The organism is Bradyrhizobium sp. WYCCWR15520, from assembly GCF_056174665.1.
The window spans coordinates 280,904-336,773 of record NZ_JBWBWM010000001.1; the positions used below are offsets into that span (position 1 = coordinate 280,904).

At 63.3% G+C, this 55,870-nt stretch carries 54 protein-coding genes and 1 tRNA gene (2 of these 55 cut by a window edge); 20 read left to right on the forward strand and 35 right to left on the reverse strand.

Annotation, left to right across the window (positions count from 1 at the left end):
* The 8 genes from AC0QUY_RS01395 to AC0QUY_RS01430 all read right to left on the reverse strand — a co-directional run.
* Positions 1-136, reverse strand: the 5' portion of a protein-coding gene (locus AC0QUY_RS01395; RefSeq protein ID WP_161855001.1) for a hypothetical protein. The gene continues 86 nt to the left of window position 1, outside the view; the window shows 136 of its 222 coding nt (coding positions 1-136); it begins with the start codon at positions 134-136; its stop codon lies beyond the left edge, outside the window.
* A 37-nt stretch (positions 137-173) separates the two neighbouring features.
* Complete coding sequence (locus AC0QUY_RS01400) at positions 174-398, reverse strand: hypothetical protein (RefSeq protein ID WP_161855002.1); 225 nt, start codon at positions 396-398, stop codon at positions 174-176.
* A gap of 114 nt (positions 399-512) precedes the next feature.
* Positions 513-1,607, reverse strand: coding sequence for an ABC transporter ATP-binding protein (locus AC0QUY_RS01405; RefSeq protein ID WP_161855003.1), 1,095 nt, complete (start codon positions 1,605-1,607; stop codon positions 513-515).
* 75 nt (positions 1,608-1,682) lie between these two features.
* Positions 1,683-2,969: an extracellular solute-binding protein gene (locus AC0QUY_RS01410; RefSeq protein ID WP_475385444.1), complete on the reverse strand. Its 1,287-nt coding sequence runs from the start codon at positions 2,967-2,969 to the stop codon at positions 1,683-1,685.
* Between the two features lie 44 nt (positions 2,970-3,013).
* Positions 3,014-3,844: a carbohydrate ABC transporter permease gene (locus AC0QUY_RS01415; protein WP_475385445.1), complete on the reverse strand. Its 831-nt coding sequence runs from the start codon at positions 3,842-3,844 to the stop codon at positions 3,014-3,016.
* Positions 3,845-3,854: 10 nt separating this feature from the next.
* Complete coding sequence (locus tag AC0QUY_RS01420) at positions 3,855-4,748, reverse strand: carbohydrate ABC transporter permease (protein WP_475385446.1); 894 nt, start codon at positions 4,746-4,748, stop codon at positions 3,855-3,857.
* A gap of 346 nt (positions 4,749-5,094) precedes the next feature.
* Positions 5,095-5,610 carry a transcriptional regulator LdtR gene (gene ldtR / locus AC0QUY_RS01425; RefSeq protein ID WP_028345688.1) on the reverse strand — a complete coding sequence of 172 codons (516 nt, stop codon included), beginning with the start codon at positions 5,608-5,610 and terminating at the stop codon, positions 5,095-5,097.
* A gap of 443 nt (positions 5,611-6,053) precedes the next feature.
* On the reverse strand, positions 6,054-6,473 hold the full coding sequence (locus AC0QUY_RS01430) for a DUF6163 family protein (RefSeq protein WP_475385447.1): 420 nt from the start codon (positions 6,471-6,473) through the stop codon (positions 6,054-6,056).
* An 87-nt stretch (positions 6,474-6,560) separates the two neighbouring features.
* Between AC0QUY_RS01430 and AC0QUY_RS01435 the strand changes: the two genes are divergently transcribed.
* The 4 genes from AC0QUY_RS01435 (at position 6,561) to AC0QUY_RS01450 (ending at position 9,550) form a co-directional block, all read left to right on the forward strand.
* Positions 6,561-6,692: a hypothetical protein gene (locus AC0QUY_RS01435; RefSeq protein WP_475385448.1), complete on the forward strand. Its 132-nt coding sequence runs from the start codon at positions 6,561-6,563 to the stop codon at positions 6,690-6,692.
* A gap of 27 nt (positions 6,693-6,719) precedes the next feature.
* A complete protein-coding gene (hemB, locus tag AC0QUY_RS01440) occupies positions 6,720-7,781 on the forward strand; it encodes a porphobilinogen synthase (RefSeq protein ID WP_475385449.1) in 1,062 nt (353 codons plus the stop codon).
* Between the two features lie 229 nt (positions 7,782-8,010).
* On the forward strand, positions 8,011-8,595 hold the full coding sequence (locus tag AC0QUY_RS01445; RefSeq protein WP_161855007.1) for an RDD family protein: 585 nt from the start codon (positions 8,011-8,013) through the stop codon (positions 8,593-8,595).
* A gap of 178 nt (positions 8,596-8,773) precedes the next feature.
* On the forward strand, positions 8,774-9,550 hold the full coding sequence (locus tag AC0QUY_RS01450) for an arginyltransferase (RefSeq protein WP_057849385.1): 777 nt from the start codon (positions 8,774-8,776) through the stop codon (positions 9,548-9,550).
* A gap of 96 nt (positions 9,551-9,646) precedes the next feature.
* Here the strand turns inward: AC0QUY_RS01450 and AC0QUY_RS01455 are convergent, their stop codons facing one another.
* On the reverse strand, positions 9,647-11,041 hold the full coding sequence (locus AC0QUY_RS01455) for an Nramp family divalent metal transporter (protein WP_475385450.1): 1,395 nt from the start codon (positions 11,039-11,041) through the stop codon (positions 9,647-9,649).
* A 123-nt stretch (positions 11,042-11,164) separates the two neighbouring features.
* Between AC0QUY_RS01455 and AC0QUY_RS01460 the strand changes: the two genes are divergently transcribed.
* From AC0QUY_RS01460 to AC0QUY_RS01470, 3 genes are read left to right on the forward strand one after another with little or no spacing between them, the layout of a single operon-like run.
* Positions 11,165-12,292, forward strand: coding sequence for a PspA/IM30 family protein (locus AC0QUY_RS01460; protein ID WP_475385451.1), 1,128 nt, complete (start codon positions 11,165-11,167; stop codon positions 12,290-12,292).
* Positions 12,289-12,945, forward strand: a complete 657-nt coding sequence (locus AC0QUY_RS01465; RefSeq protein ID WP_475385452.1) for an OB-fold-containig protein — start codon at positions 12,289-12,291, stop codon at positions 12,943-12,945. Before AC0QUY_RS01460 ends, AC0QUY_RS01465 begins: the two co-directional genes overlap by 4 nt.
* A 3-nt stretch (positions 12,946-12,948) precedes the next feature.
* On the forward strand, positions 12,949-14,721 hold the full coding sequence (locus AC0QUY_RS01470) for a flotillin family protein (protein ID WP_161855012.1): 1,773 nt from the start codon (positions 12,949-12,951) through the stop codon (positions 14,719-14,721).
* Positions 14,722-14,833: 112 nt separating this feature from the next.
* On the opposite strand, the gene AC0QUY_RS01475 is transcribed toward AC0QUY_RS01470, so the two are convergent.
* Entirely contained in the window at positions 14,834-15,718 is an 885-nt protein-coding gene (locus AC0QUY_RS01475) for a hypothetical protein (RefSeq protein ID WP_475385453.1), read from the reverse strand.
* On the opposite strand from AC0QUY_RS01475, the gene AC0QUY_RS01480 reads away from it, so the two are divergent.
* Positions 15,717-16,961 (forward strand): MFS transporter, encoded by a 1,245-nt coding sequence (locus AC0QUY_RS01480; protein WP_161855014.1) that lies wholly within the window; start codon positions 15,717-15,719, stop codon positions 16,959-16,961. The genes AC0QUY_RS01475 and AC0QUY_RS01480 overlap by 2 nt on opposite strands.
* Before the next feature lie 105 nt (positions 16,962-17,066).
* Here AC0QUY_RS01480 and AC0QUY_RS01485 read toward each other — a convergent pair whose 3' ends face one another.
* Genes AC0QUY_RS01485 through AC0QUY_RS01505 form a run of 5 tightly spaced genes read right to left on the reverse strand, consistent with a single transcriptional unit; the run spans position 17,067 to position 20,354 of the window.
* Positions 17,067-18,326, reverse strand: a complete 1,260-nt coding sequence (locus AC0QUY_RS01485; protein WP_475385454.1) for an adenylate/guanylate cyclase domain-containing protein — start codon at positions 18,324-18,326, stop codon at positions 17,067-17,069.
* A 46-nt stretch (positions 18,327-18,372) separates the two neighbouring features.
* Positions 18,373-18,780: an arsenate reductase (glutaredoxin) gene (gene arsC, locus AC0QUY_RS01490; protein WP_475385455.1), complete on the reverse strand. Its 408-nt coding sequence runs from the start codon at positions 18,778-18,780 to the stop codon at positions 18,373-18,375.
* Positions 18,781-18,782: 2 nt separating this feature from the next.
* Positions 18,783-19,472: an aquaporin gene (locus AC0QUY_RS01495; protein WP_475385456.1), complete on the reverse strand. Its 690-nt coding sequence runs from the start codon at positions 19,470-19,472 to the stop codon at positions 18,783-18,785.
* Positions 19,472-19,999 (reverse strand): arsenate reductase ArsC, encoded by a 528-nt coding sequence (locus AC0QUY_RS01500; RefSeq protein WP_475385457.1) that lies wholly within the window; start codon positions 19,997-19,999, stop codon positions 19,472-19,474. The genes AC0QUY_RS01495 and AC0QUY_RS01500 overlap by 1 nt, the downstream gene beginning before the upstream one ends.
* Positions 19,992-20,354 (reverse strand): ArsR/SmtB family transcription factor, encoded by a 363-nt coding sequence (locus AC0QUY_RS01505; protein WP_161855019.1) that lies wholly within the window; start codon positions 20,352-20,354, stop codon positions 19,992-19,994. Before AC0QUY_RS01505 ends, AC0QUY_RS01500 begins: the two co-directional genes overlap by 8 nt.
* Before the next feature lie 112 nt (positions 20,355-20,466).
* Here AC0QUY_RS01505 and AC0QUY_RS01510 point away from each other — a divergent pair, with 112 nt between their 5' ends.
* Genes AC0QUY_RS01510 through AC0QUY_RS01525 form a run of 4 tightly spaced genes read left to right on the forward strand, consistent with a single transcriptional unit; the run spans position 20,467 to position 24,581 of the window.
* Entirely contained in the window at positions 20,467-20,784 is a 318-nt protein-coding gene (locus AC0QUY_RS01510; RefSeq protein ID WP_161855020.1) for an ArsR/SmtB family transcription factor, read from the forward strand.
* A 56-nt stretch (positions 20,785-20,840) separates the two neighbouring features.
* On the forward strand, positions 20,841-22,205 hold the full coding sequence (locus AC0QUY_RS01515) for an NAD(P)-binding domain-containing protein (RefSeq protein ID WP_475385458.1): 1,365 nt from the start codon (positions 20,841-20,843) through the stop codon (positions 22,203-22,205).
* Positions 22,206-22,257: 52 nt separating this feature from the next.
* Positions 22,258-23,427 (forward strand): MFS transporter, encoded by a 1,170-nt coding sequence (locus tag AC0QUY_RS01520; protein ID WP_475385516.1) that lies wholly within the window; start codon positions 22,258-22,260, stop codon positions 23,425-23,427.
* Positions 23,424-24,581, forward strand: a complete 1,158-nt coding sequence (locus AC0QUY_RS01525; protein WP_475385459.1) for an MFS transporter — start codon at positions 23,424-23,426, stop codon at positions 24,579-24,581. Before AC0QUY_RS01520 ends, AC0QUY_RS01525 begins: the two co-directional genes overlap by 4 nt.
* Before the next feature lie 25 nt (positions 24,582-24,606).
* Here the strand turns inward: AC0QUY_RS01525 and AC0QUY_RS01530 are convergent, their stop codons facing one another.
* Positions 24,607-25,485, reverse strand: a complete 879-nt coding sequence (locus AC0QUY_RS01530; protein ID WP_475385460.1) for a DMT family transporter — start codon at positions 25,483-25,485, stop codon at positions 24,607-24,609.
* 323 nt (positions 25,486-25,808) lie between these two features.
* Here AC0QUY_RS01530 and AC0QUY_RS01535 point away from each other — a divergent pair, with 323 nt between their 5' ends.
* Positions 25,809-26,057 carry a hypothetical protein gene (locus AC0QUY_RS01535; protein WP_475385461.1) on the forward strand — a complete coding sequence of 83 codons (249 nt, stop codon included), beginning with the start codon at positions 25,809-25,811 and terminating at the stop codon, positions 26,055-26,057.
* On the opposite strand, the gene AC0QUY_RS01540 is transcribed toward AC0QUY_RS01535, so the two are convergent.
* Positions 26,058-27,299 (reverse strand): MFS transporter, encoded by a 1,242-nt coding sequence (locus AC0QUY_RS01540; protein WP_475385462.1) that lies wholly within the window; start codon positions 27,297-27,299, stop codon positions 26,058-26,060. It lies immediately after the preceding gene.
* Positions 27,300-27,635: 336 nt separating this feature from the next.
* Between AC0QUY_RS01540 and AC0QUY_RS01545 the strand changes: the two genes are divergently transcribed.
* Together AC0QUY_RS01545 and chrA are read left to right on the forward strand one after the other, a co-directional pair.
* Complete coding sequence (locus tag AC0QUY_RS01545; protein WP_475385463.1) at positions 27,636-28,454, forward strand: chromate resistance protein ChrB domain-containing protein; 819 nt, start codon at positions 27,636-27,638, stop codon at positions 28,452-28,454.
* Positions 28,454-29,857 carry a chromate efflux transporter gene (gene chrA / locus AC0QUY_RS01550; protein ID WP_475385464.1) on the forward strand — a complete coding sequence of 468 codons (1,404 nt, stop codon included), beginning with the start codon at positions 28,454-28,456 and terminating at the stop codon, positions 29,855-29,857. Before AC0QUY_RS01545 ends, chrA begins: the two co-directional genes overlap by 1 nt.
* Positions 29,858-29,968: 111 nt before the next feature.
* On the opposite strand, the gene AC0QUY_RS01555 is transcribed toward chrA, so the two are convergent.
* The 4 genes from AC0QUY_RS01555 to recO all read right to left on the reverse strand — a co-directional run bounded on the left by AC0QUY_RS01555 (position 29,969) and on the right by recO (position 36,278).
* Positions 29,969-30,916: a cation diffusion facilitator family transporter gene (locus AC0QUY_RS01555; protein ID WP_161855027.1), complete on the reverse strand. Its 948-nt coding sequence runs from the start codon at positions 30,914-30,916 to the stop codon at positions 29,969-29,971.
* A gap of 56 nt (positions 30,917-30,972) precedes the next feature.
* Positions 30,973-32,973: an outer membrane protein assembly factor BamB family protein gene (locus AC0QUY_RS01560; protein ID WP_475385465.1), complete on the reverse strand. Its 2,001-nt coding sequence runs from the start codon at positions 32,971-32,973 to the stop codon at positions 30,973-30,975.
* A 109-nt stretch (positions 32,974-33,082) separates the two neighbouring features.
* The gene (gene parC / locus AC0QUY_RS01565) at positions 33,083-35,338 is read right to left on the reverse strand and encodes a DNA topoisomerase IV subunit A (protein WP_475385466.1); all 2,256 of its coding nucleotides are present in this window, start codon (positions 35,336-35,338) and stop codon (positions 33,083-33,085) included.
* A gap of 187 nt (positions 35,339-35,525) precedes the next feature.
* Positions 35,526-36,278 (reverse strand): DNA repair protein RecO, encoded by a 753-nt coding sequence (gene recO, locus AC0QUY_RS01570; protein ID WP_161855029.1) that lies wholly within the window; start codon positions 36,276-36,278, stop codon positions 35,526-35,528.
* Between the two features lie 568 nt (positions 36,279-36,846).
* Between recO and AC0QUY_RS01575 the strand changes: the two genes are divergently transcribed.
* On the forward strand, positions 36,847-38,013 hold the full coding sequence (locus tag AC0QUY_RS01575; RefSeq protein WP_161855030.1) for an acyltransferase family protein: 1,167 nt from the start codon (positions 36,847-36,849) through the stop codon (positions 38,011-38,013).
* 63 nt (positions 38,014-38,076) lie between these two features.
* On the opposite strand, the gene AC0QUY_RS01580 is transcribed toward AC0QUY_RS01575, so the two are convergent.
* The 8 genes from AC0QUY_RS01580 to rpoZ form a co-directional block, all read right to left on the reverse strand.
* A complete protein-coding gene (locus AC0QUY_RS01580) occupies positions 38,077-38,457 on the reverse strand; it encodes a hypothetical protein (RefSeq protein WP_161855031.1) in 381 nt (126 codons plus the stop codon).
* 37 nt (positions 38,458-38,494) lie between these two features.
* Positions 38,495-39,421, reverse strand: a complete 927-nt coding sequence (gene era / locus AC0QUY_RS01585) for a GTPase Era (RefSeq protein WP_475385467.1) — start codon at positions 39,419-39,421, stop codon at positions 38,495-38,497.
* A complete protein-coding gene (gene rnc / locus AC0QUY_RS01590; protein WP_475385517.1) occupies positions 39,411-40,229 on the reverse strand; it encodes a ribonuclease III in 819 nt (272 codons plus the stop codon). Before rnc ends, era begins: the two co-directional genes overlap by 11 nt.
* Entirely contained in the window at positions 40,226-40,984 is a 759-nt protein-coding gene (lepB, locus tag AC0QUY_RS01595; RefSeq protein ID WP_057858924.1) for a signal peptidase I, read from the reverse strand. Before lepB ends, rnc begins: the two co-directional genes overlap by 4 nt.
* 276 nt (positions 40,985-41,260) lie before the next feature.
* Positions 41,261-41,680, reverse strand: a complete 420-nt coding sequence (acpS, locus tag AC0QUY_RS01600) for a holo-ACP synthase (RefSeq protein ID WP_057858925.1) — start codon at positions 41,678-41,680, stop codon at positions 41,261-41,263.
* Positions 41,677-42,441 (reverse strand): pyridoxine 5'-phosphate synthase, encoded by a 765-nt coding sequence (locus tag AC0QUY_RS01605; protein WP_475385468.1) that lies wholly within the window; start codon positions 42,439-42,441, stop codon positions 41,677-41,679. The genes acpS and AC0QUY_RS01605 overlap by 4 nt, the downstream gene beginning before the upstream one ends.
* Positions 42,442-42,566: 125 nt before the next feature.
* Entirely contained in the window at positions 42,567-44,858 is a 2,292-nt protein-coding gene (locus AC0QUY_RS01610) for a RelA/SpoT family protein (RefSeq protein WP_161855035.1), read from the reverse strand.
* 292 nt (positions 44,859-45,150) lie between these two features.
* On the reverse strand, positions 45,151-45,543 hold the full coding sequence (gene rpoZ / locus AC0QUY_RS01615; protein ID WP_024512695.1) for a DNA-directed RNA polymerase subunit omega: 393 nt from the start codon (positions 45,541-45,543) through the stop codon (positions 45,151-45,153).
* Between the two features lie 375 nt (positions 45,544-45,918).
* On the opposite strand from rpoZ, the gene AC0QUY_RS01620 reads away from it, so the two are divergent.
* Both AC0QUY_RS01620 and AC0QUY_RS01625 read left to right on the forward strand, forming a co-directional pair.
* Positions 45,919-46,548: a LabA-like NYN domain-containing protein gene (locus AC0QUY_RS01620; protein WP_475385469.1), complete on the forward strand. Its 630-nt coding sequence runs from the start codon at positions 45,919-45,921 to the stop codon at positions 46,546-46,548.
* A gap of 142 nt (positions 46,549-46,690) precedes the next feature.
* The gene (locus tag AC0QUY_RS01625) at positions 46,691-47,344 is read left to right on the forward strand and encodes a uracil-DNA glycosylase (protein ID WP_475385470.1); all 654 of its coding nucleotides are present in this window, start codon (positions 46,691-46,693) and stop codon (positions 47,342-47,344) included.
* A gap of 114 nt (positions 47,345-47,458) precedes the next feature.
* Here AC0QUY_RS01625 and AC0QUY_RS01630 read toward each other — a convergent pair whose 3' ends face one another.
* The 4 genes from AC0QUY_RS01630 to dapA all read right to left on the reverse strand — a co-directional run bounded on the left by AC0QUY_RS01630 (position 47,459) and on the right by dapA (position 49,962).
* Positions 47,459-48,034, reverse strand: coding sequence for a peroxiredoxin (locus AC0QUY_RS01630; protein WP_475385471.1), 576 nt, complete (start codon positions 48,032-48,034; stop codon positions 47,459-47,461).
* Positions 48,035-48,141: 107 nt separating this feature from the next.
* On the reverse strand, positions 48,142-48,615 hold the full coding sequence (smpB, locus tag AC0QUY_RS01635; RefSeq protein ID WP_161855039.1) for an SsrA-binding protein SmpB: 474 nt from the start codon (positions 48,613-48,615) through the stop codon (positions 48,142-48,144).
* 1 nt (position 48,616) lies between these two features.
* Positions 48,617-49,027: a large conductance mechanosensitive channel protein MscL gene (mscL, locus tag AC0QUY_RS01640; RefSeq protein ID WP_475385472.1), complete on the reverse strand. Its 411-nt coding sequence runs from the start codon at positions 49,025-49,027 to the stop codon at positions 48,617-48,619.
* Positions 49,028-49,071: 44 nt separating this feature from the next.
* Positions 49,072-49,962, reverse strand: a complete 891-nt coding sequence (dapA, locus tag AC0QUY_RS01645) for a 4-hydroxy-tetrahydrodipicolinate synthase (RefSeq protein ID WP_475385473.1) — start codon at positions 49,960-49,962, stop codon at positions 49,072-49,074.
* A 290-nt stretch (positions 49,963-50,252) separates the two neighbouring features.
* Here dapA and AC0QUY_RS01650 point away from each other — a divergent pair, with 290 nt between their 5' ends.
* Positions 50,253-52,478 carry a lytic transglycosylase domain-containing protein gene (locus tag AC0QUY_RS01650; RefSeq protein ID WP_475385474.1) on the forward strand — a complete coding sequence of 742 codons (2,226 nt, stop codon included), beginning with the start codon at positions 50,253-50,255 and terminating at the stop codon, positions 52,476-52,478.
* Positions 52,479-52,730: 252 nt separating this feature from the next.
* Here AC0QUY_RS01650 and AC0QUY_RS01655 read toward each other — a convergent pair whose 3' ends face one another.
* Positions 52,731-54,320: a porin gene (locus tag AC0QUY_RS01655; protein ID WP_161855042.1), complete on the reverse strand. Its 1,590-nt coding sequence runs from the start codon at positions 54,318-54,320 to the stop codon at positions 52,731-52,733.
* 976 nt (positions 54,321-55,296) lie between these two features.
* Between AC0QUY_RS01655 and AC0QUY_RS01660 the strand changes: the two genes are divergently transcribed.
* Positions 55,297-55,390, forward strand: a tRNA-Ser gene (locus AC0QUY_RS01660).
* Between the two features lie 415 nt (positions 55,391-55,805).
* Here AC0QUY_RS01660 and AC0QUY_RS01665 read toward each other — a convergent pair.
* Positions 55,806-55,870: the 3' end of a hypothetical protein gene (locus tag AC0QUY_RS01665; RefSeq protein ID WP_475385475.1), read on the reverse strand. The gene runs 118 nt beyond the window's last position; the window shows 65 of its 183 coding nt (coding positions 119-183); its start codon lies off the right edge, out of view; its stop codon occupies positions 55,806-55,808.

The following is a 55,870-nucleotide window of genomic DNA, read 5'->3' on the forward strand; positions in this document are numbered from 1 at the left end:
GCGGATCCTTCTCGCCGGCCTCGACCAGCGTGGTGAGATAGGCCGTCACCTTGGCGCGCGCCTCGTCGCTGGCTGCGGAAGTGCAGTTCAGAAGCAGGTCATAGGTCTGCATGATGCGATCGATCGCGGCTTCCATGGAATTCTCCTCACGTGGGATGACACCGTTGATACGGTCAGGCCGATACGCTGGCCTCGAATTTGGCGATTGCCCTGTTGGCAAGCCTGATCCGGTTGAATTCGCCGAGCTGGAACATCTTGACGATGATTTCGAGCAGCCGCTCGTCGGTGGCGAAGCTGTCGGCGATGGCGCCGGTTTTGCGGAGGTAGTTCGAGGCGATGGCATAGGCGTCGTCCACCACCTCGAAGTTCATGACCTGCAACCCACGCTCGACCAGCATGCCCCACCTGTTTTATGGCCGGGCCGACAATGCGCAAGGGCGCGAGATGGTTCCATTTTTTTTGGAACACGGAACTTTGGGCGATCAAACAAACGTGCTTCGGCCTGATTTCACTCAGGAAATCGGCAGTTCGGTCTGCGGATCGAAGAAATGCAGGCGGCCGGCCTGCGCCGACAGGCGAACCCGGTCGCCGCGCGCGATCACGGTTTCCGCCGGCACGCGGGCGGCGGTGATGCTGGCATTGCCCACCCTCGTCTCCAGCAGGATTTCCGAACCGAGCTGCTCGACGACCTCGACGTGGGCGTCGAAACCAAGGCCCGGGGCGCCGGTGCCGAGCGAGAGGTGCTCCGGCCGCATGCCCATGATCACGCGGCGACCGCTGTGCACCGCGAGCGCGGACGCATCCGCGGGCCCGATCGTGAGCCGCAGGCCCTCCGTCTCGACCGATGTCACGCCCGCCGCGCTGCGCACGTTGACGTCGATAAAGTTCATCGCGGGCGCGCCGATGAAGCCGGCGACGAACTTGTTGGCGGGCTTGCCATAGACCTGCAGCGGCGTACCGATCTGCTGAATGCGGCCGTCGCGCATGATGACGACGCGGTCCCCGAGCGTCATGGCCTCGACCTGGTCGTGGGTCACGAATACCGAGGTGGTCGGAATTTCCGCATGCAGCCGCTTGATCTCGATACGCATCTGAGCGCGCAGCTTGGCATCGAGGTTCGACAGTGGCTCGTCGAACAGAAACACCTGCGGGTTGCGGACGATGCAGCGGCCGAGCGCGACGCGCTGCTGCTGGCCGCCCGAGAGCTGCTTCGGCTTGCGCTGCAGCAGATCATGCAGCCCGAGCATGCCGGCGGCGCGGTCGATCGCCGTCTTGATCTCAGCCTCCGGCGTCTTCTTGTTGCGCAGGCCGAAAGCCAGATTGTCGTAGACGCTCATGTGCTGGTAGAGCGCGTAATTCTGGAACACCATGGCGACGTCGCGGTCGCGCGGCGGCAGGTGATTGACCACCTTGTTGCCGATGCGGATGTCGCCGCTGGTGATGTCTTCCAGGCCTGCGATCATGCGCAGTGTCGTCGACTTGCCGCAGCCGGACGGGCCGACCAGCGCCACGAACTCCTTGTCGGCAATCTCGAGATCGACGTCCTTCACGGCGTGGAACAGCGAGCCATAATGCTTGTTGAGCTTGCTCAGTGAAATTGCTGCCATTGCCTCGCCGCTATTGAACCTGTTGCTGTTCTGGAAAGCCCGCCGCAAATCGCGCGGCGGGCCTCACGTCGTTGATTACTGCGCGGCCTTGCTGACCAGCGGGGCGTTCTCGGCGAGTACCTTTGCAATGTCCTCGCGCTTGCCGGTGACCGCTTTGGTGACGGCGTCGTTGAACGCCTTGTGCACGGCGGGCCATTGCGGGAAATAATAGGCGCCGCGCACCTTGTCCGGGGAGTCGAGCACCGCCTCCTTCAGCAGCTTCATGAAGGGATCCTGCGCGGCGATCTCCGGCCAGAACTCCATGTTGGGCGGTGGCGCGCCGGTCGCCTTGAACATTTTGATCTGGCCTTCCTTGTCGAGCATCATCGCATTCAGCATCTGCTTGGCGAGCTTCTTGCGCTCTTCCGGTATAGACTTCGGGATTGCCCAGCCCCAGATGTCATCCCAGCCGAAGGGCTTCTTCCGGTCGGGGCCGAGTGGGAAGCGCGCCGCGGCGACCTTGCCGGCAATCTTCGACTTGTTGGGATCGTTGAACGTGCCCCACCACAGCGTATCAGCCACCGTGAATGCGGCGTCGCCCGCCATGAAGATGGCGTTGGCTTCGTTGCGGTCATAGGCCGGCATGCCGCGCGGCGCGATCTTGTGGGTGTTGATCGCATCCCACCAGTACTCCACCGTCTTCTGCATGCAGGGGTCGGTCATGCTCGATTTCCAGCCGGCTTCCGCGAGCTTCTTGTTGTCCCGCTCGTAGGCCGGCAGCAGCACGTCGCAATTGTTGGCCCACATCGACCAGAACCAGCTGAACCAGGAGTGGTTCATCGACATGCCACCGACATAGCCGAACTTCACCTTGCCGTCCGCCTGTAGCTTCTTGCTCAGGGTGACGAGCTCATCCAGCGTCTTCGGCACTTCGTCGGGCTTGACGAGGTCGGAGCGGTAGAAGAACACGCTGAAAGTCTGGCCCATCGGTACGACGGTGTTCTGTCCCTGCGCATTGGCGAACACGATGGGCGACATGCTCCATTTGGAGCCAAACTTGTTGGCTTCGACATCGTCGGTCGGCTCCAGCAGATGCGCCCAGGTCTGACCCCAGTCGTCATTGTGCCAGATCACGTCATACTGATCGGAGTTCGAGGTCAGCGAGGCCGTCATCTTCTCGACATAGACGCCGTAGGAATTCGGCACCTTGACGATCTTGACGCCGTTCTTGGTGCCCCAGGCCTCGAACATCGCAATCGAGGCATCCTGGATCGGGCTCGGCTGATAGCCGATCCGCAGCTCCTTCACCTGTGCGGCGGCACTGCCGGTCACAGCCACCAGGGCTGCGGTTGCCGCAACGAACCATCTCGCCAGTCCCTGCATCGCCTCTCCTCCTCTTTTTGTCGTTGTGTCGTGTCGTCCCTCAGCTAGATCCGTAGTCCCCGAATGACGTATTTCTGGCCGAACAGCGCGATCAGGAAGGCCGGCACCAGCGCCATGACCGCGGTCGCCGCCATCAGATTCCAGCGCAGTCCCATCTCGGTGACGAACTGCGCCATGACCACCGTGATGACAGGCACGCGATTGCCGGTCAGGATCAGCGCGAACAAAAACTCGTTCCAGGTGAACAACCAGCACAGCACCGCGAGCGCCGATATCGCCGGCAGCGCCGACGGCACCGCGACGCGGATGAAGGCGCCCCACCGGGTGCAACCGTCGACCATGGCGGCATATTCCATCGACGGATCAATGCCGTCGAAAAAGCCCTTCATCAGCCAGGAGAAGAAGCAGATGTGCACCGCTATGTGCGGCAGCAGCAGGCCGGTATAGGTGTCATAGAGGCCCCAGCTTTGCGTCACAAAATAGAGCGGCAAGACCCAGGAGATGTAGGGCACGCAGCGGAACACGTAGATGGTGCCGAACCAGAGCCGTGAGGCCGGCCCGGTGAAGCGCGACAGCATGTAGCCACTCGAGACCGTCACCAGCAATGAGAACACGGTCGCCAATGTCGAGATCAGCGCGCTGTTGAGAAAGGCCGCCACGATCCGGTCGTCGGTCAACACCTCGGCGAAGCTGGCGAGCGTGAACTCGGTGCCGCGATGGACGTAATAGATGCCGGATTCCGGGCGCAGCGAGGTCAGGATCAGCCACAGCACCGGAAAGGCAAACGCAAAGCAGATGAAGGCGACCGCGAGCGCAAACAGCGTCTTGCGGCCCATCGGCGGCAGCCACGGCAGAAATTGGGGGCGGCTTACCATGGCCATCGGATCAAGCCTTTGCGATACGGTCGACGAGGCGATAGAGCGCCACGCCAATCACGAGAATGACGAGCCCACCGATGATCGCGGCCGCCGAACCGCGGCCGAGATCGAGATTGAGGAAGGCGTGGACATAGGCGTAGAGGCTGAACAGTTCGGTCGAGCGCCCCGGCCCGCCGCCGGTCAGCGTCCACACGATATCGAAGGTGCGGAAGGCATCGATGGCGCGGATCACCACGCAGACCACGATCACCGGGCGTAACATCGGCAGCGTGAGATAGCGGAACACGCGCCAGGTGGTGGTGCCGTCGATGGCGGCGGCCTCGAATGGCTCCTTCGGCAGGCTCTGCAGGCCCGCGAGCAGCAATAGCGTGAACCACGGCGTCCACAGCCAGATGTCGGTCAGCAAGATGATGCCGAACGCGCTCCAGCGCTGCACCAGCCAGGGCTGCCCATCGAGGCCGATGGCTTCCAGCACCACATTCACGATGCCGAACTGGTCGTTGAAGATCCAGCGGATCATGATCGCGGCGATCACGGGCGCCACCATCAGCGGCACCAGGAGGATCGTCTGCACCAGCTTCTGTCCTGGGAATGGCCGGTTGAGCAGCAGCGCCAGCATTAGCCCCGCCACTAGCGCACCGGCAACGCTCAGCACCATGAACAGGAAGGTGTTCGGCAGCACTACGTACAGGAACGCCGGATCCGATATCACGGCGACATAGTGGTCGAAGCCGATCCAGGTCTTCTTGGGATTGTAGAGCGCCCAGTCGCGAAAGCTGGCGTTGGCGCCAATCACGATCGGCACGACCTGAAACAACAGCAGCAGCAGCGCAGCCGGCGCGATCAGAAGCAGCACGAAGCGCTGTTGCTCGCCGAACATGGGACGCCGTGATGCCGACAAGCCCGTTTCCCCATTTGGGCGTCAAGCCGTCACGGCTCTTTTCGGCCGCTACGTGCGTGAAGCCTGTATTTATTTGGGATTATGGGCGGGGGCTCGAAGGCTAGTCAATCCGGATTGTGCAAGAGGCACAATCGGATGATGCAAGGGACTAGTGAAACGCCGGGTGCTGCTGCAAGCATTCGTGCGCAGCGGCGCGACTTGAGGTTGCCTGAAAGACAAAACGCACCGGACCCGGAAAACCGGGGCCGATGCGCTTTGAGCAAGGCTTACTGCCTTGCCAGTTCATTATCCGCTGTTGGCTGCCGGTCTTCTAACCGGCCGGCTTGCCGTAAGCAGATCGAAATTCTCAGAGCCGATACAGGATCTGGTCGGTCCAGAACCGCTCGAGGCGGTGCAGCGACTTGTTCAGCGTCGCGAACTCCTCGTTCGAGATGCCGCCGACCTGCTCCACCGTCTTGACGTGCTTCTGATAGAGTGCGTCGACGATCTTGCGGATCTCCTGGCCCTGCGCGGTCAGGCGGATGCGGACCGACCGACGATCAACGCGGGAGCGCTGATGATCGAGGAAGCCGAGCTCGACGAGCTTCTTCAGGTTGTAGGAGACATTGGAGCCGAGATAGTAACCGCGCGTGCGCAGCTCGCCCGCGGTCAGCTCCTTGTCGCCGATGTTATAGAGCAGCAGAGCCTGCACCGAATTGATGTCGGCGCGGCCGCGGCGATCGAATTCGTCCTTGATGACGTCGAGCAGCCGGCGATGAAGCCGCTCCACCAAAGTCAACGCTTCCAGATAGAGCGGCTGCACCGGAGTTTGACCGGCAGAGCGTTCAGCGGTTTCCACCGCCGTCGCAACGGCTTTGATCATGACACTTCCCCTGTCGTCGTTTTTCGACTTATTTCGACGAAACTTCTGTCCCGCCTGATAGCTTCAACTTAAGGGGCCCGTTTGAAGATCCGCTTAAATAAGACAATAAAGAGATCATGAATTTAACAGAGTGAATTGTGCATTAAGCCCTATGGATCAAGGCTTTTTGCAACATTTCATTGAGGCTGGAAGCGTCCTGTTCACGCTTCGTCTGCACCCCCTGTCGCATTCGGAAACAGGTGCGTCTGAAATCGAAACGCTCGCGTAAGATGTGTGGTGGAACCCTTTACGCCCCTTAACGGTGACTGAAAGGTTACCGGGAAAATTTTGGAAAATTGTACGGGACCGCGTCGCGATTTTTGCACGCGAATTGATTATGGCGGAAAACTGACACGTTGCTTCTCCCTTCTTCCCGCGTCGAGGGAGCGCATCAGCGCAAACCGCTACGGCGGGCGTTCGCGCGCGGCCATCCATGCGAGCATGAGATAGGCGCCGAGCATCACGGCCTCGAGCGCCACCACTGTCAGGCTGCCGCCATAGATCCCCGGGAACATCAGTTCGATTACCGCCATCGACACCACGGTGGTGAGCCACACCACCGCGCCCCAGGGCGTGGCAAGCCAGAGGCCGACGGCGGCGACGAGCTCGATGACGGCGAAATAGACGGTCGCCGTCTGCCAGGCCATCGACTGGTTCTCGAACGCCTCTTCCTCGCCGCCGATGAAACCCGTGACCTGCGCCCAGTGGTACAGGCCCTTCATGATCGACACGATCGCCATGATGCGCAGGAACAGCACGAGGCGCCGCGTCCACACATTCTCCTCGGTCTCGATCCGTTCCGACGACATCGCCCCGACCGACATCGCATTGTCCCGGGCCTTGTCCCGCGCCGAAAGGTCAGACGCCGGCCCACGAGCTGAATTGGAAGCTGCCCCCGGAATTGGGGCTGAATGGTGCTGGAATCTGCTCATGGCTTCATGTCTTGGCCCGCCGGCACGGCAAAATCAATTGCCGATGAGATGGATCAAGGCGCGGTGACGGGCGGCGGGCAAGGTGCTAGAACTGGAACAAATCAAAATTGAGCCGTCGTCTTCAGGAGTACCCATCACATGGCGATCAAATTTGGGCGCCCGATCGAAATGCGCGACGCGCCGCGGCGGCAGACCGCCCTCGCCTCCACCCCGCTCGACCTGATCATCCGCCCCCGCCGCAACCGCAAGGCGGAATGGACGCGGCGGCTGGTGCGCGAGAACGTGCTGACAACAGACGACCTGATCTGGCCGCTGTTCGTGGTCGACGGCACCAACGCGCGCACGCCGGTGGCCTCGATGCCCGGCGTCGATCGCCTCACCGTCGATCAGGCGGTGCGCGATGCCGAGCGCGCGATGAAGCTGAACATCCCCTGCATCGCACTGTTTCCCTATACCGAGCCGTCCCTCCGAGACGAGACCGGTTCCGAGGCGCTCAATCCGAACAATCTGGTCTGCCAGTCGGTGCGCGCGATCAAGAAGGAATTTCCCGAGATCGGCCTGCTTTGCGACGTCGCGCTGGATCCCTTTACCAGTCACGGCCATGACGGGCTGATCGAGGACGGCAAGATCCTCAACGACGAGACGGTGGCGGTGTTGGTGAAACAGGCGCTGGTGCAGGCCGAGGCCGGTTGCGACGTCATAGCGCCCTCCGACATGATGGACGGCCGCATCGGCGCGATCCGCGAGGCGCTGGACGACAATGGTTTCGTCGACGTGCAGATCATGTCCTACGCGGCGAAATACGCTAGCGCCTTCTACGGCCCGTTCCGCGACGCCATCGGCTCGGCAAAAACGCTGACTGGCGACAAGCGCACCTACCAGATGGACAGCGCCAATTCCGACGAAGCCTTGCGCGAGGTCGAACTCGATATCGCAGAAGGCGCCGACATGGTGATGGTGAAACCCGGCATGCCCTATCTCGACATCGTGCGGCGGGTGAAGGACACGTTTTCGATGCCGACCTTCGTCTACCAGGTGTCGGGCGAATACGCCATGATATCAGGCGCCGCCAGCAATGGCTGGATCGACGGCGAGCGCGCGATGATGGAAAGCCTGCTCGGCTTCAAGCGCGCCGGCGCCGACGGGATTTTGACGTATTTTGCGCCGAAGGCCGCGGAGAGGTTGAAGGCGGAGGGGTAACCCTCGCTCTCTCCGCGCGTCATTGCGAGGAGCGAAGCGACCGAAGCAATCCATCTATCCGGTATGCCGTGAGTTGGATTGCTTCGCTTCGCTCGCAATGACGGGGTGGGAGCGGAGGCTCGCCCCCAAACCAGCCGAATATTGCTCGCTGTTAATGGTCGCAGGCCTTGGCGGCGGCCCGGCCGGTTCCCATGTCTCGTTCGGGAAATATCGGCCTGGAGGACGAACCATGTCTTATAGCGGCTCTGGCAATAGCGGCGGCGCGGATGCCGGCGGCCCATCAAGTGCTGGCGGCGCCTGGCGGAACGACGGCGGGGTGCCGCCGCATGCGTTCGATCCCGATATGCAGCCGGAACTGTTTCGCGGCGTGCTGACGCGGCGGGTGTTTGCGTTTCTGATCGACCTCGTGGTGCTGTCAGTGCCGGTCGTCCTCGGCTACATCTTCATCTTCGTGTTTGGCATCGTTACGCTGGGACTTGGCTGGATGCTGTTCTGGCTGGCGTGGCCGGCTACCATCGTGTGGGCGATTGTCTATTACGGTGCCTCGATCGGCGGGCCGCATTCGGCGACGCTTGGCATGCGCGCAATGGATCTGGAATTGCGTACTTGGTACGGCGCACCGGGCTATTTCGTGCTCGGGGCCTGCCATGCCGTGCTGTACTGGATCTCCGTCTCGTTCCTGACCCCGCTGGTGCTCTTGATCGGTCTGTTCAACGGCCGCCGCCGGCTGCTGCACGACATGATCCTGGGAACCGTGGTCATCAACAGCTCGGTTCGTACCCAGGTAGCGCCTTCGCCCCGCAGCAGCTACTGAGCGACCAGCAAACCGGATTGACCGTCAGCCTTTGGGGCGCAATGCTAGAGCCGGTCCGGCCCGCTGAATCGGGTCGGGCCGGCACTTTTCTTGTGTGAGGCGTTTTTTTAACGGGAACTGGTGTCTACTTCGCTCGAAAGCGCTATGGTTGATTGTTTCGGAGGCCTGACGAACCGACGTGACCCAGCACTCGCGTGATACCCCGCAATTCTACCTGACGGCGCCCTCGCCCTGCCCCTATCTGCCGGGCCGGCACGAGCGCAAGGTGTTCACGCATCTGGTCGGCGACAAGGCCGGCGACCTCAACGACCTCTTGACCCATGGCGGCTTCCGCCGCAGCCAGTCGATCGCCTACCGCCCGGCCTGCGACCAGTGCCGGGCCTGCGTTTCCGTGCGCGTCATCGCCAACGAATTCCGTCCCTCGCGCAACTTCAAGAAAGTCCTAGCGCGCAATGCCGACATCGTCGGCGAGCAGCGCAGCGCAGTGCCGACCTCGGAGCAGTATTCGGTATTCCGCGCCTATCTCGACAAGCGGCACCGCCATGGCGGCATGGCCGACATGACCGTGCTCGATTACGCGATGATGGTGGAAGACAGCCATGTCGAAACCCGCATCATCGAGTACCGCAAGCGCGGCGTCGACACCGGCATCACCGGCCGCGGCGAGGAGCTCATTGCGGTGGCGCTCACCGACGTGCTCAGCGACGGGCTGTCGATGGTGTACTCGTTCTTCGAGCCGTCGCAGCAGAGCCGCTCGCTCGGCACCTTCATGATCCTCGACCACATCACCCGCGCCCGCCGGCTCGGGCTGCCTTATGTCTATCTCGGCTACTGGATCGAGGGCTCCAAGAAGATGGACTACAAGGGCCGCTTCCTGCCGCAGCAGCGGCTGGCGCCGTCAGGCTGGCTCCGGGTGGACGCTTCTGGCGAGATGCTGACCGAGCCGCAGGATTAGGAAGCTCTCGTAGCCCGGATGGAGCGCAGCGAAATCCGGGGGCCGTACTCAAGATTCCCGGATTGCGCTTCGCTTCATCCGGGCTACGAATTCCAATCACCCGAAGAACGTCTCGACCAAGAGCTTCACGTTCAGCGCCACGATGATGCCGGCGACGATCCACGCGACGGCAGCCACGACGCGAGGGATGACGAACTCGCCCATCTTGCGCCGGTCGGAGACGAACCGCACCAGCGGGATCACCGCGAACGGCAATTGCATCGACAGGATGACCTGGCTGAACACCAGGAGTTGGCTGGTGCCGCGTTCGCCATAGATCGCGGTGACGATCACGACTGGAACGATGGCAATGCCGCGGGTCAATAGCCGCCGCGCCCAGCTCGGCAGGCGTAGATGTAAAAAGCCTTCCATCACGATCTGGCCGGCCAGCGTTGCCGTCACCGTCGAATTGAGACCGGAGGCGAGCAGTGCCACTGCGAACAGCGTCGAGGCGATGCCGAGGCCGAGCAGCGGCGACAGCAGTTCATAGGCCTGGCCGATCTCGGCGACCTCGGTGCGTCCGCTCGAATAGAAGGTGGCTGCGGCGACGATCAGGATCGCGGCGTTGATAAACAGTGCCAGCATCAGCGCAATCGTCGAGTCCGTCGTCGCCCATTTGATCGCCTCGCGGCGGCCTTCGTTGGTGCGTTCATAGGCGCGGGTCTGCACGATTGCGGAGTGCAGATAGAGATTATGCGGCATCACGGTCGCGCCGATGATGCCGATCGCGATGTAGAGCATTTCAGGATTGGTGACGATCTGGGGCGACGGCACGAACCCCTTCAGAACGGCAGCCACCGGCGGCGCCGCGGCCACGATCTGAATCGAAAAGCAGATCGCGATCACGATCAGCAGCGAGATGACAAAGGCTTCGAGGAAGCGAAAACCCTTGTTCATCAGGAGCAGCAGCAGGAAGGCGTCGAGCGCAGTGATCAGCGCGCCCCAGATCAGGGGAATGCCGAACAGCAGGTTGAGCGCGATCGCGGTGCCGATCACCTCGGCGAGATCGCAGGCAATGATCGCCGCCTCGCAGGCCACCCACAGCATGAAGTTCACGGGCCGCGAGAAGCTGGCGCGGCAGGCCTGCGCGAGGTCGCGGTCGGTGACGATGCCAAGCCGCGCGGCGAGCGCCTGCAACAGGATCGCCATCAGGTTCGACAGCAGGATGACCGCAAGCAGCGTGTAGCCGAACTTCGAGCCACCAGCGAGGTCGGTGGCCCAGTTGCCGGGGTCCATGTAGCCGACCGAGACCAGATAGCCGGGGCCGAGGAAGGCCAGCAGCCGGCGCGACCAATGCCCGCCAAAGGGCACCGAAATGGTCGAATGGACTTCAGGCAGGCTCCGCTGGGCACCAGCGGCCGCGTCAGCGCGCCAGCCAGTGGCGGTCGTATCGGTCATGGTCAAACTCTTGGCCGAGGGTTCGGCGCCCAAGCCAGGCGTGCGTGCGTCCATTTCAAAGGGATAAACGAGCTTCGATCTTATTGCAAATCATTTGCAACTGCATCTGGCGATCACGAAAATGATACGGACAATCCTCCTTGTAAAGCACCGAAGAAGTGCTTTACGTTATAGCCCATGATCAAGGTTCCAGTCGAAACGCCGACGGCCACCCTGCGATACGCCCTGGCGCCCGACGCGGCCGGCATTGCCGCCATCGAAGCGACCTTTGCCGACTACGATCGGATGATGGCCATACTCGCCGAGGTCGCACCGGTTGGCGCCAACCTCGTCGCGCTCCACGCCCAGGCCTATGAGCGGATCCGAATTGAGACCGGACTGCCCGCCCGCCTCGTGACGCTCGGCCTGCGCGACCGCGCCAACTACGTGGCCGGCGCGGCGGTGCGCAAGATTCCGCTCGACGACAAGCTGTTCGCGATCAAGGGACCGACTTCCGTGACCATCAGCACGGTCCGCGGGCGTGTTTTGGTGCCCTTCCATATCCCTGGCTATCTCGACGGCTGGGAAAGCCCCTTCCCGGCGCATCTCGTCTCGGATGGCCACGTCTACGAAATCCACATCGCCGTCAAATCGAAATCACCACCGGAGGAGAAGACCATGGTTCACGAGGGTATCCTTGCACGTATGGGTAGACTTCTTGCCGCTATCGCCAGCGAGACCATCGACAATGCCGAAAACAGCAACAAGGTCGCGCTGGTCAAACAGGCGATCCGCGAGATCGACGCCGGCGCCGACGAAGCGCGCCATGCGCTCGGCAAGTCGCGCGCCGAGGAGTTCCGCCTCAAGCGCCGGCGGGAAGAACTCGACGCCGACGTAGCCGGGCTGACCGAGAAGATTCGTCTTGCGGTTGCAGAAAACCGCGAGGATCTCGCGCGCGCCGGCGTTGCTCGGCAAATTGATCTGGAGTCGCAAGGCACCGCGCTCGAACGCGCCATGGATTTCATCGAACTCGAAATCGACGAGCAGACCAAGGCCTTACAGGCGATGCTTGGCGCGCGGCGTGAAGCCGAAACTCGCCTCGCCGATCTCGAAGCGAGCCTCGAAAAACATTCACCGCAGGAAACCGGACGCACGGCTGGTGCGACAAAGACAGTGAGTCCCGATCGGGCCATGGCCGCGATCGCCCGCGTCACGGGTGTGCCGGCTTCCGGCGTGCCAGGTGACAAGGAACTCGACGAACTCGACCGGTTGCACCGCGAAAAGGAAATCGCGGCACGCCTTGAAAGGATCAAGTCGCAGCAATGAGTGCCCTGACCGACATCCTGCTGGCGCCGGACGTGCGGCCCTTTGCCGTGGCCGCGGCGATCATGCTGGCGCTCGGCGGCATCGAACTGCTGGCAACGCTGGTCGGATTTTCGCTGAGCCACATCGGCAAGGACATCGGGGTCGAGACCGACAGTGAAAGCGGCCTCGGCGGCCTGTTCCTCTGGATCAATGCGGGACGTCTGCCGCTGTTGATCCTGATCATCCTCGCGCTCGGCGTGTTCTCGATTGCGGGTTTCTTTCTGCAGGGCCTCGCGCATGGCATCGGAATCTCGATTCCGGCCGCGATCGCGGCCCTTGCCGCTGCAGCCCTCAGCCTTCCCGCCATCCGCGTCACCAGCCGCGGCGTCGCCCGTGTGATTCCGCGCGACGAGACCTATGCGGTCGACGAGGCCGACTTCATCGGGCACGTCGCCGAAGTTTCGGTCGGGCCGCTCGACCAGGGGCTGCCCGGCCGCGTTCGTCTCAAGGATGTCTTCGGCAACTGGCATTCTCTCGTCGCACGCGCCAGCCCCGAATCCACGCCGCTTCCGGTCGGCGCCAGCGTGCTGCTGGTCGACCGTGACGCCAAGAGTTTTATCGCTATCTCCGCACCCGCCGACCTCATTGCACAACAACGATCAGACAGGGTTTAAAACATGTGGGAACTTGCAGTACCCGTCGCTATTGGCGTCATTGTCGTTCTTGTTATCGGTCTCCTGCTTGCAAAACTCTACCGCCGCTCGACGCGTGACGAAGCCTATGTCCGCACCGGTCTCGGCGGCCAGAAAGTCGTCCTCGACGGCGGCTCCATCGTCCTCCCGGTTTTTCACTCCGTCGCCGCGGTCAATCTGAAGACGCTGCGGCTGGAAGTCGCCCGCGGCGGCCCGGACTCGATGATCACCAAGGACCGCATGCGCGTCGACATCGGTGCCGAGTTCTATCTGCGAGTCAAACCCGATAGCTCCTCGATCGCGCTCGCTGCGCAGACGCTGGGCAGCCGCACCCAAAATGGCGGCGAGCTGCGCGAGCTGATCGAAGCCAAGTTCGTCGACGGCCTGCGTTCGGTGGCCGCCACCATGAATCTCGAAGAGCTGCAGGAGCAGCGCGCCACCTTCGTGAAGTCAGTGCAGGAGGCGGTCGGCGCCGACATCCAGAACAACGGCCTCGAACTCGAGTCGGTGTCGCTGACGCGGCTCGACCAGAGCGACATCAAGCATTTCAATCCGAGCAACTTCTTCGACGCGCACGGTCTGACGACGCTGACCAAGATCACAAGGGAGCGCGAACAGGAGCGCAACCAGATCGTCCGCACCACCGAGGTCAATATCGCGCAGCAGGACCTCGTCGCCCGCCAGACCACGCTGACGATCGAGGCCACCAAGCGCGAAGCGGAACTGGCGCAGCAGCGCGACATCGCCAACAAGACCGCCGCGATGCGCGCGCAGACCGCGCAGGTCGAGCAGACCGCGGTGCAGAACGAGGCCGAGTATCGAATCCAGCAGGAACTTGCTGTCGCCAACAAGCAGACCGAAGCCAACCAGTTGCGCGACACCCGCAAGATCGAGGCCGATCTCGCCGTGAAACGGCGCAACACCGAAATGGAGCGCGACTTGCAGATCGTGGCGCAGGAAAGCGCGATCGCGATTGCCACCAAGAGCAAGGAGCAATCCGAGGCGCAGACGGTTGCCGAAACCGCGCGTGCGCTGGCAATTGCGGCCGAGGAAAAGGTCACCACCGCCAAAGCCGTCGAAATCGCCGAGCGCGACAAGATCATCAACGTGATCGCGGCGCGCAAGGCCGCCGAGACCGAGGCGATGCCGATCACCGTGATGGCGGAGGCCGAGAACCAGGCCGCGAACAACAAGGCGGAGGCCATCACCATGCTGGCCAAGGCCGACGCCGATGCCGCGATCACGCGCGCGGCCGGCGTCAAGTCGCTCGGCCAGGCCGAGGCCGAGGTGGCGGCGCTGAAGGCGGAAGCCCGCAACAAGCTCTCCCAGGCGATCGTCGACTACGATCTCACGCTGGCGCGCATCAACGTGATCCCGAACGCGCTGGCCGAAGCGGTCAAGCCGATCGAGAAGATCTCGGACATCCGGATCTTCGACACCGGCGGCATGCTCGGCCGCGGCGGCGGCAACGGCGCCATGAACGGCCACAGCAACGGTCTCGGCCTCGGCGACGGCCTTGCCGCACAACTGCTGTCGGTCTCGGCGTTCAAGCCGATCATCGACAAGATTCTGGCCGAAGGCGGTTTTGCCGCCGGTCCTGACGCGCTGACCAGCCTGACCAATGCGCTCGCCGCGCAGCAACTGGCCGCTCCTCCGGCCGAACTGCCCGCCGTGCTTGATGAAGATGACGATGAGGTGGCGACGCCGCCCGCGACGATCTCCGGAACAGGCAAGGCGACGCTCGGACCCAAGACGTAATCAAAACGGCGGGCTGATCCGTCGTTTAGATCGAAATCGAAAGAGGGCCCGCCGCCATTCGCCGCGGGCCTTTTTTCGTGCGTCTGCGCATGTCTGAATTTATTATCGGCGCTCAGCGTTCGCCGAGATTGTCCATCGTGAACTTGCGAATCCGCTGCGCAAATGGGGCAACGACACCCGCGAAAGGTTTCCCGCCTTCCCGCAGCGCCAACATCTCCTTGCGTTGCTCCTCGATCAGCTCAAGCACTGCCTTTTTCTGCTCGGCCTTTAGGTCGGTTGCGCTCTCCGTGCGCTGGCGCGCGCCATCGAGAACCGTCTTGATCTCCGCCTCGGGAATCGTCGCAAAGAACCCTTTCATCGTTTCGTCTACTGCGGTTTTCCAGCTCTTCTGATTGAATCCCGCCTTGGTGATCAACTTTTGGCTCGCAGCATCCTTCTCGAACCAGTCGTCGGCTTCGTCATCGTCGTACGCGAAATCGCCAAACTCGGTCTTCAGCTTCTCGATAAGGTCAACGACGGTGCCGGCATCGCGAGAGGTCAATGCCAACGCGACCTTGTCGAATTTGGCCACGCTCAATGCAGCGAGCAAAGCAAAGGCTAATGCGACAGCCGCAGCTGCCCGTGAAGGGAAACCCTGCATTTTCAATCTACTCCTGTTGATTCCAATGAACGATCCCACCCACTTCACGGACGTGCTCACCGAATCAACAGGCAGCTCGCAAGGAAGTCGCGCCATCTGCCACTGCACATCAAATGCGCAGATTGTCAATTCGTCCGCCGCTCGATCCAAATATGCAGACGCGCTTGCGACATCGGACGACACCAGCGCAACGCCCTGCGGTGCTCCACGCGCGGCGATTTCTGTCGCGGGGACCGTGTGCTTCCGGTGCGTGTGGAGGTTTTTGTTTGTAGAGAAGCTTGTCGGGAAACGGGTGGGCTGGATCGTCCCTGGGCCGGACAATGCGCGGGAATCGAATCCATCATGGAACTCTGCCATGTCACCCGACCCGACGCCTCGCCTGCCCGCCACCTTCAACCGTCTGGCCTGGTCGAACCTCGCAGCCCAGTCGGCCGAGCAGATTGCGCTGGCCGCAGCGCCGATCGTCGCCGTGCTCCTGCTCGGCGTTGGCGAAGGCCAGACTGGCCTGCTGCAGACGGCGTTGACGCTGCCCTTCATCCTGTTTGCGATTCCCGCGGGCCTCCTTGCCGACCGCGTCTCGCGGCGCTGGGTGATGGCGGGCTCGGAGGCGCTGCGGGCAGCCGCGCTTGCCGCAATCCTGCTGCTGCTCTGGCTCGGACAAATGACGCTGCCCCTGCTGTCGCTGCTTGGCTTCATCGCGGTATGCGGCACGGTCGCCTACAGCGTCGCCGCGCCCGCGCTGGTGCCGTCGCTGGTCAATTCAGAGCAATTGCCCGCGGCGAACGCGCGGATCGAACTGGCGCGCACGGTGGCGTTTGCGAGCGGCCCCGCGCTCGGCGGTGTGCTGGTCGGATGGGTCGGCGCCGCGCCTGCGTTCGGCGTTGCCGCGGCGCTATCCGTGATCGCAGTCGTGCTGCTGTCAGGCATCTATGAGCCGGCGCGCGCGCCTGCCCCACGCCGCCATCCGCTGCAGGAGATCAGGGAAGGCGCGGCGTTCGTGCTGCACCATCCGCTGCTGCGGCCGGTGTTCATCACGCAGTTCATCTTCAACACGGCGTCGTTCCTGCTGCTCGCCGTGTTCGTGCCCTATGCCGTTCGCCATCTCGGGCTATCTGCCACCGGCGTCGGCGTGACGCTCGGGATGTATGGCGTCGGCATGGTGGCCGGCGCGCTCTCGGCCACGCGGGTGATGAAGCGCCTCGCCTTCGGCACCGTGATCGGGCTTGGGCCGGTGACCGGCTTCATCGCGGCGGCCGTGATGGCGCTGACCACGGTCGTTCCGGCGGCATGGCTTGCAGGCCTGAGCTTCTTCCTGCTCGGCGCCGGTCCGATCCTCTGGGTGATCTCGACCACGACGCTGCGCCAATCGGTGACACCGCCCTCGCTGCTCGGCCGCGTCTCCGCCATCAACATCATGAGCTACGGCGCCCGCCCGCTCGGCTCGGCGCTCGGCGCCATCGTCGGCGGCCTCTACAGCGCCGAAGCCTGCCTCTATCTGGCAGCCGTCATCTTCGCCGCGCAGGCGCTGGTGATCCTGCTCTCGCCCGCGGTCTCGCTGGCGCGGCAGCCGGACATGGTGGGTGAGCCGGCGCGCTGCTAGTGGGCCGCCGTCATTGCGAGGAGCAAAGCGACGAAGCAATCCATGCCTCGGCGAGTCGAGAGATGGATTGCTTCGCTGCGCTCGCAATGACGGAGCCAAGCAGGACTAGCTCGCCAGATACCGCTCATACTTCCCCGCCACCACCTCGTCCGCGGCGATATCCGGATCGAGCGTGTACAGATCCTGCGCGCGACCGATGCCGCGCAGCGCGTAGCGGCCGGTGGAGACCAGGTAGTTTCGCCCGGCCGCATCGAGGCCGGCGCGGAAGGCCGATGACATCAGCAATTCGCGGTCGACCGAGCGGCACATCGAGGCGATGCGGCTGACCTCGTTCACCGCCGGTCCCACCACGGTGAAGTCGAGCCGGTCGTCGCTGCCGATATTGCCGTAGAAGACCTCGCCGACATGCAAGCCGACATGGGCCGATGTCACAGGCCTGCCCTCCGACGTGCGGCGGGTGGTGAGCGCCTTCATGTTGCGGCGGAAGCGATGCTCGGCGCGCAGCGCGGCGCGGTTGGCCTTCGCCATGTTCTCATGGGTGAACATCGCCAGCACGCCGTCGCCGATCAGTTTCAGCACCTCGCCGCCGGCGTCGTGGATGGCGTCGATCGAAGCCTGCGCGTAATCATTGAGGAATGGAATGATCTCGCCGGGATCGATGCTCTCGCTGATCGCGGTCGAGCCGCGCAGGTCGGAGAACCACAGCACCGTGTTGATCCGCTCGGTGACGCCGCGCGTCATTCGTCCGCGCAGCACCTGCTCGGCGGTATCGCGCCCGAGATAGACGCGCCCCAGCGTCTTGGTGATATCGGCCTGCGCTGCGGATTTGATCGCAAGTCCCAACACCGGCACGAGGTCCCGCAATGCAGCCAGCCCCTGCGCGCCAAACCCTTCCTCGCGACGGGTCACCCAATAGGAATAGACGCAATCCATCTGCCCCATGGTGCCGGCCTCGCCGAATTGATGCACGTAAGCCACGAGGTGCTTGTGGCCCTTCTCGGCGAGTTCGTTGACGAACTTGAACCGTTGGGCCGCGCCGTCGGCGAGGTCGATCGGCAGTTCGTCATGGCCATGTTCGAGCATGTGATAGAAGATCGAACTGCGCCAGGCCGCCGCGGCTTCGCCCTCATTGGTCGAGCCATATTCGAATGCGTCGCTTTCGTTGGTCTCGGCATCGTTCCAGCGAAAGCCGCGGCCCTCGAAAATCGGGTGCAGCGTATCGATGAAGACCATCCCGCGCGACACGGGGAGGCCTTCGGCACAGCAGCGCTCGCAGAAACCGCGGATCAAATCGTTTTCGGGCAGGCCTGTAAGGCCCTGGCTGACCAGCCAGTTCATCAAGCGCAGACGGGGCGTGAGTTCCATACGCCATTATGCCGCGCAATCGTGACGAGTGAAAGCCTCGCGCCCTTCAACGTTTCGCGCGCGTCACCGCCTCGCCGTCTTCCTTGACGAAGGACTGTACGGGGTTGTCGAGCAGATCGAGCACCAGCTCCGATGGCCGACACAGCCGGACGCCTTTCGGCGTCACCACGAGCGGCCGGTTGATCAGGATCGGATGCGCGAGCATGAAGTCGATCAGTTCGTCGTCGCTCCACTTCGGATCGGACAGGCCAAGCTCGGCATAGGGCGTGCCCTTTTCGCGCAGCAGCTCGCGCGGCGAAATGCCGAGCGCCCCGATCAAATCGACCAGCCGCGCGCGGCTCGGCGGTGTCTTCAGATACTCGATCACCTCGGGCTCTTCGCCGCTTTGCCGGATCATCGCCAGCGTGTTGCGGGAGGTGCCGCAGGCGGGATTGTGATAGATCGTGACGGTCATGGTTAGGCCTCTTTCGTCGCTGCCGCCTCGCCTGCCCCACGCAGCAGCCAGGTCATGAAGATCAAGGCAACCACCGCGCCGCAAAGCTCCGCCGCGATAAAGCCGGGCAGATCGGCGGGGCGAATGCCGGAAAACGTATTCGTCATCGACCGCGCGATTGCAACGGCGGGATTGGCAAAGGACGTCGAGGCGGTGAACCAGTAGGCTGCGGTGATGTAGAGGCCCACCAGCCACGGCACGGCGACGCGGTTGAACCGGATGCCGCCCAGGATGGTGGCGATCAGGCCGAAGGCGGCGATACCTTCCGCAAACCACTGCGCGCCACCGGTTCGCATTTTCAGCGAGGCATCGATCAAAGGCAAGGCGAACATTGCATGCGCAATGATCGTCCCCGCAATCCCGCCCGCGACCTGAGCGGCGACATAGGCCAGCGCCTCGCGCGGCGCGAGTTCACGCTTCAATGCAAAGACCAGCGACACCGCCGGATTGAAATGCGCGCCCGACAGCGGTCCGAGAATGGTGATGAGTACAACCAGGATCGCACCGGTCGGCAGCGTGTTGCCGAGCAGCGCCAGCGCGACGTCCTTGGTCAAGGTCTCCGCCATGATGCCGGAGCCGACCACGGTCGCAACGAGCAGCGCGGTGCCGAGCGCTTCGGCCGCGAGGCGGCGCGGCAAATCAAAGTCGGACATTAACTGGCCTTCTCCTGGCCTGAGGTCGAGCCGTCGGTGCGGCCAATGTCGCGCAGCTTGGTCCCGAGCGACAGGCGATCGATGCTTTCCAGCGGCAGGCTGGCGAAGGCGGTAATTCGATTCTTGAGATAGCGGAAGGCCTCGACAAACGCCGCTTCCTTTTCGATGTCGGTACCTTCGACGGCGGCCGGGTCTTCGATCCCCCAATGCGCCGTCATCGGCTGGCCCGGCCATATCGGGCAGGATTCGCCGGCCGCGTTGTCGCAAACCGTGAAAACGAAATCCATCACGGGTGCATCGCTGCGCGCGAACTCTTCCCAGCTCTTCGAGCGCAATCCGTCCGTGGGGTAGTCGAGACGGTTCAAAACTTTGATCGCAAATGGATTGACCGTACCCTTGGGCTGACTGCCGGCGGAAAAGGCGCGGAAGTTGCGGTGGCCATCCTTGCGCAGGATCGCTTCCGCCAGAATCGAACGTGCGGTGTTTCCGGTACACAGGAAGAGAACGTTGTAGAGGCGTTCAGACATGGGCTTTCCTCCTTGTCTTCGGCGGACAACAAGGCGTGAGGTCTTCGATTAGCGGTCCGCAGATTTCCGGGCGGCCGTCGCAACAATCCCGCAGCATGAACAGAACTACGGCCTGAAAGGCCTTGAGATCAGCACGATAGACAATCGAACGGCTGAAACGACGCGCCGTCACCAGTCCCGCACGGGACAGGATGGCCAGATGCGACGACATGGTGTTTTGGGGCACGGCAAGTGCCTTGGCGATGTCGCCGGCTGCGAGCCCGTCCGGTTCGTGCTTCGTCAATAGCCGAAACACGTCGAGACGGGTCGATTGAGCAAGCGCCGCCAGCGCGAGAATGGCTTTTTCCGATTCCATATATCCAGACTTATCGATATATTGCTCCCTGTCAATCCTTGGCGATCCCCTTAGTTCGATAATTCTAGAAATACCGTAGACGAACCTGGCTTCATGTGAGAAGATTGCCCTCATGAAAATCGATGATGCCGCCGCCCATCTGGAAGCATTGGGTAACCCGACCCGGCTGAAAATCTACCGCGCGCTGATCCGCGCCGGCGGCGCCGGGCTTGCCGTCGGCCGGCTGCAGGAGAAGCTGAAGATCGCGCCATCCACCCTCTCCCACCACATCAAGGCACTGGTGGTGGTGGGGCTGGTAACCCAGGTGCGCGATGCCACGACGCTGATCTGCCACGCCAACTATGAAGTGATGCGGGAGCTGGTCGGTTTTCTCGTTGCCGAATGCTGCACCGAAAGCGCCGAAACCAAGGACACCAGGACCGCGGCTTGAATGCCGCGTTTTTCTCGACCGCTATTTCGATATTTCCAGTTTTATGGGAGGAAAGCATGAGCGAAGCCAAGACCGTCGCCATCATCGGGGCCGGGCCGGTCGGCCTCGCCGCGGCGGCCCATGTGCTGGAGCGCGGGCTGGAGCCGATCGTGCTGGAGGCCGGCGACAGCGTCGGCCACGCCATGCGGCAATGGGGCCACGTCCAACTATTCTCGCCCTGGGAATACAATGTCGACAAGGCGGCGGCGCGCCTGCTCGCGACCACGGGCTGGAATTCTCCCGAGCCGGACCAGTATCCGACCGGCGCGGAGATGGTGGAACATTATCTCGAACCGCTGGCCGGCAATACCGCGCTGAAATCCCGCATTCACACGTCGAGCCGCGTCACCGGCATCAGCCGTGTCGGCTTCGACAAGATGAAGACCAACGGCCGCGACAAGGCGCCGTTCGAAATCCGCTATCAGAACGGGCAAGGCCCGAAACTCGTCAAGGCCGACGCGGTGATCGACGTATCAGGCACCTGGCATGCGCCGAACCCGGCAGGCGCCAACGGTCTCCCCGCCATTGGCGAGAAAGAGGTCACCGACAGGATCGCTTACGGCATGCCCGATGTGCTCGGCAAAGACCGCGCACGCTATGCCGGCAAGACCGTTGCGGTGCTGGGCGCTGGCCATTCCGCGATCGGCACGCTGACCGATCTGGCGAAACTCGCTGAGCAGGCGCCGGGCACCCGGCCGATCTGGCTGCTGCGCGGCAGCGATCCCGCCAAGGCTTTCGGCGGTGGCGCGAATGACAAGCTGGTGGCCCGTGGCGAGTTGGGCGCGGCTTTTGCCGGCTTGGTGAGCGCTGGCCGGATTGAGCTGCAAAGCGAATTTCGCGTTTCGCATCTCATCGCAGATGGCCCCCGCCTCGTCATCGGCGCTCTATCGGGCTGCAGCGCCCGTCGCGTCATGGCCGATGAATTGATCGTCGCAACCGGCTTCCGGCCGGACCTCGATTTTGCGCGCGAGCTGCGCATCCGGCTCGATCCGGCGATCGAATGCCCGGTCGCGCTGGCGCCGCTGATCGATCCCAACATCCACAGTTGCGGCACTGTGCGCCCTCACGGCGCCCGCGAACTGGCGCAGGACGAGCCGGGATTCTACTTCGCCGGCATGAAGTCTTACGGCCGCGCGCCGACCTTCCTGATGCTCACGGGCTACGAGCAGGTGCGCTCGATCGCGGCCGACATCGCTGGAGACCGGGCGGCCGCGGAACGGGTCGAACTGGTCCTGCCCGAGACCGGAGTCTGCAGCCGCTCGTTCGCGCCAGATGCCAGCAATTGCTGCGGCGGCCCTGCAGTATCGGATGTTGACGCCTGTTGCGCCGCGGATGAAAAAGCAAAGCAACAAGGCAAGACGGGATGTGGTTGCGCGTCCTGATCAACAGGGAGTGAGCGGAATCTCGCTGGAAGGCCGATCCGTCATTGTCGCGATGTGCGTGGGGCAGCTCGGCAGCCTGCTTCCGCACGTCGTCGTACCCTCGATTCTGGCCGCATTCCTGATTCCGGAATGGCACTTAAGCGGCGCCCAGGCCGGCCTGCTGGCGGGCTCCGGCGCGGCGGGCTACATGCTCACAGTCCCCGTGCTGGCGACGCTCACCGATCGCATCGATGCGCGCAAGATCCTGATCGCGGGCTCGGCGGTCAGCGCGCTCGGCACGCTGCTGTTCGGTGCCTTTGCCACCGGCCTGTGGTCGGGCGCCCTCTTCAACGCCATCGCCGGCATCGGCTTTGCCGGCGCCTATATGCCCGGGCTCAAGGCGCTGACGGACCGTCTCGCACCCGGCGACTCATCGCGTGCGATCACGCTCTACACGTCGAGTTTCTCGTTCGGCGTCGGCCTGTCGTTCCTGGTTTCACAGCTTGTGGCGGACGCCTGGGGTTGGCGGACCGCGTTCTTCGTCACCGCCGCCGGACCGCTGGTGATGCTTACGGTCTGCTTCCTGTTGCCGCCGGTCGAGCCGAAGCCGGCGTCGGGGCGGCTCCTGGATTTTGGCCCGGTGTTCCAGAACCGGAAAGCCATGGGTTTTGTGCTCGGCTACGGCGCGCATTGCTTTGAACTCTACGGCATAAGAACCTGGATCGTGGCGTTCTGGACCTTTGTCGTTGCCCGGAATTCCGACGCTTCGATCCTGACGCCGGTCGTCGTCAGCGTGGTGTTCTCCCTGCTTGCCATGCCCGCAAGCATACTCGGCAACGAATTCGCGCTCCGGTTCGGCCGTCACCGCGCCATCACAGCCGTCATGCTTGCCTCCGCCGCCGTGGCACTTCTGATCGGCTTCTTCGCCGACAAGTCGCCCTGGTTGCTGCTGCCTTTGATCCTCGTTTATGCCGTCACGGTACCTGCCGATTCCGGCGCGTTGACGTCGGGCATGTCGATGGCGGCGGACCCGAGCCATCGCGGAGCGACCATGGCGATGCATTCCACGATCGGCTTCAGCCTCTCCGCGCTTGGCGCGTGGGCGCTGGGCGTCGCATTGGATGCCACCGGCGGTCCGCAGAGCGCGTCGGCCTGGATGGCAGCCTTCTCGGTGCTGGCCGCCGGCGTCCTGCTCGGCCCGCTGGCGCTGCTCTGGTCGAGACGAGAGACGCGACAACCGTGAACCAGCTTCCCATCATTTTGGCCCTCGGCACGACGCAGACGCTGGCCTGGGCGTCGAGCTACTACCTGCCCGCGATCCTCGCCGATCCCATCGCGCGCGATCTCGGCGTTTCCTCAAGCTGGGTGTTTGGCGCGTTCTCGGCATCGTTGGTGCTCTCCGCCCTGCTCGCCCCACGGATCGGACGTCAGATTGACCTCGTTGGCGGCAGACCTGTGCTGTCGATGTCGAATCTGATGCTGGCGGCAGGTCTCGCGCTGCTCGGCATGAGCACATCGGTCCCGCTCATGATCGTCGCCTGGCTCCTGCTCGGCATCGGCATGACCGCGGGCCTGTACGACGCCGCCTTTGCTGCGCTTGGGCGGATCTATGGGGATTCGGCCCGCCGCTCGATCACCGGCATCACACTGCTGGCCGGCTTTGCCTCGACGGTCGGATGGCCGCTATCGGCGTGGGGCCTGGAAACCATCGGCTGGCGCAACACCTGCTTTGCCTGGGCGGCGGCCCATATCCTGATCGGCCTGCCGATCAATTTGCTGATGCTGCCGGCGGTGAAGGGCGCGAAAGCCGCGGTGGCGGCAGCCGTCAAGCCGCATATCCCGATCGACCGCACCATGATCGTGCTCGCCTTCGTCTTTGCCGCGGCATGGACCGTCACCGGCGCGATGGCGGCGCACCTGCCGCGCATCATGGAAGCGGCCGGCGCGACCACTGCGCAGGCAGTATTTGCCGGTGCGTTGATCGGCCCCGCGCAGGTCGCCGCGCGGATCTTCGAGGCGGGCTTTCTCAGCCGCTACCATCCGCTGGTCTCGACCAAGCTCGCCTGCATCACCAATCCGATCGGCGCCGCGATCCTCTGGCTGGCAGGCGGCGGCGCGGCCAGCGTGTTCGCGGTCTTTTACGGCGCGGGCAACGGCATCCTGACGATTGCGCGCGGCACGCTGCCGCTCGCAATCTTCGGCCCCGAGAACTACGGTTATCGCCTCGGCATCATCGGTGCGCCGGCGCGGATGGCACAGGCGGCAGCGCCGCTGTTGTTCGGGCTTTTGATCGAGGCGATGGGCGCGCGGGTTCTGATCGTCTCCTCCGCACTCAGCATCGCGGCGCTGCTGGCGCTGTTCCTGCTGCGGAAGGGACCACCGCGGCCGCACCCGTAAACGGAATGGCGTGATGTTCGCCAGCCTACGGCGTTTTGACCTCGGACGTCGCAATCCATATGCCCGCAAACACGGCGACCAGCCCAACAATCAGGTTGGGCGTGATCGGCTCGCCGACGAGCTGGGTGGCGAGCAGGCCGGCTGCGATCGGATTGACGGTCATGGTGTTGGCAACGCGCGTCGGCGAGGCCCGCTCCAGCGCCAATACCCACAGGATGAACGCCAGCGCGCCGCCGGCGACGCCAAGATAGATGCCCGCGATCCATTGCGGCGTGCCGAACGCGTTCAAGGCCGCGACACTGCCGGTGAACAAGCCGACCAGGATCAGCGCCGCGGCGCCCGTCCCCATGCCGACGGTGAGGAAGCCCAGCGCGCTGGAGCGGCGGATGAACGGGCGAGACCACACATTGTAGAACGCCATGCACAGCACCGCGCCCGTCATGATCAGTTCGCCGCGCCACGCCCCCGCCGGAGCCGCCGCAAGCCCGGAGGCGAGCGCTGCGACAACACCGAGCACCGCGACGCAGACGCCGATCGTTTTCCGCTTCGTCAGCGGCTCGATGCCGAGCAGCGCCCCCACCATCATGGTCTGCAGCGGCAGCGTCGCCAGCGCCAGCGAAGCGCGCGCCGCGGTCGTAAACGTCATCGCGATGTTGTAGAAAACGAAGAACACGCCGAAGAAGCAAAAGCCAAGCGCAGCGACGGCAGGCCAGTCTGCGCGCTTCGGCCATCTCACCCTAAGCAGCAACGCTGCGGGCAGCACGCAGAGAAAGCCGATGCCCCAGCGCAGAATGGCGAGCGTGATCGGATCGGCATTGCCGGCGAGATAACGCGTGATCGCGGCCGCACTGCCACCGAGGCAACTAGAGACCAATGCGATGGCAACCCCGACCCCTTCGCCCACTGCCGCCTCCATCGCGTTGTGCGTTCTTGATCGCAGGATGCGCCTCACAAGAAGTCAACGCAAATGGCGGCAAGTGTCAGCAGAACGGGCGACCACCTACACCTTACGCGTGTATCGCTCGCAGGCCGGGTATCTGCCAGTTCGGAGCTGCGTCACATCAGCTAATTACGCGTCAATCCATTCCTAAATTTCAATCAATTGCATCGAACCCGCATAGCACGCCGCTAACAAGTTTTTGTCATGAGGATGAGCTAACTGGAATCCAGTCTTCCAGTAGTTTCGGAGCTCCGGTATGTCGAAGCTTCAAGGCTGTGGAATTGACAATGCAAGAAGCGATCCGCCTACGTGAACTGGAAGCCGAGTGCCGGCAGCGCGCGCTGAGCGAACCTGACAAGAAATGGTACTGGCTCGCGCAGGCCGCCAAGTACCAGGTACAGGCCAGCCAGAAGATCGCCTTCCACGCCGAGGAGGCCAACACCACCGACTCTCCAGAAGTCAAGTTGGCGCAATGGTCGCATGGTCGTGACGAGCGCCGGCTGGCGGGCCCCTACGCCTTGAAAGGCGAACGATAGTTAACGCCCCTGCTCTTCCGGCGGCCTGATGTGTCGGAACGAGAACAGCAGCGCCAGGTCGTAGGCGATCTTGAGCGTGCCGCAGACTACCAAAGGCAACCCCGTAAACGACGTCATCAGCAGCGCGCCCGCGATTGCCGGGCTGATCGCCGATGCGAGGCTGCGCGGCACGGCGGTGACGCTGGCGGCCGCGGGCCGCTCGGCCGGCGTCACCACCGCCATGACGTAGGAGGTGCGGGTCGGAACGTCCATCTGCGACAGCGCCGAGCGCAGCAGCAACAACCCGAGCGCCACGTAGAGGTTCGGTGCAAACGCCGCCAGGATCAGGAAGACGCTGGAGGGAATATGCGTAAACACCATGGTGTTGACGAGGCCGATACGTTTCGCGATCCAGGCCGCGACCGGATAGGAAAAGGCGCTCAGCGTGCCTGACCAGAAGAAAAACAATCCGGCCGCGGACAATGACAGATCGAAACGTTCGAACAGCCACAGCACCAGCAGGGACTGCGCGACGAAGCCGCCGGCGAAGGCATCGATGCTGAACAGCGCCGCGAGCTTGTAGACGGTGCCGCGCGACGGCCCGAGCGGTGCTTGCTGTGCCTTCTCCTCGCCGCGCTGGTGCGGCACATAGCGATAGAGCGCCGCGCAGGCGATGCCGAGCGCGGCGTAGGCATAGAACATCAGGCGGAATGCGGCGAGTTGGGTGGCGCCCCCAGCGACGAGGAAATCGGGCAGCGAGGCCGCGAGCGAACCCGCCGCGGTGCAGAGCGCGCCAATCAGGCTGTAGCGCGCGAACACCTGCGTGCGGCGCTCGTCGGTCGCGCTATGCGCCAGCACCGCATGCTCCAGCGGCACCAGCACGCCGAGATCGCCACCGGAAGCGTTGATGGTGCCGATGAAGGCGACGAGCGCGATCAGCACAAAATGCTCGACGGCCGGAAAGGCGATACCGGTCGGCGCCATCAGGCTGGCGCCCGCGATCAACAGCGGCCGCAGATCGTGGCGCGGCGCGATCCAGCCCGTGATCAGCGTCAGCAGCGCCGTTCCCAATAGCGATGCAGTCGCGACGATGCCGACAGCGACTGCGTCGTAGCCGAGCGCGCTCATGTAGGCCGGCAGAATGATGATGGCAAAACCGTCACCGAAGCCGCGCAGGCCACGCGCGACGTAGAGCAGCCTGATCAGCGCGTTGGCAGTGGAGGGGTTGGGTTCAGTCGCGATACCGGTCACGCTTGCGTCCATGCGCCATCCCCCACAAAAGCGAGAGTGCGCAGAGCTTGGACGGCGGACCGTCTGACGGGGAGCCTGCTTTGTCCCCGGTGGCCCGAAGCTAGGACCGAAACCGGTGGGGCGCAAGCGCCCTCTTGCAGGATGGGTGGAGCGCAGCGATACCCATCAAAAATCGCGGTGGCGCAGGAGGATGGGTATCGCTTCGCTCCACCCATCTTACGACATCGCGTGATTCAGTTGACAGCGGAAGTCTCCAGGGTTTAATTCGCCACATGGGGATGTTGCGATCTCCCCACGAGGCGACATGCCCAAGTATCGCGTCCCGTTTTCTTTGACGAGGGCGCAGCCATGTCAGCCTACACCACGATATCTCCAGACAAGCTTTCCAAACTGATCGGCACAGCAAACGCGCCGGCATTGATTGACGTGCGCACCGACGAGGATTTCGCCGCCGACCCACGCCTCATTCCGGGCGCGGTCAGGCGTAATCACGAGCAAGCCGCCGATTGGGGCGAAGCGTTTTCCGGCCGCCCGGCCATCGTCGTCTGCCTGCGCGGCCAGAAACTGGCGCAGGGTACCGCGGCCTGGCTGCGGCATCTCGATGTTTCGGCCGAAGCGCTGGAAGGCGGCTTTGAAGGCTGGAAGGCGGCCAAACTGCCGCTGGTGCCGGTAGCAAAACTCCCGGCACGCGACGCGAAGGGTCGTACCGTCTGGGTGACCCGCGCCCGGCCGAAGATCGACCGCATCGCCTGCCCGTGGCTGATCCGCCGCTTCGTCGATCCAAACGCGGTGTTCCTGTTCGTGACGCCGGCTGAAGTGCTGGCAGTCGGCGAGCGCTTCAATGCCGCGCCGTTCGACGTGGAAAATGTGTTCTGGAGCCACCGCGGCGAACTATGCACCTTCGACGTCATGGTCGAGGAATTTGGCCTCGCGACACCGCCGTTGCTGCGACTGGCAGCGATGGTCCGCGGCGCCGACACCGGCAGGCTCGATCTCGCCCCGGAAGCGCCCGGACTGCTCGCAGCGTCCCTCGGCCTGTCGCGGATGTTTGACGACGATCTCGAACAGCTCGAGGCCGGCATGACGCTGTACGACGCGTTCTATCGCTGGTGCCGCGATGCGACCGGCGAGACCCACAACTGGCCGACCAACAAGGCGAAGCCGTAATGGAAGCGACGATCCACAAAGTGACCGATGCCGACGCCGTGAGGGAAACCGGGCACGGCATCAGCATCAGTGAAGCCTTCCGCGTCTGGCTGCGGGTCGCCCTGCTCAGTTTCGGCGGCCCGGCCGGGCAGATCGCGGTGATGCACCGCATCCTGGTGGAAGAGAAGAACTGGATCTCCGAGGGCCGGTTTCTGCATGCGCTGAACTACTGCATGCTGTTGCCGGGACCGGAGGCGCAGCAGTTGGCCACCTATATCGGCTGGCTGCTGCACCGGACCGCCGGCGGCATCATGGCGGGCGGGCTGTTCATCCTGCCCGGCGTCATTGCCATCATGGGGCTGAGCTATATCTATGCGGCCTATGGCAATGTCGGCTTCGTCGAGGCGGTGTTCTTCGGGCTGAAGGCTGCCGTGCTTGCGATCGTGGTCCACGCGGTCGTCCGTGTCGGCAAGCGCGCGCTGCGCAACCGGGTGATGATCGCGCTTGCGGCGATCGCCTTTGTCGCGATCTTCTTTTTCAACGTCCCCTTTCCGATCATCATCATCGCAGCCGGCGTGATCGGCTATTTCGGCGCGCGCAGCGGCCGGCCGGAGTTTGCCGCCATCGAACACGGTGGCGGCGGAAAGAAAGTGGCGGCGGTCGACAGCCTGCTCGGTGACGAATTGCCGGAGCATGTCCGCCCGAGCGTGGCGCGGGCGCTGAGGGTAAGTTCGATATGGCTGTTGCTATGGGTCATTCCGGTCGCGGCGTTGCTGATCGGGCTCGGCCAGGCCAATGTGTTCAGCCAGATCGCGCTGTTCTTTTCCAAGATGGCGATGGTGACGTTCGGCGGCGCCTATGCGGTGCTGGCTTATGTCGCTCAGCAGGCGGTCGAGCATTATCACTGGCTGGAGCCGCGCGAGATGCTGGATGGCCTCGGCATGGCCGAGACCACACCGGGGCCGTTGATCATGGTGCTGCAGTTCGTCGGCTTCATGGCCGCCTATCGCGATCCCGGCGCGTTGTCGCCGATGGTCGCGGCAACGCTTGGCGGACTATTGGCGACATGGGTCACTTTCATCCCCTGCTTCCTCTGGATCTTCCTCGGCGCGCCCTACATCGAGACCCTGCGCGGCAACAAGGGGCTGGCGGGCGCGCTGTCGGCCATCACCGCGGCGGTCGTCGGCGTGATCCTCAACCTGTCGATCTGGTTCGGGTTGCACACGCTGTTCCGGCAGACCACGCCGGTTCGCTCGTTCGGCCTGTCGTTCGACATGCCGGTGTGGGGAAGCCTCGATCTGGCAGCGTTCGTGCTGGCGGCTGCCGCGGCGACGGCGATCTTTCGCCTCAACATCGGGATGTTGTGGGTGCTGGCTGGTTCGTGCGCGGCGGGCGTGGCGTTGAGGTTGGCGGGGTTGGTTTGAACAGAGCGAAGATTCGTAGGGTGGGCAAAGGCGCGTAGCGACGTGCCCACCATATATCGGCGTGTTTCATCACGAATGGTGGGCACGCTGCGCTTTGCCCACCCTACGGCGTCACACCCGCTCCGCCGGCGCCAGCCGGCACGCCTCGGCGGCGGCTTCGATCTGCAGCGTCGGGTGATGAATGTTGAACCGATGCGAAAGCTCTTCGCACACGCGGTGCAGGAAGGCGTCGTCGCTGCCGCCTGGCCGCACCAGATGCGCGGTCAGCGCCGTCTCGTTGGTGCTCATGGCCCAGACGTGGAGGTCATGCACATCGGAAACGCCTTCGAGGCCGGCGAGATAGTCCCGCACCTGCGCCAACTCGATGCCGCGCGGCACGCCGTCGAGCGCGAGATTGACGCTGTCGCGCGCCAGGCCCCAGCCGCTCCAGAACACCACGGCCGCAATGACGAGGCTGATCGCGGGATCGAGCCACAGCCATCCCGTCAGCATGATGATTCCGGCGGCAACCACTACGCCAAGCGAGACGCCGGCGTCGCCGACCATGTGCAGATAGGCGCCGCGAATATTGAGATCGCCATGGCGGCCGCGCATGAACAGCAGCGCGGTGCCGCCGTTGATGACCACGCCGAGCGCGGCGACCAGGATGACGGTCATCCCCGCAACCGGCGCGGGGCTATAGAGCCGGTTGACCGCCTCGACGACAATACCGCCGACCGCAACCAGCAGCAGGCCGGCATTGAACAGCGCCGCCAGGATCGAGGCACGGCGATAGCCATAAGTATGCCGCTGCGTCGGCTGCTTCTGCGCAAGCCATGCCGCACCCCATGCCAGCAAAAGCGCGACTACGTCGGAGAGATTGTGAACGGCGTCGGAAATCAGCGCCAGCGAGTTGGCGGCATAGCCGAAGATCAGCTCGGCAATGACGAATACCGTATTGAGCGTGGCACCAATGGCGAACGCCCAGCCGAAATTGTCCGGCGCATGGCTGTGGCCGGCGTGACCATGAGAGTGATCATGGACGTGGGAACGATCGTGATGAGCGTGATCGTGCGCCATTTCGCCTCGATGAACTTCAACGGCGACTTATATAGCGCGACGGATTTCGAATACTATTACAACGAAACCGCGATCAGTTCTTCCACGAGCGGACCGCCACCGACCGGAAACACGATGAACTGCTTGCCTCTGGCCATGTAGGTCATCGGCGCTCCGACCGCGTTCGCCGGCACGGCAATCTCTGCCAGCATTTCGCCTGAGGTCTTGTCGTAGACCCCGAGATGCGGATCGAAATTGTTGAGATCGGCGATCCGGCGCGTGCCGCCCGGCGGCAAGCGCGGCGCGCTGAAATAGCCGGACTGCACAACGATCATGACCGTCTTTGTAATCAGCGCCCAGCTTCGCGTGGGAAATCCCAGCCGCTCGCGAATACCGAGCTGACGGATCAGAGGAATGAGCTCGCCGCGCCCGATCGGGATCCGCCAGCGGTGATCTCCGCTGTTCATGTCGATGGCGAGCATGCTGCCGAATGGCGGCTTGAGGAGCGGCATACCGCGCGGACCGGACAGGTAGCGGAACTCGCCGATGAAGTCGTAGGGCGATTCACCTGGCCACGGTCTGCGAACAGTGACGACGAACGGCAGGCGATAGGTGCCGACATAGAGCATGCCGGTTTCCGGATCGATCGCGGCACCGGCCCAGTTGCCGCCGCCGGCAACACCCGGCACCTGGATGGTGCCCCGTTCGGACGGCGGGGTGAACAGTGGACCATGATCGTATTTCGCGACGATATCCTTTGCCTCCTGGTGAAGCTCCGGCGTGAAAGCGATCAGGTCGTCGTCCCGCACGCCCTGAATGTCGATCGCGGCCGGCCTTGACGGAAATGGCTGGGTCTTCGATGCGCTTTCGCCGGGCACGCTCGAAGCCGGCACCGGCTGTTCCTCGATCGGCCACACCGGCTGGCCGGTGACGCGATCGAATACGTAGACGAACGCCTGCTTGGTCACCTGCGCCACCGCCTTGACCGGCTTACCGCCGACGGTGATGTCGATCAGGGTTGGCGCCGCCGGAGTGTCGTAGTCCCACAATCCGTGATGCACGAGCTGGTAGTGCCAGACCTTTTTGCCGGTGGCCGCTTCGAGACAGACGAGGCTGTCGCCATAAAGCCCGTCACCAGGACGGTGGCCGCCATAGTAGTCGTTGGTCGGCGTGCTCACCGGTAGATAGATATAACCGAGATCCTCGTCCGCGCTCATCGGCGCCCAGACGTTGGCGTTGCCGGCCTCCCGCCACGAATCCCGTTGCCAGGTCTCGACGCCGGGCTCCTCTCCCTGCGGCACCGTGTGAAAGGTCCAGAGCAACCGGCCGGTCACCACGTCGAAGCCGCGCACGTCACCCGGCGGCGACGGGCTTTTCTGCCACCAGTCCATCACAGACGAACCGACCACAATGACGCCGCGCACGATCACCGGCGGCGAACTCATGGTGTAGTAGTCGCGATCGACCGGGCGGCGCAGCCCTTGCGCAAGGTCGATCCGGCCGTCGTTGCCGAAGCCCAGCACCGGCTTCCCGGTCTTCGCATCCAGCGCGATCATCTGCGCGAATGCCGTCAGCATGATGATGCGCTCGTCATCGCCGTTGCGCCAATAGGCGACGCCGCGGTGCAGCCAGCCGTCATTGGCGGGAATGCCGAGCCCGTTTTCATAAACCTTGGGATCAAACACCCATTTGGTTTCGCCGGTCGCGGCATCGATGGCCGCGACCTGTGACAGCGTCGTCGATGTGTAGAGCACGCGGCCGATCATTAGCGGCGTCGATTCATGGGCGCGGGTCGGGCCGATTTTCGGATTGGCGTCCTTGACCGCCATGTCAGGGGACTTCCACCGCCAGGCGACGCGGAGATTCTTGGCGTTGTCGCGGTCGATCTGCGTCAGCGGCGAATAGCGCGAGGCGGCGTAGGTGCCGCCATAAGCGGGCCATTCGCCCTGCGACAGTGCTTTGGCTGACTCAGGTAGCGCGCCGGGGATGGATTGGGCGTGGAGCGTGGCGGGCGTCGCTACCAAGGCAAGCGCTAGGCCGATCACTGTGATGAGCCGTCGCGATCCTGCTTTGCGCAATGCCGCCTCCCTGACCCCTGAGGCAAGCATCGGCGAGAACAAGCACGCAGTCAAAGGGGATCAGGAGAAATCGAGACCGGATTACGAAACCGTAATCCGGTCCCCGACCCTACTCCACGCCGCGCAAAAACTTGTTCGACTTCGGCAGGCCGTGTGCGAGGCGGCCGGCGTCGGCGCGGGTGCCGCGCCAGTCGGCCAATTCCTTGGCGCTCATGCTCTGCTCGCGGCCGGCGGAGTCCTTCCAGGTCAGGCCGGCCTTGAACTCGAACACGGCGACGTCGGACAATTTGGCGCTGGAATATTTCTGCAGCCGCACGCCGCGGCCACGCGCCATCTCCGGGACCTGGTCGAGCGGGAACAGCACCATCTTGTGGTTGGTGCCGATCGCGGCGACGGTGTCGCCCTGCACGGTCGCAATCGCGCAGGCCTCGTTCGGCATGGTGACGTTGAGCACCTGCTTGCCCTTGCGGGTATTGCTGACGCAGTCCTCTTCCTTGACCACAAAACCCTGGCCCTCGCTGCTCGCGATCAGGAACTTGCGCTCGCCCTTGTTGACGAACAGCGACACGATGGCCGCGTCCTGCTCGAGGTCGATGAACATGCGGATCGGCTCGCCATGGCCGCGGCCGCCCGGCAGCTTTGCGACGTCGAGCGAGTAAAACTTGCCGTTGGTGGCGAACAGCAGCAGCTTCGACGTGGTCTCGGCGAAGAAGGCGTGGTCGAGCTTGTCGTCGGTCTTGAAGGCAAGGCCCGAGATATCCTCGACATGGCCCTTCAGCGTCCGGACCCAGCCCTTCTCGGAGATCACGACCGTCACCGGCTCGCGCTCGACAAAGGCTTCCTCGATCGCGGCGAGGTCGTGCTCGGGCGCGTCGGCGAACTGGGTGCGGCGCTTGCCGAGCGGCGTCTTCGGCCCGAAGATGTCGCGTACTTTCCGGACCTGCTCGCCGACCTTGGACCATTGCTCGGCTTCGGAGCCGAGCAGCGACTTGATGCCCTTCAATTCGTTGCGAAGGTTCTTGTCCTCGGTGCGGATCTCGAATTCCTCGAGCTTGCGCAAGCTGCGCAGGCGCATGTTGAGGATGGCGTCGGCCTGGACTTCGGTGAGCTTGAACGCCTTGATCAGCGCCGGCTTCGGCTCATCCTCGGTACGGATGATCTTGATCACCTTGTCGATGTTCAGATAGGCGATCAGGTAACCGCCGAGGATTTCGAGCCGGTTCTCGATCTGGGTCTTGCGGTAGTTGGAGCGGCGCACCAGCACGTCGCGCAGATGGTCGAGCCATTCGCGCAAGCACTCCGCAAGCCCCACCACCTTGGGGATCTTGCCCTTGATCAGCACGTTGAGGTTCAGCGAAATCTTGCTCTCGAGCTCGGTGAGCCGGAACAGCGATTCCATCATCAGCGCGGGATCGACCGCGCGGGATTTCGGCTCGATGATCAGGCGAACGTCCTCGGCGGATTCGTCCCTGACGTCGCCGACCAGCGGCAGCTTCTTCTCATTGAGCAGTTCGGCTATCTTTTCGACCAGCCGGGATTTCTGCACCAGCCACGGAATTTCAGTAATGACCACGACCCATGTGCCGCGGGCGCCCTCTTCCTGGGTCCACTTGGCGCGGGTGCGGAACGAGCCGCGCCCGGTCATGTAGGCTTCGGCGATACTTTCCTTTGAGTCGACGATGATACCGCCGGTTGGGAAGTCCGGGCCCTTGACCCATTTCAGCAGCGCCTTGGATTTCGCCTCGGGCTTGTCGATCAGATGCAGCGCGGCGTCGCAGAGCTCGGCGGCGTTGTGCGGCGGGATCGAGGTCGCCATGCCGACTGCGATGCCCTGCGCGCCGTTGGCAAGCAGGTTCGGGAAGCCGCCGGGCAGAACCACCGGCTCCTTGCTCTGGCCATCGTAATTGGCGCGGAACTCGACGCCGTCCTCGTCGATGCCCTCGAGCAAGAGCCGCGCGACCTCGGTCATGCGCGCTTCGGTGTAGCGGTAGGCGGCCGGGTTATCGCCGTCGATATTGCCAAAGTTGCCCTGGCCGTCGACCAGCGGGTAGCGCGAGGAGAAATCCTGGGCGAGACGCACCATGGCGTCGTAGATCGCCTGGTCGCCGTGCGGATGGAACGAGCCCATCACGTCGCCGACGATCTTTGCGGACTTCTTGAACGGCGTGCCCGGATCGAGCCGTAGCAGGCGCATGCCGTAGAGGATGCGCCGGTGCACCGGCTTCAGCCCGTCGCGGGCGTCCGGCAAGGCGCGGTGCATGATGGTCGAGAGCGCGTAGGCGAGATAGCGCTCTTCCAGCGCATCGCGCAGCATCACCTCGTGGATTTCGGCCGGCTCTTCCGGCGGCAGCTGTCGTTTTCCCATGGGGAGGCGTTAAACTTTTCGGCTGAATCGAGCAAGATGCGAATGGGGGCGATTGTCGTCCTTACGCACGCAGGCACCAATAACCACAGGCGTTTGTGGCGAAAAATGGCTGGGGCCGCAGGGCCAATTGACGGGCCGCGGGCGTATGGGTCCCTGCTTTCGCAGGGACGACGCCGATGGTGGCGCGTCAAGCTGACGAGCTGATTCGGGCCCGATGCCGGGTCACCGCGTTGATGAACCCGTCCCTCGCATCGGAATGGCCCTGCCCGCGCGGCTCCAGCACGTGGCGGAGCAGGAACAGGCCGGTCAGCCGAAACCCGTCCTGCAGGTCCTGATCCGACCAGCTGTTGGGGCCGCCCTCGCCTTCGCGCAGGAAGGCCGGCAGCCGCAATAGCCGGTCCCGATAGGGCTCGCCGGCCGCGCGCGACACCGCGCCGCCGGATTTCGGCGAGACGTAGATCAGGTCCGTCGTCTCGCCGGTGGCCGCACAGTTTTCCAGGTCGAGGCCGAAGCCGAGCTCGGCCAGCATCGCGAGTTCGAACCGGATCAGATGGGCCGCCGCGCCGCCGGCATCGTCAAAATCGTCCAGCGTGCGGTCGAGCATCTCGTAGATGTCCTCATGCGGGTCGCGCTCCGGCAACAGCCGCGCCAGCGAGGCCAGATGGGTGACGCCATAGACCGCATGCGAGGATGCCAGCAGCGTCGCCGCGCGCAGCCGCGTGCCTTCGATGGCATAGGTGCCGAGATGCTCGTCGAGCCGCGCCCGCCACACCGCGGTGACGCTGTTGCCGGGCTGCAGCAGCGGCCGCATCCGCGATCCGGCGCCGCCGCGCACGAGGCCAAGGTGGCGACCGTGTTCGCGGGTCAACAGCTCGACGATGGCGGAGGATTCGCCATGCCGCCGCACGCCAAGCACGATGCCCTCGTCGGTCCATTCCATGGGCGTAACTATAGCGCCATATAAAGCCAGCCACAGAAGTTTTCAGACACAAAAGACCATCGCGATGGCCAGCATTGTTGGTGGCCTGATCGTCGGAATCCTCGAATTTGCGTTCCGGCTGGTCTCGGAAATCCTGCCAACCGTTTGCTATTTCACGGGGCTCGCGCTGGTATTCGCGGCTACGCTCGGCAGAGTTTCGGTCGAACTCCCCAAAAATCTCACCAGGTCGGCTGGACGGACGAACTGCGGATCGCGCGCTCGCCTCAGGGACGAACGACCCTGTCTCCCGCGCTCGGCGTCATCATCGGCTTCATCATCTGGGCCATCATCGTGAGCGCGTCGATTGTTTTCTACGCGCGCACATGACGGCCAACCGCGATCAGTCCTGGCCGGGAGGCGCTCGCGCCTTTGGTTGCCGAAAGGCGTGCTGCTTGCACTAAAGGCCGCCCGAGGGGAGCTCGCGTAAGGTGTGCTGACGTATAAGATACTCTCAATGGCTGTCATGCCCGAGTGAAACTACGTTCAGGCCATGCTCAGTCTGGACCCCAGAAAGAACGACACGTCCCTGATGCTTGACCTGCTGCGCACCGGCGCGGCCCAGATGGTTTGCGTCGGCCACGCCGTCATTTTTTTTGCAGGCGGATTCAATGAACGCTGGCCTCTTCCCCAAAATGCCGGCGTCGCGCTGTTTTTCATTCTGTCTGGATTCCTGATCACCTACACCCTCGTCGAGCGCTCGAAGAACCCGTCATATGGCTTTGGAACATTCCTGATCGAGCGGACGGCTCGCATCTATTCCGGCCTGATTCCGGCCCTGGCGCTGGTGATCATCGTCGACGGCATCGTCCTCCACTTTGTCAACGATCCTTCGATCTCCGCTGCCTATGATCTGCGAACGCTTCTGGTGAACCTTGCCATGTTCGAAGGGTACCGCGGCAGCCTGAGCGAATTTTCCATTACGCAGTGGCGGCAGTTTGGATCCGCGAGCCCGCTTTGGACCCTGGCGATCGAGTGGCACATCTACCTCTTTGTCGCCGCCATCTTCTTCATGGGCATGAAGACGTCCACGATTCCGCTGCTGGTTCCGGTCGCGATCCTGTTCGGCCAAGTGCCGTCCCACCACATCTTCTATCCGTTCCAGACCGACGGCGTCGGCCAGGGACTGTTCATTGCATGGCTTCTGGGCGCCTACGTCTATTTCATCAGCCGGCGCATCAGGATACATCCTCTGGCCGCGGCAGGGATGGCTGTCGTTGCCCTTGCCTATTATCTGCTGTCGACGCACGCCGGCGGCGAATATAAGCTCACCTCCTATTTGGCGCTCGCCATCTTCATCCTCTTTTTGGTCCAGGCCTCGCAGGCCACACGCATCATCGGATCACCTCGCGTCGCCACCGCAATCCGGTTTTGCGCCGGTTATTCCTTCACGCTGTATCTGATCCATCATACGCTGATGTACGCAGTGCTTCTTCTGGGCTATCGCGGAAGCACCGTCGCGATCGGCATGATCCTCATTTCCAACGTGGTTGCGGCCGCGATGGCAATCCCGACCGAGATGAAGCACAAAACGATTGCACGCTTTCTGTCGCGGCTGGCAACCGCCACCGCCGAGGAGGCACGCCGCAGGAGCGCCGCAATTCTCAATCTCTCACGCAGGTGTGTGCAACGCTGCCGTGTCCAGGAGTGCGACAAGCAGGAAGAAGCGAAGAAGCCCTCGACAATACGGCATGCCTGAGACGATACGGAAGCCGGACCCGGGGGTACGGCGGCTTGCGCCGTCACCAACGCCGCCGGACAGCTATGCGTTGAACCAGCCAACCGCGTCGCCGGTGAAGGAGAAATAGAGCCCGGCCGCGGTCAGCGCGCAGGAGATCACCTCGATGCCGCTACCGAACTGAATGCCCTTCTCGCCGATGATCTGCACGAGCGACATCACCGACAGCACCAGGGCCGCCACCAGGACCCAGCGCGGCCAGTTCTTGCGATGTTCGGCGGCGAGCCGGACGAAATAGGCCAGCAGCAGGATCAGGCCGGCCGCCATCAGCGTTCTGGTGTTGATCACCTGCTCCGTCATCTTCGCCGTCGGCGTGCGGTCCTGGAACGCGACCGAGATCGCGTCCAGCGTCAGCGACAGATACAGCAGGACTTCAAACCACACGACGTTGCGAGGTAAGGTCATCGGGCTTGTTCTTCGTTGTGGCTGGCGTGCTGCCTGCTCATTCCTTGGGGAATTCCAGTCCCATTTCCCGGTAGCGATCGGGGTCGTCGCCCCAGTTCTCGCGCACCTTGACGAACAGGAACAGGTGCACGGGTACGCCCAGGATCTCCGCGATCTCCTTGCGCGACTCCGCGCCGATCGACTTGATGGTGGCGCCGCCCTTGCCGAGCACGATCTTGCGCTGGCTCTCGCGCTCGACAAAGATCGTCTGCTCGATCCGGACCGACTTGTCCTTGCGCTCTGTCCAGGTGTCGGTCTCAACGGTCGACTGATACGGCAGTTCCTGGTGGAGTTGGCGATAGATCTTTTCCCGGGTGATTTCGGCTGCCAGGTGCCGCAGCGGCGCATCCGACATCTGGTCCTCGGGGTAGTGAAACGGTCCCGCCGGCACGCCCTTCGCCAGCGTCTTGCGCAGGTCATCGACGCCGTCGCCCGACAGCGCCGAGATCATGAAAGTGTGCTCGAACTTCATGCGCTCGTTGGCGGCCTGCGCCAGCGCCAACAACTTTTCGCGCGGGATCAGATCGATCTTGTTCAGGACCAGGATTTTCGGATGCTGCACCGTTGCCAGCTTGCCCAGGATCGCGTCGGCTTCCTCGTCGATTCCGGCCTTGGCGTCGAGCAGCACGCAGACGAGATCGGCGTCATGCGCGCCACTCCAGGCGGTGGAAACCATGGCGCGGTCGAGCCGCCGCTTCGGCGAGAAGATGCCGGGCGTATCGACCAGGATGATCTGCGCATTGTCCTCGATCACGATGCCGCGTATCAGCGCGCGCGTGGTCTGCACCTTGCGCGAGACGATCGTGACCTTGGAGCCGACCAGCGCGTTGACCAATGTCGACTTGCCGACATTGGGGGCGCCGATCAGCGCGACGAAGCCGCAGCGGGTCTCGCTGGACGCGCCGGGTGCGGGTTCAACTGTCATTGCTGCCGCCACCGACGCCTTCGCGTTCGATCATCACGGAAGCGGCGACCTTCTCGGCGGCGCGCTTGGAGCCGCCGACGCCCTCCGCGGGCGCCAGTCCCGGCAGATCGACGGCAACGCGGAATTGTGGGTCGTGATGCGGCCCGGTGCGCTCGATCTCGCGGTAGACCGGCGTCGGCAAGCCCTTGCTCTGGGCCCATTCCTGCAGCACCGTCTTGGGATCGCGCAGCGGCCGGCGCGGCTTGCGCATCCGTTCCAGCCAGTTTCGCTCGACGAATTGCGACGCCGCCGCATAGCCGCCGTCGAGATAGATCGCCCCGATCACCGCCTCGCAGATATCGCCGAGCACCGATTTGCGCAGACGCGCACCGGCCCCCGCGCCAACCGCGCCGAGCTTGATGTCATCGAGCAGCCCGAGCGACTTGGCGACGTCGGCGCAGCTCTCCTTGCGCACGAGATCGGCGAGCCGCTTCGACAATTCACCCTCGTCGGCCCGCGGATAGGCGCGATACAGCATGTCGGAGATGATCAGCCCGAGCACGTGATCGCCGAGGAATTCCAACCGCTGATAGCTGTCGGCGCGATGGCGGGTCGCGGGCTTCAGGGCGGAGACATGCGTGAACGCCGTCGTCAGCAGCGCCGGATCGGAGAACTTGTAGCCGATGCGGCCCTCGATCGCAGCGGCCGCAGCCTTGGCCCCAGCCTTGCCGCGCTTCTTCTTCGGCGTAGCGACGCTCGGCGCATCCGCCGGCGGACCCGCCTCGCCTGAGGCCGCTGCGTCGGGAATGGTCGCGGTCTCGTCGTTCATCGCACGATTGTGAATAGGCGATTCCAGCGCACCGCGGTCGGCCAACGCCAGAACATCCATGCGTGTTCGCCCTCGGCAATGGAGAAGAAGATCATCTGCGCCCGGCCGACGATATTCTCGAACGGCACGTAGCCGACGGCCGACAGCACGCGGCTGTCGGTCGAGTTGTCGCGGTTGTCGCCCATCATGAAGAAGTGGCCGGGGGGCACGGTGTACACGCTGGTGTTGTCGTAGAAGCCGTTGTCGACGCAATCGAGCGATTCATAGCTGACGCCGTTCGGCAGCGTTTCCTTCCAGCGCTTGACGCGCGCGGTGGCGTCGGAGCCGCAGGGGTCCTCGCCGATGAAATCGGAAAGCCGCTCGCGCTTGACCGGCTTGTCGTTGATGTAGAGCAGCCCTTCCCGCATCTGGATGCGGTCGCCCGGCAGGCCGATCACCCGCTTGATGTAGTCGGTGGAGTCATCCTTCGGCAGGCGGAACACCACGATGTCGCCCCGGTTCGGCTCGGAGCCGAAGATACGCCCCGAGAACAGAGGCGGCGACAACGGAATGGAGTAGTGGCTATAGCCGTAGGAATATTTCGAGACGAACAGGTAATCGCCGACCAGCAGCGTCGCCTTCATCGACCCTGAGGGAATGTTAAACGGCTGGAACAGGAAGGTGCGGATCACCAGCGCGATCAGGAGAGCATGGATGACGACGCGGATGGTTTCGCCCAAGCCGCTTTCAGATTTTGTGCTGGAGGTCACGCTCATCGCTTTCCCAATTCCCGCGAGCGCTGGCCCGCACGGTGGCAGAACGTTTTCCGCACGCGAATCGCCTGGTTCGCGTCAGGAAAATGGTCTCAATACTGATGTTGAGGGCCAATTCCGGCGCTAACCTGAATCGGCCCTGGCTCGAACTAGTTGCTGCGCGTTTTAGACGGTTGTTCGTGGGGGCGCAATCAAGTGCCGCCTCAAAACTTCATAATCCATTGAAAAACAATGATTTTTAGTTTTGCTCCGCTTCCCCGGCGCAAACGCCTGCGCGGCTCATGATTTGCCGGGCGTGACCGCCGAAATTATGACGAAGGCCTGCGCCAGCGGCCAGTCATCGGTGATCGACAGATCGATGCGCGCCTCGAACCCCTCCGGCGTCAGCGCTTCCAGCCGGGCCAGCGCGCCGCCGGTGAGTTTCATGGTCGGCCGGCCCCCGGGCAGGTTGACCACCCCCATGTCCCGCCACCAGACGCCGCGTCGGATGCCGGTGCCGAGCGCCTTGGAGCAGGCCTCCTTGGCGGCGAATCGCTTGGCGTAGGTTGCGACCACCATCTTTTCGTTGTTGGCCCGGCGCGCCGCTTTGGCGCGCTCGGCGTCGGTGAAGATGCGGTCGAGGAAGCGGTCGCCGTGACGCTCGATCACCTTGGCAACCCGGGTGATGTCGACCAGGTCGGAACCGATGCCAATGATCATGGCCGGCCCGCAATGTTCTGGCGGCCGCGGTCCATCGCGGCGCGCATTTGCCGCACGGTCTCGGGCAGGCCCACGAACAGCGCCTCCCCCATCATGAAATAGCCGATGTTGAGTTCGGCGATCTCGGGCAGCGCGGAAATCGTCTCGGCGGTCTGGTAGTCGAGCCCGTGGCCGGCATGGACCTCCAGCCCCGCGGCGCGGCCCAAAGCGGCCCCCTTGACGATTCGCTGCCATTCCGCCTCGGCCTTTGCCGCATAGCCGTCGACCACGGCATCGCACCACCCGCCGGTATGGATCTCAATGACCGGCGCGCGCAACTTTGCCGCCATCTCGATCTGCCGGGGGTCGGCGGCGATGAACAGCGACACCCGGATCCCGGCGTCATTCAGCCGGGCGATGAACGGCGCCAGCGCATTGTGCTGGCCGACCACGTCGAGCCCGCCCTCGGTGGTGAGTTCTTCGCGCCGCTCCGGCACCAGGCAAACGGCATGGGGTTTTGTGGCGAGCGAAATCCGCAGCATGTCCTCGGTCGCCGCCATCTCGAAATTCAGCGGCTTCGAAATCTCGGCCTTCAGGCGCGCCATGTCGCCGTCGCGGATATGACGGCGGTCCTCACGCAGATGCGCGGTGATGCCGTCGGCGCCGGCCTCGATCGCGGCGAGCGCGGCCCGCACCGGATCCGGCCGCTCGCCGCCCCGCGCGTTGCGAAGGGTTGCGACGTGGTCGACATTGACGCCGAGGCGGAGCGGAGGAACGGGCATTGCGGTCTCGCAGATTTGCTTGCAGGCAAAAAGGATAGCACGTGTCATGCGCGGGCGTGACCCTGCGCATCCATTTACTTGAGAAGGATGGATTGCCGGGTCAAGTCCGGCAACGACAATACGGTCTACCCGTTGACCCGCTCAACCTTGGCGACGACGGCCTTGGCGCGCAATTGTGCGATAATTGCACTGAGATGCTTGAGGTCATAGACCTCGAGATCGATGGTCAGCTCGGTAAAATCGGGCGAGCGGCGCGACATGCTGATATTGTCGATATTGCCGTCATGCTCGGCGATCACGGTGGCGACCTGGGCGAGGCTGCCGGGCTCGTTGACGTTGTGCACGAGTATCCGCGCCGGGAAGCGCTGCGGCATGGTCTCGTCGATATCCCAGCGCACGTCGAGCCAACGCTCCGGCTCCTCCTCGAAATCCTTCAGCGCCGGCGACTGGATCGGATAGATGGTGATCCCCTCACCCGGCGTGACGATGCCGACGATGCGGTCGCCCGGCACGGCGCCGCCGTTTGGCGCAAACTTCACCGGCAAATCCGAATTGATGCCGCGCACCGGAATCACGGAGGTAGAGCGCGCCGGGTGCGGCTCCGACTTCAGCTTCAATTTCACGGCGAGGCTCTTCTTGGCCCCGTACTTTACCAGCCGTTCTTCCTTGTAGTCCGGATACATGGCGCGGGCGACGTCGGAAGCCTTCAGCTCGCCGCGTCCGACGGAAGCCATCACGTCCTCGATCGAGGTGCGGGCCAGCCGCGGCAATGCGCCCGTCAGCTTGTCGTCGGCATATTCGATCTTGGCGCGCGCGAACAGGCGATCGACGATGCGGCGGCCGAGGCCGGCATATTGGTCGCGCACCGCGGTCCGGGTCGCGCGCCGGATCGCCGCGCGCGCCTTGCCGGTGATCGCAAGCGATTCCCAGGCCGACGGCGGTGCCGACTGCGCCTTCGAGGTCAGGACCTCGACCTCGTCGCCGTTCTGCAGCTCGGACGACAGCGGCGCGAACTTGCCGTTGATCTTGCAGCCGACTGCCGAATTGCCGACGTCGGTATGCACGGCATAAGCGAAGTCGATCACGTTGGCCTGACGCGGCAGCGCGATCAGCTTGCCCTTCGGGGTGAAGCAGAACACCTGGTCGTGGAACAGCTCCAGCTTGGTGTGCTCCAGAAACTCTTCCGGATTGGCACTTTCGGAGAGGATGCCGACGGTATGACGGAGCCAGGCAAAGGCGTTGGATTCGTGCTTGAGCCGCTCGGTCGGCGAGCCTGCGCCCTCCTTGTAGAAGGCATGCGCGGCGATGCCGAATTCCGCGATCTGATTCATCTCCTCGGTGCGGATCTGCAATTCGACGCGCTGGTTGCCGGGACCGATCACGGTGGTGTGGAGCGAGCGGTAGTCGTTCTGCTTCGGCGTCGAGATGTAGTCCTTGAAGCGACCCGGCACCACCGGCCAGGTGGTGTGCACCACGCCGAGCGCGGCATAGCAGTCTTCGATTTCGCTCAGGATGATGCGGAAGCCGTAGATGTCGGACAATTGCTCAAAGCCGATCGACTTGCGCTCCATCTTGGTCCAGATCGAGAACGGTTGCTTGCGCCGGCCATAGACGCGCGCGATGATCCCGTTCTTCTGCAGGTTCTTGGAAAGCTGGCTTTCGATCTCGCCGATCAGATTGCGGTTGCGGTCGGCGAGCGCGTCGAGCCGCTGCTTCACTACTGCATACGCTTCGGGATCGAGCACGTGGAAGGACAGATCTTCCAGCTCCTCGCGCATCTCATGCATACCCATGCGACCGGCGAGCGGCGCATAGATGTCGAGCGTCTCCTCAGCGATGCGGCGGCGCGAGGCGTGCGGCACGAATTCCAGCGTGCGCATGTTGTGCAGGCGATCGGCGAGCTTGATCAGGAGCACGCGGACGTCGTCGGCGATCGCGAGCAGGAGCTTGCGCAGGTTCTCGGCCTGCTTGGCTTCCCGCGAGACCAGCTCCAGCCGCTTCAGCTTGGTGAGCCCCTCCACCAGCGCGCCGATCTCGTGGCCGAAGATGTTGTCGATCTCGGCCCGCGTCGCCTCGGTATCCTCGATAGTGTCGTGCAGCAGCGCCGCCACGATGGTGGCGTCGTCGAGCTTGAGGTTAGTCAGGATCGCCGCGACCTCGAGCGGATGCGAGAAATAGGGATCGCCGGACGCGCGCGTCTGGGTGCCGTGCGCCTTCATGGCGTAGACGTAGGCGCGGTTGAGCAGGTCTTCGTTGGTATCAGGGTTGTACGAGCGGACGCGCTCGACCAGGTCATATTGGCGCATCATGCGCGAGCGCGGCGATTTCGGCTTCTCCGCCACCGGCGATGTCGGGGCGACCGCGACCCCACCGGTTGCGGCCTGCATCTGCCTTGAGCTGCGGCGCCAATACGCCATTACATCACTGCCTTCTTCCACCAGACCCGACGGGTCCCGCTCTTAGCGTATCTAATGCGTTTTCGGACGGCGATGCACGCCGCCCGGGCCGCGAAACGGTTCAATTTCGCTTGGGCCAGCGGCCATCCAACGCCCACCCCTGCGGCCAGCCGGCTGGCCTAGGTCAGCCGGTTTCCACCGCACCCGCCAAGGACGCATTGTAACCGCAAAAATGTCAACAAAAGCAAAGGCCCGGACGAATGTCCGGGCCTTCGACAGATCGGGGAGTTCGGGACGACCGGAATGTTCCGGATTACTCGTCTTCTTCGGGCTGCTCTTCCGGCGGCGCCAAGCCTTCCAGACCCTTGAGCAGCTCTTCCTCGGTCATGCGCTCGACCGCGACCTCGGTGTCGTCGGCATCGACGCTGGCGCCGGCCGAGCCGATCAAAGGCACGGTATCGGGCTCAGGCTCGTCGACCTCGACGAATTTCTGCAGCGAATGAACCAGTTCCTCGCGCAGGTCTTCCGGGGAAATCGTGGAATCGGCGATTTCCCGCAGCGAAACGACCGGGTTCTTGTCGTTGTCCCTATCAACCGTGAGTTGCGATCCGGATGAGATCATACGGGCGCGATGTGCCGCCAGCAACACCAGGTCGAACCGGTTGTCGACCTTATCAATGCAATCTTCCACGGTGACGCGCGCCATAGACTGTCGCTCCGTTATCTGGGGCCAAATATGTCGGTATTGGGGGCTAGTTATAGCGGCGGGGGCGGTTTCGCAAGACTAAATTTGTGATTTGCCTTCCTAATGGGCTCTGATACCCCAGCTTCGGGGCCAGAATGGCCGGAGCGTCCAGGACGCGGCGAGGTTGCCGTAGACGCGGCAAGGTTGCTGCACAGGACAAGTAAATCTCTTCATTGCACTGTCAAAAGTATAGGTTTTTCGCCCTCGCCTCACCATAATTGCAGTGGTGACTGTCGTGGGGCACGATTCACCGAACTTTAGGCAACAGAACTGGAAAGTGCGCGCGCTCGACGGCCGCTGCGCTAGAAAAGCTAACAACAACGTGAGAACCATTTGATGTCACCGACTTCCAACAAGATTGCGCTCTTCATTGATGGCGCCAACCTGTACGCAACCGCAAAGACGCTCGGCTTCGACATCGACTACAAGCGCCTCCTCAAGGAATTTCAGAGCCGCGGGACGCTGTTGCGCGCATTCTACTACACGGCGATCATCGAAGATCAGGAATACTCCTCCATCCGCCCGCTGATCGACTGGCTCGACTACAACGGCTACACCGTCGTCACCAAGGCAACGAAGGAATTCATCGACGCTTCCGGCCGGCGCAAGGTGAAGGGCAATATGGACATCGAACTCGCCGTCGATGCCATGGAACTCGCCGAGCATGTTGACCAGATCGTTCTTTTCTCGGGCGATGGCGATTTCCGCTCGCTGGTGGAAGCGGTGCAACGCCGGGGTGTTCGCGTCACGGTAGTGTCGACCATTTCGAGCCAGCCGCCGATGATCGCCGACGAACTGCGCCGCCAGGCCGACGTCTTCACCGACCTCGTCGAGTTGCAATCAAAACTCGGCCGCGACCCCTCCGAGCGTCCTGCCCCGCGCGAGCCGCGCCACCACTCCCCGCAATTCCTGCAGCGCGCGACCACGGTTGCGACGCGGCCCGGGGATGAGGATTTCGACGATTGAGAATAGGCCCATACGCTGCTAGAGCCTCGGTTCTGATTGAAAACAGAACCGAGGCTTTTGTTTGCCGCGCGCATCTGACGCGAACCGGTTTCCATCCCGGATCAGGTCCGTGGCTGGCTTTCGCTCGAAACGCTTTGGACACATGGCTAGCCTTCCCGCCCCTGCCGCCGCCGAACCCGATCGCAACTGCCCGCTCTGTCCGAGGCTCGCCGAATTTCGCAGCCAGGCGCGTGCCCGCGAGCCCGATTGGCACAACTCGCCGGTCGCTTCGTTCGGCGAAGCCACTGCGCAACTGTTGATTGTCGGGCTGGCGCCGGGCCTGCAGGGCGCCAACCGGACCGGGCGCCCGTTCACCGGCGACTACGCCGGCGATCTCCTGTACGCCACCTTGCTCGAATACGGCTTTGCCAGGGGCGTCTATCAGGCGCGGCCCGACGACGGCCTCAAGCTGGTCGATTGCCGGATCAGCAACGCGGTGCGCTGCGTGCCGCCGCAGAACAAGCCGTTGCCGGCCGAGATCAACACCTGCCGGCAATTTCTCGCGACGACAATTGCGACAATGCCCAAGCTGCGCGCGGTCGTCCTGCTTGGCCGCATTGCACATGACTCGACGCTCAAGGCGCTCAGCCTTCGCAGTGCCGCCGCCCCCTTTTCGCACGGCGCCGTGCACAAGGCCGGCGAAATCAAGCTCTACGACAGCTACCACTGCTCGCGCTACAACACGAACACGAGGGTGCTGACGCCGGAGATGTTTCGCAATGTATTTGCGACCGTGCGGAAGGATTTGGATAACTGAGCGTCATTGCCAGCGACAAACGCAAAGCGTTTGCGCAAGGGAGCGCAAGCGACGAAGCAATCCATCTATCCTCACGTTGAGGTATGGATTGCTTCGCTTCGCTCGCAATGACGGTTACGCCGGATTATCTTGCAGCCACGCCAGCACGTCGGCGGCGTTCCGGTCCGGCGGGAACACCGGATAGAAGACGTGGGTGATGCGTCCGTCATCGACGATCAGCGCCAGCCGCTTGATCAGCGTCAGTCCCGCCACCTCCATGGTCGGCAGGTTCAACGCACGGGTCAGTTTCAGCTTCTCGTCGGACAGCACCGGAAACGGCAGATGCAGCCGCGACGCCATTTCGGTCTGGTAGGCATTGTCCTGGGTCGACAGGCCGAACACGTGCTTGACGCCGGCCGCCTTCAACTCGGCAAACAGATCGCGGAACGAGCAGGTTTGCGGCGTGCAGCCGCGCGCGCCGGGGATCATGTCCCAATCGTCGACCAGGCTGATCTTTCCGGGCTCGCCGGTGCGGGGATAGGCGAACACCACGGTGCGGCCCAAAAGCGCCGACAGCGTCACCGAACTGTCGTCGGTGGCGAGCAGCGAGACTTCCGGGATCGTCAGGCCGACGAGATGCGCCGCCGTGCCGTCGTCCATCGGCGCCGGAATCTTGCTCCAGTCGACTTCGAGAAGGTTTTTCTGGTTCATGGACACCATTCTCCATCAGCCGTCATTGCGAGCGCAGCGAAGCAATCCACACTTCCTTGCAGCACAATGGATTGCTTCGCTGCGCTCGCAATGACGGATAAACCTTTCTATCCCCTCGCCCGCATCAGGCGGCCTTTTTCCCGGCCCCAGTCGCGCTTCTTTGCGCTCTCGCGCTTGTCGTGCAGCTTCTTGCCCTTGGCGATCGCCAGCAGCAGTTTGGCGCGGCCGCGTTCGTTGAAATAGAGTTTTAGCGGAATCAGCGTCATGCCTTCGCGATCGACCGCGCCCATCAGTCTGTTGATCTGCTTCCGGTGCAGCAGCAGCTTGCGTGGTCGCTTCGGCTCATGGTTGAAGCGATTGGCCTGCAGATATTCCGGAATATTGGCGTTGATCAGCCAGATCTCGCCGTTCTTGGAATCCGCATAGGATTCCGCGATGGTGGTCTTGCCATTACGGATCGATTTCACCTCCGTGCCGGTCAACGCAATGCCGGCCTCGATGGTGTCGTCGATCGCGTAGTTGAACCGGGCCTTGCGGTTTTCGGCGACGACCTTGATCGGGCGCTCGTTCTTATCAGCCACGTTAGCCCTTCTTGAGGAGATCGCGGATCTCGGTCAGCAGTTCTTCCTGCTTGGTCAGCTTCGGCGCCGGCGCCGCCTCTTCCTTGCGCTTCAACTGGTTCATGAGCCGGATGACGATAAACAACACAAAGGCGACGATGAGGAAGTTCAGCGTCAGCGTCAGGAAATTGCCCCAAGCCAACACCGCGCCCTGCTTTTTGGCATCAGCCAAATTGTTGGCAGTGACTGCCTTGGACAGTGGCGTGAAATAGTTGGAGAAATCGAGACCGCCCGTGATCGCGCCAATCATCGGCATGATCACATCGCCGACGAGCGAAGTCACAATCCCGCCAAAGGCCGCACCGATGATGACGCCGACGGCGAGGTCGACGACATTGCCCTTCATCGCGAATTCGCGGAATTCCCTCAGCATGTTGGCTTCCCCTCTTCGTTCGCCGCGCGAGGTCAGCCGTTGGCCTAGTTGATCAGGCCGGCATGGACCATGGCGCTGCGCACGGCGGCCCGGGTCGGCTCGGATACCGGCACCATCGGCAGCCGCAGCTTCTCGTCGATCTTGCCGAGCAACGACAGTGCGTACTTCACCGGCGCCGGATTGCTTTCGATGAAGAGGTTGTTGTGCAGCGGCATCAGCTTGTCATGCAGCTTGAGCGCGGTGGCGTGATCGCCCTTCTGCCATGCGGTGTGGAATTCCGAGCAGAGCCGCGGCGCGACGTTTGAGGTGACCGAAATGCAGCCATGGCCGCCATGCGCCATGTAGCCGAGGATCGTGGCATCCTCGCCCGACAATTGGTTGAAGTCCTCGCCCATCGCCGCGCGCTGCTGCGACACCCGCACCATGCTGGCGGTGGCATCCTTCACGCCGGCAATGTTCTTCAGTTCGAACAGCCGCGTCATGGTCTCGACCGACATGTCGATCACCGAACGTCCCGGGATATTGTAGATGATGATCGGAATCCCGATCGCATCGTTGATCGCCTTGAAGTGCTGGTACATGCCTTCCTGGGTCGGCTTGTTGTAGTACGGCGTCACTACCAGCACCGCGTCCGCGCCTGCCTTCTCGGCGTGCTCGGCGAGCTCGACGGCTTCCTTGGTCGAGTTGGAGCCTGCGCCGGCGATGACGGGCACCCGGCCCTTGGCCTCGTCGATGCACCATTCGACGACGCGCTTGTGCTCGTCATGGCTCAAGGTGGGGCTTTCGCCGGTGGTGCCGACGGGCACCAGGCCATGGGTGCCCTCGGCAATCTGCCAGCTCACCAGGTCGCGGAAGGCGGCCTCTTCGACCGAGCCGTTATTGAATGGCGTGACCAAGGCGGTGAACGACCCCCGGAACTTTGTCTTGGCTGCCATGGACATCCTCCAAACGCTTAAGAAACGGCTCTACCGAAACTGGATTTCAATTCATATCGGGTCTGGTGATCAGGCGAAAGGGCTGTGCCGTATGGCGCTAGCGCTTTGTTCCGACGCGCTTTCTTGCCGCGGCCCGGCCTGTCCCCTGCGAAAATGGCCATAGCCGCGATTTTGCCGCGGTGATGGCGCAAACAGTACCAGCCGTCACGTTTTAGCATTTTGTCCACATATTCCATCAAATAGATCTAAGGCTCGAGCGACTGAATGATTCGCCGCCGCAGAGGAAAGCCGTGATCCCTTCCATCCGCGCCGCCGCATTGCGATCGACCGCACTGGCCACGGGCCTTGCGCTGGCCGTTGGGCTGACTGCTTTTCCCCTGGAAGCCTGGGCCAAGCCAAAAGTTCCCCTGCCGAAGCCGCGACCGATCGCCCGCAATGTCGTTCCCAAGTCGACTGCGAACGTCAGCGCGCCCAGCGCTCACACTGCGGCAACCGCCCCTGCGCCCGCAGCGCCAGCCCCGCCGCCGCCTGTGCTGGCACCTGCAACGCGCCAGCATGCCGCTGTGCCGCCTCCGCGCAAGCAGGTGGCCCCGGCAGTAGCCGCGACGACGTCGACATCGCAGGCCGACAAGGACGCGCTGGAAAACGTCATTGAGCTCGTGCGCAAGCAGAAGTCTGGCGATGCAACGCAGGCGCAAGCGACGATTTCGGATCCGGTCGCGCGCAAGCTCGCGGAATGGCTGATCCTGCGCAGCGACAACAACAACGCATCGGTCGAGCGCTACCGCGCGTTTATTTCAGCCAATCCGAGCTGGCCGTCGCAGATTTTCATGCGCCGACGCATCGAGGCCGCGCTGTGGGACGACCGCCGCGACGACGCCACGGTGTGGTCGTGGTTCGAAAACCAGTCGCCGATCTCGGCCAAGGGCAAGCTCGCGCTGGCCAAGGCGATGATCGCGCGCGGCGATCGCGCCAATGCCGAGCGGCTGGTCCGCGAGGCCTGGCGTCACGACGGCATGTCGGAAGACACCGAGAGCGCGGCGCTCGACATGTTCGGCCCGCTGCTGACGGCGGGCGACCACAAGACCCGGATGGATTCGCTGCTTTACGGCACCGAGCAGGAGGCCGGTGGCATGCGCGCCGCCAAACGGCTCGGCTCCGGCCATGTGGCGCTCGCGAAAGCCCGGATCGCGGCCAACAAGAAGGCTTCCAACCTCAGGGCGCTGCTCGAGGCGGTACCGCAGGAACTGCACGGAGAGACCGGCTACGTCTTCGCAAGGATCCAGCTGCTTCGCCGCGAAGAAAAGTTCAACGAGGCTGCGCAGCTCATGCTGAGCGCGCCGAAAGACCCAAACCGCCTGCACAATCTCAACGAATGGTGGATCGAGCGGCGCCTGCTGGCGCGCAAGATGATTGATGCCGGCGAGTATCGCAGCGCGTATCTGATCGCGCGGGATGCAGCGCTGCCGACGCGCGACATCTACAAGACCGAGCAGGAATTCACCGCAGGCTGGATTGCACTGCGGTTCCTGAAAGATCCGGCGGTCGCCGCCCAGCACTTCGCGCGCATCGGCGTCGGCAGCGCGAATCCAACCGCGCTCGCGCGCGCCGGCTATTGGCAGGGCCGCGCGGTGGAAGCCGCGGGCCGCGCGCAGGAGGCCCGCGCGGCGTACGGCCGCGCCGCCGAGCAATCGACCAGCTATTACGGCCAACTGGCGCGCGCCAAGCTCGGCCTGCCGCAGCTCGATTTGAACGGCGTCCCACGCGGCCGCGGGTCCGAGCGGCTGGAGATCGTCCGCGCCGTGCAGTTGCTCTATGAACTCGACGAGCGCGAGCTTGCGATCCCGATTTTCGGCGACATGGGCGAGAACGGCGATCCCGATGCGGTGGCGGGCCTCGGCGAACTCACCGCGCGCTATCATGACGCCCGCGGCATGCTGCTGCTCGGCAAGGCCGCGCTCAACCGCGGCCTGCCATTCGACCACTACGCCTATCCCGTCATGGGCATTCCGTCGTTCAAGCAGCTCGGTCCCGAGGTGGAGCCCAGCGTCATCTACTCGATCGCGCGGCAGGAAAGCGCATTCAATCCGGCGGTCGTCTCGCCGGCCCAGGCTTACGGACTGATGCAGGTGACGCCGGACGCGGGGCGCTATGTCTGCAAGCGCGCCGGCGTCAGCTTCGACCTTCAGCGAATGAAGACCGATTCGGTCTATAACGCGACGCTCGGCGCAGCCGAACTCGGCGGGCTGCTGGAGGACTACCGCGGCTCCTACATCCTGACTTTCGCCGGCTATAACGCCGGTCGCGGCAGCGTGAAGAAATGGATCGAGCGCTACGGTGACCCGCGCGATCCCAAGGTCGACGCCGTCGATTGGGTCGAACTGATTCCATTCTCCGAGACGCGCAACTATGTACAGCGGATCATGGAGAATCTGCAGGTCTACCGAACGCGGTTCGGCGGCGGGACCAAGCTTCAGATCGAAGCTGACCTGCATCGGGGCGCCAGCGTCCAATAAAGGCGCCGGCCTGCCCACTCCCATCAATGCCCGCCCTGTCGCGCCCCGCGTGGAACGGCGCCTTTGTGCCAAGCGGCTGCGGACAGCGTTGCCGGTCAACACCCGTCATTGAATTCACTTCCACCGCTCGGGCCGACCTCGGACGCCTGAGCTGGCACAGCGGACAACTCCGTCCGGGTTTCCGCTCGGACAAAGAAAAACCCCCGGCAGTTGCCTGCCGAGGGTTCTCCGAGTGTTTCAAGTCTTTCGGGATCAGAAGTTACGCTGAGCGCGAACGTTCAGGAACACAGTGCTCTGGTCCCGGAACTCATAGACCGCGGCGGGCTTGGGAGCCGGCGCTGCAGCAATAAAGCTCGCACCCGTGAACTTCTGGTCGAGGAAGAACGCACCGACTTCAGCCGAGAACGTCAAGTTCTTGACAGGAGTCCAGCGCGTGATCAAACCGACCTGAGCAATGTTGAAGTCTGGGTTACAGCTATAGTCCGCTGATTTGGTAGCCAAGCCACCAGTTGCAGCGGTAAAGGCGGCGCAATAGGCACCCGCGGCGGAAAACGGATCAAGCGTGTCGCCATCGTACCGAACCGCAGCGTAGCTTCCCCAAAGGCTGGTCGACCAGTAGGGATCCCAGTTGTGGTTGAACGCACCACGGACACCCCAAGCGTTCGTCAGAATTAGGCCCTGGGTGGCACCGCCACCGAACCCACCCGAGTAGATGGCGTCAGTTGAGACACCGAAGCCGAAGCTCTGGTAAGCACCCGGAAAGCTGCTGCCGCCGAACATCAGGAACTGCGGCGTACCGCCGGAGGTCGAGATCACGGCCTTCGTCATACCCTTGGAATAGGTAGCGTCGATCTTGAAGTCGTCGCCAGCACCCGTCGGGAGGTTCTTGATCTGCAACGCAGCCGTCACCGCTCCGCCCCACTTGCTGTCAGGGTGGCCGCTGATCTCGGACAGGTTGTTCGGAGCAGCAGTCGCAGCAGTCAGCACGTTGTAGGAAGCGTTCACGTTATGCAACGCGCCCGAAATCTGGAACAGACCCCAAGCCTGGTCGACGCGGATGTTGCCGACGATATCAGGAGCCTGGATGCCGCCATAGGCGTTGGCGGGCACGCCACTACCGGTAGCCGGGAGGCCGACCGAAAGGTTGCCGACGACGGTACGGCTGAACACGGTCGGATCATCGAGACCGATGGTGGCCGACACGCCGTTGCCGAACTGCGCGGTGTACTGGATGTTGTTGACGCCGGTCACGTAGTCAGGACCGCCCATCAGGAACGAGTTGTTGTTGCCCGGATAACCGTTCCAAGGCGTCGCGTAGGCCGAGGCCGACTTACCGAAGGTGAAACCAGCGAACTGGATGAACACCATTTCAACCGCGACGTAGCCGCCACCAGCGGTGGACAGCAGCGCGCTATTCAGGCCGCCAGACTGCGATCCGACCGCAAGACCCGGGTTGGAGCTTCCGAAGTTCTGGAACTGGAAGTCGGCCTGACCGAAGGTGCGGACAACGCCGTATTCGGTGGCGGTGCGGGTATCAACCGTCAGCGCCATACGGGAACGGGAGTTGAAGTAATCGCGGTAGCGATTGCCCTGGCCGTTATCGCCATTATAGAACGGCTGACCGTAGATGCCGCCGTTGAACGTAGTGTCAACGCGCAGATAACCACCCAGCTTGATGCAGGTATCGGTGCCCGGGATATACCAGAATCCCGCGCCATACAGGGAGCAGATCCTCACGTACTCGACCGCTTTGGCCTTGACGGGAAGATCGGCCGCCTGTGCTCCGCCCATAGCGACGAGCGCCGCCGCTGAGCCGAGAATAAGGCTCTTAACCATCTTCATGCTAAACCTCCAAGTTGCTCTGTAGGGAAGGTTCCGGATCCGCTGGGTGAAACACCCTAAGGTTGGTTCCCTTGTCCCCTGAAACCCGCTTAGTCGCTTCGCGCCTTCGGACACTCCCGCATGAACGCGAGGGACTTAAGCGAACCACCTAAAACGGGACGACCTCGGGATGCCCCCCTCCGTCGCCCGATCACAATTACCGAGGACTCCTGCACAAGCAACAAAGGAACCGCTTCGAACGGCTTGGCTCCGCCCCTTTTCCAAAGGGTGTTGCACAAATAACACGCGTTTGTGATTGAACTTTACTTGCAACCTGTTGATTTTACTTCATCTTTTCGAATAGCCCCATCTGACAACCGAAAACTGCGGTGGGCACCGCAGCAACCGCCCTCTCCCCACAGAAACGCTTTTGCGGGCATCGAATCGAACCGGCAATTTCGCCGATTCCATCCCCGACATCACACATATAATAGAGTCATCTGCGGAGCCCCCTTGGCCGGGCCGGCGACCGAAAGGCGGAACCTGTCTGGCACCGATAAATGAAAGGCTCAAGCTGCCGCATCTCGTCGTCAGCGACGCTGAGCGCGGCCAGAGCACGCGAAAGCACCCCCTCCTCCGCGGTTGAATTGCACCCTAAGATTGCATCGAACCCAATACTAGAGCATGACGCATGCAATCCGCTCAACCGGAACCGAATCGCATACAAGCGACGTCGAATCACGTTCGCGCGATGGGCGTTTCATTTCGAGGCATTCGGAGCTGGCACGCCAGGATGTCCGACGAGGGCCGCGACGCGATGATTGCGCCAGCCGCGTGGCCGATGGGCTGTGGATCTGCGTTCCTGCCGCGCCAAGCCTCGAACGCCGGCTGCGACAGCACCACGGACGCGCGAAGCGCCAGTGCCTCTAAATGGCCTCGGCGTAATTTGAATCTGCCGCTTGCGGCTGGCCCTCGCGTCAGGCATATCCGCGCTTACGGAGCTGTGGCCGAGAGGCTGAAGGCGGCGGTTTGCTAAACCGTTATAGGGTTGTAAAGCCCTATCGAGGGTTCGAATCCCTCCGGCTCCGCCAGCACTACCTTGTAAGACACTGATACATATTGATTATTTTGACGAATAGTCACCTCGGTCCCCAGGTCAGTCCCCAAACGATGCGCAGCCCGGCGGTGTGGGGCATTGGGCGTCGTCGCGCTTGTGCCGATGGGTGTCCATCCTCTGATGCACTTCGCAAGATTACTCTGGGCTATTTACCGGCTCCGGCTTGCACGCTGGCGGCTGGAGCGCCGCATCGCCAGGCGATAGCCCGGACGAAATAGGTGTCCTCGCGGCCATCGCGGCCGCTGCGTCCTGGCGGCGATTTTTGTTACCACCTGAATGAAAGCCCGGTAGCCATCGTCAGGCCCACTAAAGCCGCAACCGCGAGATCAGCGCGCCGCGCGCATCGCGGGCCCGCTTCACTTCACTGTAATCTGGAGGGTCTCGCAAAGTCATAGCGTCCTGAGGAAAACCACGATGGTAGCATCCCGGTCCTCGGGATGGGCCGCGAAGTGGC

Bases quoted from the DNA above. Each gene is read 5' to 3' on its own strand.
- AC0QUY_RS01515 (WP_475385458.1), top strand. From the start codon at position 20,841: ATGAGCGAAGCCAAGACCGTCGCCATCATCGGGGCCGGGCCGGTCGGC.
- AC0QUY_RS01580 (WP_161855031.1), bottom strand. From the start codon at position 38,457: ATGACCTTACCTCGCAACGTCGTGTGGTTTGAAGTCCTGCTGTATCTG.
- AC0QUY_RS01485 (WP_475385454.1), bottom strand. From the start codon at position 18,326: ATGGAACTCACGCCCCGTCTGCGCTTGATGAACTGGCTGGTCAGCCAG.
- AC0QUY_RS01495 (WP_475385456.1), bottom strand. From the start codon at position 19,472: ATGTCCGACTTTGATTTGCCGCGCCGCCTCGCGGCCGAAGCGCTCGGC.
- AC0QUY_RS01555 (WP_161855027.1), bottom strand. From the start codon at position 30,916: ATGGCGCACGATCACGCTCATCACGATCGTTCCCACGTCCATGATCAC.
- mscL (WP_475385472.1), bottom strand. From the start codon at position 49,027: ATGCTGAGGGAATTCCGCGAATTCGCGATGAAGGGCAATGTCGTCGAC.
- AC0QUY_RS01455 (WP_475385450.1), bottom strand. From the start codon at position 11,041: ATGGACGCACGCACGCCTGGCTTGGGCGCCGAACCCTCGGCCAAGAGT.
- arsC (WP_475385455.1), bottom strand. From the start codon at position 18,780: ATGACCGTCACGATCTATCACAATCCCGCCTGCGGCACCTCCCGCAAC.
- AC0QUY_RS01630 (WP_475385471.1), bottom strand. From the start codon at position 48,034: ATGAACCAGAAAAACCTTCTCGAAGTCGACTGGAGCAAGATTCCGGCG.
- AC0QUY_RS01400 (WP_161855002.1), bottom strand. From the start codon at position 398: ATGCTGGTCGAGCGTGGGTTGCAGGTCATGAACTTCGAGGTGGTGGAC.
- AC0QUY_RS01465 (WP_475385452.1), top strand. From the start codon at position 12,289: ATGAGTGCCCTGACCGACATCCTGCTGGCGCCGGACGTGCGGCCCTTT.
- AC0QUY_RS01520 (WP_475385516.1), top strand. From the start codon at position 22,258: ATGTGCGTGGGGCAGCTCGGCAGCCTGCTTCCGCACGTCGTCGTACCC.
- lepB (WP_057858924.1), bottom strand. From the start codon at position 40,984: ATGAGCGTGACCTCCAGCACAAAATCTGAAAGCGGCTTGGGCGAAACC.
- AC0QUY_RS01625 (WP_475385470.1), top strand. From the start codon at position 46,691: ATGGCTAGCCTTCCCGCCCCTGCCGCCGCCGAACCCGATCGCAACTGC.
- AC0QUY_RS01445 (WP_161855007.1), top strand. From the start codon at position 8,011: ATGTCTTATAGCGGCTCTGGCAATAGCGGCGGCGCGGATGCCGGCGGC.
- AC0QUY_RS01410 (WP_475385444.1), bottom strand. From the start codon at position 2,969: ATGCAGGGACTGGCGAGATGGTTCGTTGCGGCAACCGCAGCCCTGGTG.
- AC0QUY_RS01610 (WP_161855035.1), bottom strand. From the start codon at position 44,858: ATGGCGTATTGGCGCCGCAGCTCAAGGCAGATGCAGGCCGCAACCGGT.
- AC0QUY_RS01540 (WP_475385462.1), bottom strand. From the start codon at position 27,299: ATGGACGCAAGCGTGACCGGTATCGCGACTGAACCCAACCCCTCCACT.
- AC0QUY_RS01470 (WP_161855012.1), top strand. From the start codon at position 12,949: ATGTGGGAACTTGCAGTACCCGTCGCTATTGGCGTCATTGTCGTTCTT.
- AC0QUY_RS01605 (WP_475385468.1), bottom strand. From the start codon at position 42,441: ATGCCCGTTCCTCCGCTCCGCCTCGGCGTCAATGTCGACCACGTCGCA.
- AC0QUY_RS01430 (WP_475385447.1), bottom strand. From the start codon at position 6,473: ATGTCGGTCGGGGCGATGTCGTCGGAACGGATCGAGACCGAGGAGAAT.
- AC0QUY_RS01480 (WP_161855014.1), top strand. From the start codon at position 15,717: ATGTCACCCGACCCGACGCCTCGCCTGCCCGCCACCTTCAACCGTCTG.
- ldtR (WP_028345688.1), bottom strand. From the start codon at position 5,610: ATGATCAAAGCCGTTGCGACGGCGGTGGAAACCGCTGAACGCTCTGCC.
- recO (WP_161855029.1), bottom strand. From the start codon at position 36,278: ATGGAATGGACCGACGAGGGCATCGTGCTTGGCGTGCGGCGGCATGGC.
- AC0QUY_RS01545 (WP_475385463.1), top strand. From the start codon at position 27,636: ATGTCAGCCTACACCACGATATCTCCAGACAAGCTTTCCAAACTGATC.
- AC0QUY_RS01500 (WP_475385457.1), bottom strand. From the start codon at position 19,999: ATGTCTGAACGCCTCTACAACGTTCTCTTCCTGTGTACCGGAAACACC.
- AC0QUY_RS01405 (WP_161855003.1), bottom strand. From the start codon at position 1,607: ATGGCAGCAATTTCACTGAGCAAGCTCAACAAGCATTATGGCTCGCTG.
- AC0QUY_RS01575 (WP_161855030.1), top strand. From the start codon at position 36,847: ATGCTTGACCTGCTGCGCACCGGCGCGGCCCAGATGGTTTGCGTCGGC.
- parC (WP_475385466.1), bottom strand. From the start codon at position 35,338: ATGGGAAAACGACAGCTGCCGCCGGAAGAGCCGGCCGAAATCCACGAG.
- acpS (WP_057858925.1), bottom strand. From the start codon at position 41,680: ATGATCATTGGCATCGGTTCCGACCTGGTCGACATCACCCGGGTTGCC.
- dapA (WP_475385473.1), bottom strand. From the start codon at position 49,962: ATGGCAGCCAAGACAAAGTTCCGGGGGTCGTTCACCGCCTTGGTCACG.
- AC0QUY_RS01535 (WP_475385461.1), top strand. From the start codon at position 25,809: ATGCAAGAAGCGATCCGCCTACGTGAACTGGAAGCCGAGTGCCGGCAG.
- chrA (WP_475385464.1), top strand. From the start codon at position 28,454: ATGGAAGCGACGATCCACAAAGTGACCGATGCCGACGCCGTGAGGGAA.
- AC0QUY_RS01505 (WP_161855019.1), bottom strand. From the start codon at position 20,354: ATGGAATCGGAAAAAGCCATTCTCGCGCTGGCGGCGCTTGCTCAATCG.
- AC0QUY_RS01655 (WP_161855042.1), bottom strand. From the start codon at position 54,320: ATGAAGATGGTTAAGAGCCTTATTCTCGGCTCAGCGGCGGCGCTCGTC.
- hemB (WP_475385449.1), top strand. From the start codon at position 6,720: ATGGCGATCAAATTTGGGCGCCCGATCGAAATGCGCGACGCGCCGCGG.
- AC0QUY_RS01435 (WP_475385448.1), top strand. From the start codon at position 6,561: ATGGTGCTGGAATCTGCTCATGGCTTCATGTCTTGGCCCGCCGGCACG.
- rpoZ (WP_024512695.1), bottom strand. From the start codon at position 45,543: ATGGCGCGCGTCACCGTGGAAGATTGCATTGATAAGGTCGACAACCGG.
- AC0QUY_RS01510 (WP_161855020.1), top strand. From the start codon at position 20,467: ATGAAAATCGATGATGCCGCCGCCCATCTGGAAGCATTGGGTAACCCG.
- AC0QUY_RS01460 (WP_475385451.1), top strand. From the start codon at position 11,165: ATGATCAAGGTTCCAGTCGAAACGCCGACGGCCACCCTGCGATACGCC.
- era (WP_475385467.1), bottom strand. From the start codon at position 39,421: ATGACAGTTGAACCCGCACCCGGCGCGTCCAGCGAGACCCGCTGCGGC.
- AC0QUY_RS01475 (WP_475385453.1), bottom strand. From the start codon at position 15,718: ATGGCAGAGTTCCATGATGGATTCGATTCCCGCGCATTGTCCGGCCCA.
- AC0QUY_RS01620 (WP_475385469.1), top strand. From the start codon at position 45,919: ATGTCACCGACTTCCAACAAGATTGCGCTCTTCATTGATGGCGCCAAC.
- rnc (WP_475385517.1), bottom strand. From the start codon at position 40,229: ATGAACGACGAGACCGCGACCATTCCCGACGCAGCGGCCTCAGGCGAG.
- AC0QUY_RS01415 (WP_475385445.1), bottom strand. From the start codon at position 3,844: ATGGTAAGCCGCCCCCAATTTCTGCCGTGGCTGCCGCCGATGGGCCGC.